This window comes from Halomonas alkalisoli, from assembly GCF_021412585.1.
Taxonomy (GTDB): domain Bacteria; phylum Pseudomonadota; class Gammaproteobacteria; order Pseudomonadales; family Halomonadaceae; genus Halomonas; species Halomonas alkalisoli.
In genome coordinates this window covers 77,501-134,469 of the sequence record NZ_JAKCMI010000027.1, presented here as the reverse complement: position 1 = coordinate 134,469, position 56,969 = coordinate 77,501, and the positions used below count along the sequence as shown (strand labels likewise).

The window sequence follows — 56,969 nt, the reverse complement described above, 5'->3', positions numbered from 1 at the left end:
CCACTATGTGTTCGGCTTTGCCCGCTGGGAAAAGGATCGCTTCAGCGGGTATGAGCAGCAATCCACGGTCATCGGCGGTTACGGCCGAGACATCATTGACACCGAACACCACCAGCTCTCCCTCGAGGCCGGGCCAGGCTACCGCCATGACCGCATCGACGATGAAGGGAACCGGGGGCTCGGCGTGATCTACAGCGCCCTCGACTACCACTGGACGCTCTCGCGATTCGCCAGCCTCCGTCAGGAGATGTCGGTCGAGTCCACCGACGAGAACACGACCTCACGCTCACTCTCGTCGCTCACCGCCCGCCTCAATTCTCGCCTCTCCCTGAGGCTCTCGCATGAGGTCAAGCACAACTCCAGCCCTCCCGAGACGGCCGTGGCGGACACCGACAACACCACCAACGTGACGCTGCTCTACACCTGGTAGCCCCCTCAACGCACTGCGCCGGCCCAAAAGGCCGGCGCAGCAACAGAGGCACATGTCAAAGAGACACAGGCAATCGCATCAATTCCCGTAGACGTCGTCCACGGTCTTGAGCGGGTAGTGGGCCGGATAGGGCCGGCGCGCCACGCCGGAATCCACTGCCGCCTGAGCCACCGCCGAGGTGATCCGCCCCAGCAGGCGAACGTCCACCGGGGTGGGAATGATGTACTCGGGGCCGAACGCCATGTGGTCGAGCTCATAGGCATCGAGCACCGCCTGGGGCACCGGCTCGCGGGCCAGATCCTTCAGCGCATGCACCGCCGCCACCTTCATCTCCTCGTTGATGCGCGTGGCGCGTACGTCCAGCGCACCACGGAAGATGAAGGGAAAGCCCAGCACGTTGTTGACCTGATTGGGATAGTCCGAGCGGCCGGTGGCCATGATCACATCCGGACGAGTCTCGCGAGCCAGCTCGGGGTTGATCTCGGGGTCCGGGTTGGTACAGGCGAAGACGATGGGATTGGGCGCCATCTTGCGGATATGATCGGCCGTCATCAGGTTGGGGCCCGAAAGCCCGATGAAGACATCGGCACCGTCGATGGCGTCATCCAGGGTTCGCTTGTCGGTTTCCACGGCAAATATCGCCTTGTAGGGATTGAGCCCCTCGCGCCCGGCATGAATCACGCCGCGACGATCGAGCATCACCAGGTTCTCGGCACGGGCACCGCAGGAGATCAGCAGCTTCATGCAGGCGATGGCTGCCGCACCGGCACCCAGGCAGACGATCTTGGCGTCTTCGAGTCGCTTGCCGGCGATATCCAGTGCGTTGAGCATCCCCGCCGCGGTGACGATGGCGGTTCCATGCTGATCATCGTGGAACACGGGGATACTGCACTGCTCGATCAGCGCCTGCTCGATCTCGAAGCACTCGGGCGCCTTGATATCCTCGAGATTGATGCCTCCCCAGGTGTCGGCAATGCGCGCCACGGTGTCGATGAACGCCTGGGGGCTCTCGGCATTGACCTCGATATCCACCGAGTTGATGCCGGCGAAGCACTTGAACAGGACCCCCTTGCCTTCCATGACCGGCTTGCTGGCCAGCGGCCCCAGGTTGCCCAGGCCGAGAATGGCGCTGCCGTCGGAAATTACCGCCACCAGATTGCCCTTGCCGGTGTAGCGATAGGCGTTTTCGGGGTCACGGGCGATTTCACGAACCGGCTCGGCGACACCGGGGCTGTAGGCGAGGGAAAGATCACGAGCCGTCGCAGTGGGCTTGGTCAGCTCCACCGAGAGTTTTCCGGGAATGGGCTTGGCGTGATAATCCAGCGCGGCCTGCTTCTTGGTGTCTGTCATGCTGTGATCCGGTATCCGTGTAACGTCTCAGGAAGGAAAACCAGAATATAGAAAAACCTTCCACTCCTCAATGCTCGTCCCGTTCGCGCATTTTCTTTGCCTGTTCATGACCATTCGAAGCTATTTGCTGTAACTTATACTCAGAAGGCCAGTCATAAGTCATTACTTATCACTGTGGCGCCAGACTTGCGGGCAAAAAGAAACCCGCCACATGGGCGGGTTTCCTCTCGGCCGCAGCCGCGGGCAAGTCGCACATCAGCCACGCTTCACGGCGGCACCGAAGCGCTTGTTGAAGCGCTCGACGCGGCCACCGGTGGTCGCCTGCTTCTGCTTGCCGGTATAGAAGGGGTGGCACTGGGAGCAAACGTCCAGCGACAGGTCATGGCCGACCGTGGAGCCGACCTCGAAGGTCGCGCCGCAGGAGCAAGTGGCAGTGACCGTCTTGTAATCGGGGTGGATACCTTGTTTCATCTTGAGCCTCATGGAGCGGTATGCCGCCACCTGATCCATTGCCAGGCACCGCATACGGGTTGTCTGTCGTCTCTAACCGGTTGCCGCCGGGAACGCCAGGCGCCACGACGGCGGAGCATTCTAGCAGAGCCGAGGCCGGAGGCCAATTGCCCGACTCATCTTGCGTTACCCCTGCCGTACTGCGCGTGGCCATCCCCACGCCACTGCGACGGCTGTTCGACTACCGGCCGAGTCAAACGCCACCGCCCGGCGGCTGGCAGCCGGGCATTCGCGTTCGAGTGACTTTCGGCCGACGTCTTGTCGTGGGCGTGGTGGAGAGCTGCCGCCAGGACAGCGACCTGCCGCTGGCCAAACTGAAGCCTGTGGAGGAGTGGCTGGACGCGACCCCGCTGCCGGCCGACTGGCTGTGGCTGTGCCGCTTCACCGCCCGCTACTACCAGCACTCGCTGGGAGACACCCTGCACCAGGCCATGCCGGTACTGCTGCGTCAGGGCCGCCCCCTGGCGGGCCGCATGCGCGAGCAGTGGCGTGTCACCGACAGCGGCCGGAGCCCGGACGACGAGCGTCTCAAGCGGGCTCCCCGCCAGGCCGAGCTGCTGGCCATGCTGCGCCAGCACCCCCACGGCCTGCCGACCCAGGCGATCGTGGCCCAGTCCTTTACCCGCGGACAGCTGCTGGCCCTGGTGGAGAAGGGGCTGCTCGAGCGCCAGGAGACCCCCCTGACGGCCACCCCCCAGCCAGCCAGCGGACACCTGCTGGCCGAGCCGTCGCTGCCGCTGAAACGGGAGCAGGCGGCCGCCCTGGCGGCCATCCACGAGCGACTGGACCACTTCCACCCCTGCCTGCTGCACGGGGTCACCGGCAGCGGCAAGACCGAGGTCTATCTCCAACTGATCGAAGCGGTTGTCAGCCGCGGTAGGCAGGCACTATTGCTGGTCCCCGAGATCGGCCTCACCCCCCAGACCCTGGCCCGCTTTCGTCAGCGCTTTCAGGTGCCGGTGGTCGCGCTGCATTCGGGGCTGACCGACAACGAGCGCCTGGATGCCTGGGAAGCCGCCGCCAGCGGGCGGGCGCCCATCGTCATCGGCACGCGCTCGGCCATCTTCACGCCGCTCTCACGCCCCGGCGTGATCATCGTCGACGAGGAGCACGACGGCTCGTTCAAGCAGCAGGAGGGCTTGCGCTACCACGCCCGGGACCTGGCCGTGGCACGCGCCCACCACCATGGCATCCCGCTGGTGCTGGGCACCGCCACCCCGTCGCTGGAGAGCCTGCACCACGCCCGCAGCGGTGCCTATCGCCACCTGCGGCTGACCCAGCGCGCCAGCCGTCACGCCCCGGCCCGGCTGGAGCTGGTCGACCTGCGCGGACGCCCCCGCCAGGGCGGCCTGATTCCTCCCGTGCTGGAGGCGATTCGCGGCACCCTCGATGCCGGCCATCAAGTCCTGGTGTTCATCAACCGGCGGGGGTTCGCCCCCACCCTGGCCTGCCATGCCTGCGGCTGGCTGGCCGACTGCGACCACTGCGATGCGCGCATGACCCTGCATCGCCAGCCGCCCGTACTGGCCTGCCATCACTGCGACAAGCGGCGCCCGATCCCGGACAGCTGCCCGGCCTGCGGCAGCGGCGATCTTCGCCCGCTCGGCAGCGGCACCGAGCGCACCGAAGAGACCCTGGCCGCCCTCTTCCCCCAGGTCCCGGTGCACCGCATCGACCGCGACAGCACCCGCCGCCGCGACGCCTTCGAGGCGATCCTGAGCGAGGTGAAGCGTGGTGAGCCCTGCCTGCTGGTGGGCACCCAGATGCTCGCCAAGGGACACCACCTGCCCCATGTCACCCTGGTGGTGGTGGTCAATGCCGACGCCGGGCTCTACGCCAGCGACTTTCGCGCCCTGGAGCACAGCGCCCAGCTGCTGGTCCAGGTCGCCGGCCGGGCCGGCCGCTCGTCCCACCCCGGGCGGGTGCTGGTGCAAACGCTGCACGACGATGACCCGCACCTGCGCCTGCTGGCGGAAACCGGCTATGATGCCCTGGCCGAGCAACTGCTGGCCGAGCGGCGCGCCGCCGCCCTCCCCCCCTTTCGCTTCCTCGCCCTGCTGCGCCTGGAAAGCCCCCGGGAGGACGCGGCCAACGCCCTGGCCTCGAACGCTTCGGCGGCACTGCGCGAGTGGCTGCAGGCACGCGGGCTCGGCGTGGACTGCCTGGGGCCGGTGCCGGCGCCCATGGAACGGCGCCAGAATCGCTACCACCTGCAGCTGATGCTGGCCAGCGACAAGCGCAGCCAGCTCCATGAAGCCTGCGCCCAGCTCACCGCCTGGCTGGAGGCGACGCCCGAGGCGCGCAAGGCCCGCTGGTCGCTGGATATCGACCCCCAGACGCTTTCCTAAAGGCGGCTCAAGCCACTGGGTCAGGGCACCCCGCGAACAGCCTGCCTGCGCGGGGTTTAAAGCCGAGGCACAATTGCCGATAATGGGCGATCATGCCCCACCGGGCGAGTTTTCATGCCAGCGTCCGCCCGCCAGTCGCACAGTCACCCTTACCCGATGCGGGCCCGGCGCTACAGGACAACAGATTTCATGAAAGAAACGATCGTTTCCCTGCTCGAGAATGCCCTCGACAACCTCAAGCAGCAGGGCGTGCTGCCTGCGGATGCCACCCCCGCCATCAAGGTCGACCCCACCCGGGACAAGGCCCACGGCGACTACGCCACCAACCTGGCGCTGATGCTGGCCAAGGCGGCGGGCAGGAAGCCCCGCGAGCTGGCCGAGGAACTGGTGGCGGCCCTGCCCGCCAGCGAGGCCGTGCAGCAGGTCGAGATCGCGGGCCCCGGTTTCATCAACTTCTTCGCCGCCACCGATGCCGCCGCCCAGGTGGTCCGTCAGGTACTCGAAGCCGGCGACACCTTCGGCCGCAACCTGAAGGGCAAGGGGCAGAAGGTGCAGGTGGAGTTCGTTTCCGCCAACCCCACCGGCCCGCTCCACGTGGGCCACGGTCGCGGCGCGGCCATCGGCGACTGCATCTGCCGCCTGCTGGAGGCCACCGGCTTCGACGTCACCCGGGAGTTCTACTACAACGACGCCGGCGCCCAGATCAGCAACCTGGCGCTGTCGGTCCAGGCCCGGGTGAAGGGCATCGAGCCCGACAGTGCCGCCTGGCCCGCCGACGGCTACCGCGGCGACTACATCGCCGAGGTGGCCAAGGATTACCTGGCCGGCGAGACGGTCCACGCCGACGACCGCCACGTCACCGCCAAGGCCGACCCCGACGACCTGGAGGCGATCCGTGAATTCGCCGTGGCATGGCTGCGCCGCGAGCAGGACCTCGACCTCAAGGCCTTCGGGGTCGAGTTCGATGTCTACTTCCTCGAGTCCTCCCTTTACGACCAGGGCAAGGTCGAGGAAGCCGTCGAGCGGCTCATCGCCAAGGGGCACACCTATGAGCAGGATGGCGCCCTGTGGCTGCGCACCACCCGCTTCGGTGACGACAAGGACCGGGTGATGCGCAAGTCCGACGGCAACTACACCTATTTCCTGCCCGATGTGGCCTACCACCTGAACAAGTGGCAGCGCGGCTTCACCACGGTGATCAACGAACAGGGCGCCGACCATCACTCCACGGTCACCCGGGTCCGGGCCGGCCTCCAGGCACTGGAAGCCGGGATTCCCGAAGGCTGGCCCGACTATGTGCTGCACCAGATGGTGATGGTCACCCGCTCGGGGGTCGAGGTGAAGCTCTCCAAGCGTGCCGGCAGCTATGTCACGGTGCGCGACCTGATCGACGAGGTTGGCCGCGACGCCACCCGCTTCTTCCTGGCCGCTCGCCGGGCGGACTCCCAGCTCACCTTCGATATCGACCTGGCCCGCTCGCAGTCCAACGACAACCCGGTCTATTACGTGCAGTATGCCCATGCCCGGGTCTGCAGCATGCTGCGCCGCGCCGAGGCCGAATCCCTGCATTTCGATCACGACCTCGCCATGATCAGCCTGGCAAGACTGGAGGCGGAACAGGAGAAGGCGGTGATGAACCGCCTGGCCCGTTTCCCTGAGGTCGTTTCCCATGCGGCCCTGTCGCGGGAGCCGCAGCAGGTGGCCCAGTACCTCCTGGACCTGGCCGCCGAGTTCCACTCCTGCTACAACGCCGTCAAGGTAATGGTCGAGGACGATGAGCTGCGCAATGCCCGCCTGGCCCTGGGCCTCGCCACGCGCCAGGTGCTGCGCAACGGCCTCGACCTCATGGGCGTCAGCGCCCCGGAGGAGATGTAAGCCATGGCAACCCGTCGAGCCCCCCCGAAGAAGCGTGGCGCCACTGCCAGCCAGCGCCGCAGCGCGCGACGCCGCGAGGGCTTTCGCCTGCCCGGCTGGGTGTGGGGAATCGGTGGCGTGGTGGCGGGCTTTCTGCTGGCGCAGCATCAGCACGGCACGGCACCCTGGCAGGAGGGGCACGACTCACCGCTGGCCAACCTGATACCGCGAACCCCGACGACGGAACAGGCATCGCCCACGCCCACCGTGGAGCCCAGCGAGCCGCGCATGCCGACCTTCGAGTTCTATACGCTGCTGCCCGAAGAGGTCGTGGCCCCCCGTGACGTCGCCTCGACGGCCTCCCCGCCCGAGGTCGTCACGCCCGTGCCCGACGTCACCGAGGCGCCTGTCGACGGCGACAGGGTCGATGACCCGATCGCCCAGGTCATCGCCGCCAACCTGCAGGATGAAGCCAATGCCGCGGCCAGCGCAGCCGCCAGTGAAGCGGCGGCACCCGACGGAACGCGCTATATGCTGCAGGCGGCCTCCTTCCGCCAGCCGGCGGACGCCGAAGCACTGAGGCAGCGTCTGCGCAACCTCAGCCTGGTGGCCCAGGTCAGCCAGGTCCAGTCGGCCGATGGCGATACCTGGCACCGGGTCATGGTGGGCCCCTACGACGATACCCGTGAGCTCAATCGCGCCGAGGACCTTATGACGACCCAGGGCATCACGCCGCTGCGGCACCGGGCCAGTAACTGACGGACGGTAATTGCCAGCTGCAACGACGCTGCCGGTTGAATTCGAGACATCACGCCCACACCTTCCTTGAATGCTCGTTCACGGCACCCGGCACCGCCGCGGCGCCGAAAGTCATCGGGAGCCTTCGCTCCCCGTTACGGAGTTCTCTCCATGACCACGATCGTATCCGTGCGCCGCGGCGACCAGGTTGCCCTTGCCGGTGACGGCCAGGTCTCGCTGGGCAACACGGTGATGAAAGGCAATGCCAGCAAGGTCCGCCGCCTCTATCGCGGCCAGGTGCTGGCAGGCTTCGCCGGCGGCACGGCCGATGCCTTCACCCTGTTCGAGCGCTTCGAGGCGCAGTTGGAAAAATACCAGGGCAACCTGGTCAAGGCCGCCGTGGAGCTGGCCAAGGACTGGCGCACCGACCGCGCCCTGCGCCGCCTGGAGGCGCTGCTCGCCGTGGCCGACAAGGAGGCCTCGCTGATCATCACCGGCAACGGCGACGTGGTGGAACCCGAGCGCGGCATCATCGCCATCGGCTCCGGCGGCAACTATGCCCTGGCCGCCGCCCGCGCCCTGCTCGAGAACACCGACCTCCCGGCCAGCGACATCACCCGCAAGTCACTCGATATCGCCGGTGACATCTGTGTGTTCACCAATCACCACGTCACCCTCGAAGAGCTGTCTACCAAAGACGCTTTACAGGAACGCTAAGGCCGCCACCATGACCCAGATGACACCCCGCGAGATCGTCCACGCCCTGGACCAATACATCATCGGTCAGCAGGATGCCAAGCGCGCCGTCTCCATCGCCCTGCGCAACCGCTGGCGGCGCATGCAGCTCGACGACGACCTGCGCCACGAGGTCACCCCCAAGAACATCCTGATGATAGGCCCCACCGGCGTCGGCAAGACCGAGATCGCCCGCCGCCTGGCCAAGCTGGCCCGGGCGCCCTTCATCAAGGTCGAGGCCACCAAGTTCACCGAGGTGGGCTACGTGGGCCGCGACGTCGAATCGATCATCCGCGACCTGACCGAGGCGGCCATCAAGCTGGTCCGCGAACAGGCCAAGGAGGAGGTGAGCCACCGCGCCGAGGACGCCGCCGAGGACCGCATCCTCGACGCCCTGCTGCCCCCGCCCCGGGGCCAGGAAGAGAGCGCCCGCAGCGACAGCTCGACGCGCCAGATCTTCCGCAAGAAGCTGCGCGAGGGCCAGCTCGACGACAAGGAGATCGATATCGAGATCACCCCCCAGGGGCCGGGTATCGACATCATGACCCCGCCGGGCATGGAGGAGATGACCAGCCAGCTGCAGAGCCTGTTCTCCAACATGGGCCGGCAGAAGAGCGAGACTCGCCGGGTGGCGGTGAAGGATGCCTTCGCCCTGCTGCGCGACGAGGAGGCCGGCAAGCTGGTCAACGAGGAAGAGATCAAGCACCGCGCCATCGACGCGGTGGAGCAGAACGGCATCGTCTTCCTCGACGAGATCGACAAGGTGACCAAGGGCAGCGGCCAGTCCAGCGGCGGCGAGGTCTCCCGCGAGGGGGTCCAGCGCGACCTGCTGCCGCTGATCGAGGGCTCCACGGTCTCGACCAAGTACGGCATGGTCAAGACCGACCATATCCTGTTCATCGCCTCCGGCGCCTTCCACCTGTCGCGCCCATCGGACCTGATCCCCGAGCTGCAGGGCCGCCTGCCGATCCGCGTCGAGCTCAATGCGCTGACGCCGGACGACTTCAAGCGCATCCTCACCGAGCCCTCGGCCTCGCTGACCAAGCAGTACAAGGCGCTGCTGGCCACCGAAGGGCTGGATATCAGCTTCACCGAAGACGGTATCGTGCGCATCGCCGAGATCGCCTGGAAGGTCAACGAGGGCACCGAGAACATCGGCGCGCGCCGCCTGCACACCGTGATGGAGCGCCTGCTGGAAGAGGCCTCGTTCAAGGGGGCCGATATCGGCACGCCGCTGGAGATCGATGCCGCCTACGTGGATTCCCAGCTCGGCGAGCTGGCCATGGACGAGGATCTGTCCCGGTATATTCTGTAGCGTATGAGCTGAGCTGTCAGAAAGGTGCCTGTCACCGGGACAGCCGAAGCCAACATGAGCGCGGCGCCGGGGACAGACCGAAGCGGAGGTCATTCGTCAGGGATGACGAATGTAGCGCCCAGGGATGGGTTCACAGCGCCTCCGCGAAGCGTCTGTCGCCGGGACAGCCGAAGCCAACATGAGCGCGGCGCCGGGGACAGATCGAAGCGGAGGTCATTCGTCAGGGATGACGAATGTAGCGCCCAGGGATGGGTTCACAGCGCCTCCGCGAAGCGTCTGTCGCCGGGACAGCCGCGCTTCACCAACGCAAGCGGAGCCATGCATGACTACCCCCGCCCCCAGCAAGATCCATTACCGCAAGAAGGCCCGCGAGCTGGAGCTCACCTACGCCGACGGCCAGACCCATTGCCTGCCGGTCGAGTACCTGCGCGTCTACTCCCCCTCCGCCGAGGTGCGCGGCCACAACCCCAGCCAGGCGGTATTGCAGGTCGGCAAGAAGGATGTCGGGCTCAAGAACATCGAGCCTGTCGGCCGCTATGCCGTCAAACTGCATTTCGATGACGGCCACGACAGCGGCCTGTATAGCTGGGAGTATCTCCACGACCTGATCAAGAACCGCGAGGCCTACTGGGCCGACTACTTGAGGCGCCTGGAAGAGGCCGGCGCTTCACGAGAACCGCTTGGCATCGAGATCAAGCAGTTGTAGGGGACCGACGTCAAGACAAGTACGGCCGTGCAAGGCTACAATGGCGCCCATTCGAGGCCGAATCACCCCGGCCTCCTCTCACTGCCGCGATTCGGGAGCCTTTTCGCATGAGCCCTCTTTCCAGCCCCGGGGACAAGCACACCACTCACTTCGGCTACCAGGAAGTGCCGGTCGACGAAAAGGCCTCGCGCGTGGCCGATGTCTTCCACTCCGTGGCGGCCCGCTACGATGTCATGAACGACCTCATGTCCTTCGGCATCCACCGTCTCTGGAAGCGGCTGACCATCGAGCGCTCCGGCGTTCGCCCCGGCCATAGCGTGCTGGATATCGCCGGCGGCACCGGCGACCTGACGCTGAAGTTCTCGCGCATGGTGGGCCCCCGCGGCCACGTGGTACTGGCCGACATCAACGAGTCCATGCTGCGGGTCGGCCGCGACAAGCTGCTGGACAACGGCGTCGGGGGCAACGTCGAATACGTCCAGGCCAACGCCGAATGCCTGCCCTTCCCCGACAACACCTTCGACTGCATCACCATCGCCTTTGGCCTGCGCAACGTCACCGACAAGGCATCCGCCCTGCGCTCCATGACCCGGGCGCTCAAGCCCGGTGGCCGCGTGCTGGTGCTGGAGTTCTCCAAGCCGGTCAATCCGCTCCTTTCCAAGGCCTACGACGAGTACTCCTTCCGCCTGCTGCCGCGGATGGGCCAGATGGTGGCCGGCGACGCCGACAGCTATCGCTACCTCGCCGAATCCATCCGCATGCATCCCGACCAGGAGACGCTGCAGGAGATGATGGAGGCCGCCGGGCTGGAGCGGGTCGAGTACACCAATCTCACCGGGGGCATCGTTGCCCTGCATCGCGGCATCAAGCTTTGAGGCGGTGATGACGTTGACCCCCACCCTGCTGCTGGCCGGCATCGAACGGACGCTCAATGCCCTGCTGGCGCGAGACCCCGCAGCGCCTGCGCGGCTGGCCCGGCTCAGCGGCAACCGGGTGCTGCTTCGCCTGGCGCGACCCGAGCTGTCGCTGGCCATTCACTTCCACCCTGCCGGCCTCGATCTACTGCGCCCGCAAGAGGACACCGACGACGCCTTCGACGCCGTCGTCGAGCTGAACGCCGAAACCCTGGGCGAACTGCTGGGCGACGAGAGCATCGAGCGGCTGATGTTCCAGGGCAAGCTTTCGGTACGCGGCCATGTCCACCTGCTCGAGGCGACCCGCGACCTGCTGCTCGACCTGGACCTGGACTGGGAGGGCGAACTGGCGCGCTGGCTGGGCGATGTCCCCGCCCACAGCCTGGCCGAAGGATTGCGCCGTGCCACGCGCTGGGGGCGCCGTGCCCATGGCGAGATGCGCAGCGATATCGCCGAGTACGTTTTCGAGGAAGCAAAACTGCTGCCTGGAAAGCACCAGCTCGAGAACCTGCGCGACCACCTCACCGAACTCGAGATGACCACGGACCGGCTCGAGGCTCGTCTGGCGAGGCTGCGTCGTCAACTCCAACGCGAGGCCTCGCCGCGATGATGAGCTTTCGGCTGTTGCGCATCCTCTGGGTGATCACCCGCTACCGCCTCGACACCCTGCTGCCGTTGGAGCGACTCCCCTGGTACCTCAGGCTGGTGTTCATCCTCTCGCCACTGCGCCTGGTCCCGATCGGCAGCCGCTCGGCGGGTGAACGCCTGCGCCTGGCGCTGGAGGCCCTCGGCCCCATCTTCGTCAAGTTCGGCCAGCTGCTCTCCACCCGGCGCGACCTGCTGCCCGAGGAGATCGCCGACGAGCTCCGGCGACTGCAGGACCAGGTACCCCCCTTCCCCGGCCGCGAAGCGCGCGAGCTGGTGGAGGCGGAGCTGCACATGTCGATCGAGGAGGCGTTCGCCCACTTCGAGCCCGAACCGCTCGCCTCTGCCTCCATCGCCCAGGTCCATGCCGCCCGGCTGCATACCGGCGAAGAGGTGGTCGCCAAGATCATCCGCCCGGGTATCGAGCACATCATGCGCCAGGACATGGCGCTGATGTATCGGGTGGCCGGGGTGCTGGCCAGAATTCCCGAGGCCCGTCGCCTGCGGCCGGTGGAGGTGGTGCGCGACTACGAGTCGACCCTGTTCGACGAGCTGGACCTGCACAAGGAAGCCGCCAACACCTCGCAGCTTAAGCGCAACTTCAAGGATTCGCCGCTGCTCTACGTACCGGCGACACACTGGTCCCATACCCGCCGCCGGGTCATGGTGCAGGAGCGCATCTACGGCGTTCCGGTCGCCGACCTGGCCGCGCTGAAGGCGCAGGGTACCGATCTCAAGCGCCTCGCCGAACGCGGCGTGGAGATCTTCTTCACCCAGGTGTTTCGCGACAACTTCTTCCATGCCGACATGCACCCCGGCAATATCTTCGTGGCCCGGGAGCACCCGAACGATCCCCAGTATATCGCCATCGATTGTGGCATCGTCGGCAGCCTCACCCGTGAGGATCAGGACTACCTGGCGCGGAACCTGCTCGCCTTCTTCCACCAGGACTACTATGAAGTGGCGGCGCTGCACATCGAGTCGGGCTGGGTCGGCGAGAATACCCGGGCCAACGAGTTCGCCGCCGCCATTCGGACCGTGTGCGAGCCGATCCTCGAGAAGCCGCTCAAGGACATCTCCTTCGGCCAGGTGCTGCTGGGGCTGTTCAAGACCGCCCGTCGCTTCAACATGGAGGTCCAGCCGCAGCTGGTGCTGCTGCAGAAGACACTGCTCAACATCGAGGGGCTCGGGCGCCAGCTCTATCCCGACCTGGACCTCTGGACCACCGCCAAGCCCTACCTGGAGCAGTGGATGAAGGAGCGTGCCGGCGCCAGCGGCTTCTGGGAGTCACTCAAGCGCCAGGCCCCTGAGCTGGCGCGCCAGCTCCCCGAGCTGCCGTCGGTGGCGCACCACGCCCTGAGCCGAATCGAGTACGAGCATCGCCAGCGCCACCGCCAGGCCCTCGCCCTGGACGGCATACAGCGGCAGCTGCAAGACAGACGCCGCATCGGCCGTCGACTACGGCTGGGCGTGCTACTGGCGGGGCTGGCGCTGGCCTGGCAGCCGTTGAGCGGGTGGGCCGCCGACCAACCATGGCCCGTGCTGTTGATCGCCGCCACCGGCCTGCTGCTGCTGGCCTGGCAATGAACTTGACCCACCGCAACAGGAAGCGCTGTCATGCGTGATATTCTCGACCAACTCTTCGAGGTGCTGGAGCAGCGCCGAGCCGCCGATCCCGACGAATCCTACGTTTCCGCCTTGCATCACAAGGGGCTGAACAAGATACTCGAGAAGATCGGCGAGGAAGCCACCGAGACACTGCTGGCTGCCAAGGATGCCGAGGCCGGCGGTGAGGCAGAGCGACAGGCACTGGTCGCCGAGACCGCCGACCTGTGGTTTCATAGCCTGGTGATGCTGTCGCATCTCGGACTCGACCACCAGGACGTGCTCGATGAACTGGCCCGACGCTTCGGCATTTCCGGGCACGAAGAAAAGGCTGCAAGGTCCAAGTAACCAGGTGTTCCGGATCGACCGGAGACCCGACTCAGAGGAAACTTCCATGTTAGGTGGCATCAGTATCTGGCAACTGCTGATCGTACTCGGCATCATCATCCTGATTTTCGGCACCAAGAAGCTGCGCAACGTCGGCACCGACCTGGGTGGCGCGGTGAAAGGCTTCAAGCAGGCCGTCAATGAGGAAGAGAAGGACGACAAGGACAAGGCACAGGCCAAGGTCGCCCATGACGAGCAGCCCAACACCTATGACGTTCGCGCCGAAGAGAAGGCGGCGGCGGACAAGGTGGATAATCAGGAAGAGCGCAAATAAGCCCTCATGTTTGATATCGGCTTTCTCGAACTCCTGATCCTCGGGGTCGTGGGCCTGCTTGTACTGGGCCCGGAGCGCTTGCCCAAGGCGGCGCGCACCGTCGGGCTGTGGGTGGGCAAGATCAAGCGCACCGTCTCGAGCATGCAGCGGGAGATCAGCTCGCAGCTCGAGGCGGAAGAGCTGCGTCAGAAGCTCAAGGAGCAGCAGTCGAAGCTCGATGAGAGCCTCGACAGGGCCAAGCGCGACGTGGAGAGTATCGCCAAGCCCTACACCTCCTCGACACCCAGCCGACACAGCGACGAAAGAGCCGAGCCTGACAGCACCGCTGACGACGCTCCGCCGCGACCTGCCGCTGCCCGGCTCGACGACGCCCTGGCCAGCGCCCAGCAACCCGATGAGCCGACCTCGAGCGAGCGCCCCTCTCCTCCCGACGATGACAAGAAGGATGCCGCTTCCCGATGAGCGACTCCGGTGACAAGCAGGATCTCGGCCAGGCTCCCTTGATCGAACACCTCATTGAACTGCGATCGCGACTGCTGCGCGCGGTCGTCGCGATCCTGGTGATCTTCCTCGGGCTCTACCCCTTCGCCAACGAGATCTACACCTTCGTGGCCCAGCCGCTGATGGCGCTGCTGCCGGAAGGCTCCCAGATGATCGCCACCGAGGTGGCTTCACCCTTTCTCGCCCCCTTCAAGCTGACCCTGGTGGTGGCCGTGTTCGTGGCCATCCCCTACGTGCTTCACCAGGCCTGGGCCTTCGTCGCGCCGGGGCTCTACGATAATGAAAAGGCCCTGGCCCTGCCGATACTGGCCTCCAGCGTCGGCCTCTTCTACGCCGGTGCGGCCTTCGCCTACTATGCGGTGTTCCCGCTGCTGTTCCAGTTCTTCACCCAGACCGGGCCGGAGAACGTGGCGGTGATGACCGACATCAACCAGTACCTGAACTTCGTACTCAAGCTGTTCTTCGCCTTCGGCGTGGCCTTCGAGATTCCCATCGCCACCTTCCTGCTGATCGCCTCCGGCGCCACCACCGTGGAGAGCCTGTCGAAGAAACGCCCCTATGTGATCCTGGGCTGCTTCGTGGTCGGCATGCTGCTGACACCGCCGGACGTGATCTCCCAAAGCCTGCTGGCGGTGCCCATGTACCTGCTCTACGAGGTGGGGATCCTGTTCGGCCGCCTGGTCCGCCACCGCCGGCGCAAGACCTCCGAGACGAACGACGAAACCCCAGAGCGGGACGAACCCTGAGCGGCATTGCACAGCGAACAGCTAGGCAGCGAAACCGAGACACATTCTGCATAAAAATGCCCCCACTCGAGTGAATCGGGCGGGGGCATTTTTCTGTGTCGCCAGAGGCTAGAGATCCATCATCTCGTCGATACGATCGACCAGCTTGAAGATGCCGGTAGCGGCCTCGCTGATACGGGTCGCCAGCATATAGGCCGGCGTGGTGACGACGCGGTTCTCGAAGTCGACCACGATATCCTCGACGCCACAGCTGCGGTGCAGCCCCCCCATGGCACTGATGCCGCCGGAAATACCCGGGTCGTGCCCGATCGTCACGGCGATCCCGGGGCCCAGTAGCTTCGGCACCAGGGCGGGCGCGATACACATCAGGCCGATGGGCTTGCGCGCCTCATGAAACGGCGCAATGGCGTCGATGAGGTCCTCATGGACTTCCATATCGTTACCCGCCCAGGCGAAGTTGGACAGGTTCTTGGCCGCCCCGAAACCGCCGGGCAGGATCACGGCGTCGAACTCGGCCGCGTCGAGATCCTCGAGTGGGCTGATGTCACCGCGCGCCAACCGCGCCGACTCCGTCAGCACGTTGCGCAGCTCACCTTCGACAACCTCGTTGCTGCGATGATCGATGACATGATGCTGCTCGATGTCCGGCGCGAAGCAGCGATAGCCGATACCCAGCTGGTCCAGCCGCAGCAGGGTCAGGGTGGTCTCGTAGATCTCCGAGCCATCCTGCACGCCGCAGCCCGACAGGATGACCGCCACCTGTTTGCTCATGCCTTTCTCCTTGTAATGAAAGCCCCTTGAATGAAGGGCTCTGCCTGAAATGGTGAAGCCAACACTTTAGAGAGTCGCACGGGGTGCGACAAGCCGCAGCTTTCGGTAGCGGGTTGCACTGATATACTCATGGGCATCGACACGGGGTCGCCAGGGCCCCACAGCCGGAGAAGAGCCTTGAGCTTCATGACCACACGCCAGTTTCCCGCCACCCGCATGCGCCGCATGCGCCGTGACGACTTCTCGCGCCGCCTGATGCGGGAATCGACCCTGACGCCCGCCGACCTGATCTGGCCAGTGTTCGTGCTCGATGGCGAGCAGCGCCGCGAAGCCGTTCCCTCGATGCCCGGCGTCGAGCGCCTGTCGCTGGACCTGCTGATCGAGGAGGCCCGGGAAGCCCATCAACTGGGCATTCCTGCCATCGCCCTGTTCCCCGTGGTGGACCAGTCGCTGAAGAGCGAGCTGGCCGAAGAGGCCTACAGCTCCAGCGGCCTGGTGCAGCGCAGCGTCCGGGCGCTGAAGGAGGCCATTCCCGAGCTCGGCATCATCACCGACGTGGCCCTCGACCCCTATACCAGCCACGGCCAGGACGGCATCATCGACGCCAGCGGCTATGTCCTCAACGACCGCACCGTGGAGACCCTGCTCAAGCAGGCGCTCTCCCATGCCGAGGCCGGGGCCGACGTGGTGGCACCCTCCGACATGATGGATGGCCGCATCGGCGAGATCCGCCAGGTACTCGAGCAGGAGCACCTGCACAACGTCCGCATCATGGCCTACAGCGCCAAGTACGCTTCCCACTACTACGGCCCCTTCCGCGATGCCGTGGGCTCCGCTGCCAACCTGGGGAAGGCGGACAAGCGCACCTACCAGATGGACCCGGCCAACGGCGACGAGGCGCTGCACGAAGTGGCCCTCGACCTGGCCGAGGGGGCCGACATGGTGATGGTCAAGCCGGGCATGCCCTATCTGGACGTGGTGCGGCGCATCAAGGACGAGCTCAAGGTGCCCACCTACGCCTATCAGGTGAGCGGCGAGTACGCCATGCACATGGCCGCCTTCGACAACGGCTGGCTGTCGGCCGACGAGGTGATCCTCGAGTCTCTGATGTGCTTCAAGCGAGCCGGTGCCGACGGCATCCTCACCTACTTCGCCAAGCGCGCGGCCCGGCTGCTGGCAGAAGGCTAACTACGCTTGAAGGCGGCCAGGTCGTGGGGGTCGAACCCCTCTACCCGCTCGGCCAGGCCCCGCTCTTGGCGCAGCCCCCTGATCTTCTGCCGCTCGGCGATGAGTTCGGCATCGTCATCCATGGTGCGGCCGTTGAGCTCGGCCAGCTGCACCATGCCCTGGTGGTAGAAGGTCATCAGGTCGAGTGCCACGTCATTGCCCAGCGCCGCCTCGCGACGCAGGGTGGAAAGATAGCCGCTGACCCGGGAAAGGTGGTGCTTGAGCTGCCATACGTAACGCATCTCGGTCATCCAGGGGCGCTCGCGAAGCACGGCGAAGGTCAGGCTGGTGACGATCAGGCCCAGCAACACCCCAAGCCCGTTGAGCCAGAGGCTGGAACCGAAAGTGGTGGTCAGTAGCTGGGAGAGCACCAGCCCGAAGACGACCAGCTGGGCGGCCATGGCCACGCTGATCAGCCGCGCCTTGCGACGGTAGGTTTCCGGGTCATGGTGCTCGAAACGGAACGGCATCGGTGCCTCCTCTGCTTGGCTCGCGGCGGGAAAGTACGGGATTATCCCGTCATTCACCGCCACGGTACAGGCAAAGAGGCCATGTCGGCATGGCCAGCCAGCCGGATCAGGCCGAGCGAAGCTGTTCCGCTGCCTCCAGCAGCAGCGCCTCGGTGGCTTCCCAGCCCAGGCAGGCGTCGGTCACCGACACGCCGTAGCGCATGGTAGCGGGCTCGAGGGCTTGGCGCCCCTCCTCCAGGTGGCTCTCCAGCATCAGCCCCATCAGCGAGGTCTCGCCGGCCAGGCGCTGGGCCAGCACGTCGCGCAGCACCTCGCCCTGGCGGCGATGGTCCTTGCAGGCATTGGCATGGCTGCAGTCGACCATCAGGCGAGGCGCCAGTCCGGCGACTTCCAGTGCCTGGCGACAGGCGCGCACCGAGTCGGCGTCGTGGTTGGGGCCGTCATGGCCGCCGCGCAGCACCAGGTGAGTGTGGGGGTTGCCCGCGGTTTCCCGCATCACGGGGCGACCATCGGCGGCAAGGCCGAAGTGCTGGTGGGGATGCGCCGCCGCCTGCATGGCGTCCAGGGCGACCTTGACGTCGCCGCTGGTGGCATTCTTGAAGCCCACCGCCGCGTCCAGGCCACTGGCCAGCTCTCGATGCAGCTGGGATTCGGTGGTGCGCGCGCCGATGGCAACCCAGGCCAGCAGATCTTCCAGGTAGGGCGCAAGCATCGGCTGCAGCAGTTCGGTGGCCACCGGCAGGCCAAGGGAGGCGATATCGCGCATCAGCTGGCGCGACAGCCGAAGGCCGAGGGCCATGTCGCCACTGCCGTCGAGGCCGGGATCATAGGCAAGCCCCTTCCAGCCCACCGTAGTGCGCGGTTTCTCCACGTAGACACGCATCACCGGCAGCAGGCGATCCGACACCCTGGGTGCCAGCTCGGCCAGGCGTTGCGCGTACTCCAGCGCCGCCACGGGGTCGTGGATCGAGCAGGGGCCCACCACGACCAGCAATCGGTCGTCACGGCCCTCCAGGATATCGTGGACGGCCTGGCGTTGGGCCTGAAGCCGCTCGGCCAGCAGCGGGTCCAGCGGGAGGCTGCGACGCAGTTCGACGGGTGTCGGTAGCGTCATCTCGGTTCGGTTCGTGTCGGCGGCGACATCGAGATCGGCAAGGTTGTCGGGCAGGCGCTCGGCAAGGGTTGTATGGGCATTCATGGTGGTCAACTCCGTGAGATCGGCAAACATCGTGTCGCGTCCGTGCCACCCGAGATCTCACGGTCGGAGGTGGCGCACTGACCCGACCGCGTAGCGCTAAATCGCCAGCCATAGCCCCAGCCATGATAATCCTGGCGGTTCCGGGCGTAGGCGGCAAAGGCGCTGTAGCGTGCGGTCATGGTGCGTCTCCTCTCATTGCTGCGTTGCAAAAGGCTGCGTTGCAAAGATAGTGTTCGGGGCTGCATAACGCAAAACCCCCGGGCGGGTTGCCGACCGGGGGTTTCTGGTGGGAGGCAACCCGGTTAGGGTGTGCCTTCGCGGCGGTGTCCTAGGACCCGGCCGCCGGCACACCGGCGCTAAACCAGTACCAATACTGACCACCGAACTGACCACCGCAACCACGCGACTCCACCGCGCCGGGGGCGCGGCTGAAGGAGCTGCAGGTCTGAGTAGGGCTCGGTGTCATGGTTGTCTCCCTGGATTCTGCTTTCATCGTGCCGCATCGCGGCAACCTTGGCAAGCCCGGAATCAGGCGGCCACGGCGCGTAACACGCCGATGATCAGCGGCAACAGGTTCAGCGCCAGTACTGCCAGCAGGGCAAGAAACCACAGCGGACCACTCTCGTCGTGATACTCCTTGAGGGGGGCCATACTCGTCTCCTTTCCGTCAGCGGGTTCGTCATGCCGCTGCTGACCTTCGATCGGCAAGGCAGCGTGCCTGTGACTGACAGTCTAGCGGAGATGGCGACCACCATCGAGAGGCAGGGTGATCCCGGTCACATAGCGATTGTCGAGCAGGTAGCGCAGGCTCTGATAGAACACCCCCGGGCCCGGCACCATACCCATGGCCGACTTGGCCCGCGCCCTCTCGATGTAGGCTTCATCGTCGCCCTCATTGAGCATGATCAGGGCTGGAGCGATGCCGTTGACCTGGATCGACGGGGCGTACATGGCCGCGAACGACAGCGTCAGGCTCTCCAGCCCCGCCTTGGTCGCGGCATAGGCGGCGTGCTTCCTCGACCCCTTCTGCACGACGTAGTCGGTGATATGTACGATATCGCGCTGGGGCTCCCCGCAGGCGTCCAGCAGCTCACGGCAGTGCAGGTTGACCAGGTAGGGCGCCTGCATATGAATGCGGAACAGCCGCTCGAAGGTCGCCCCCGCCTGATCGCCGGCGGAGTCCGGCGCCCAATCGCTGGCATTGTGCACGATGGCCCTTAGCGACGATGTCTCGCTCTTGAGGCGAGCGATAAAGTCGAGGATACCCGCTTCGGTGGAGAAGTCCGCCTCGAGGGTCACGATACCCCGCTCGCGCAGGGCCGCCAGCGCCTCGCGTTCACGGCGATAGCTGATGATCACGGGATGCCCGTCCTCGGCCAGCCGTTCGGCACAGTGACGCCCCAGGCGCTGCGCGCCGCCGGTGATCAGGATCGGCGAGGCGCTCACCGACCGCCCTCCCGCCTGAGCACGCCGGCCGTAGGCACCAGCGGTTGGCGCGGCGCATAGGCGAAGACATCGGAGAAGACCCGGGAGGCAGTGAGCCCCAGCGAGGCCAGTACATCGACGCAGGCGTAGACCATGCCCGGCGATCCGGAGAGGTAGACGTCATGGCCGGAGATATCGTCGAGCCCCTCCGCCAGCGCCTGGTCGATGCGTCCCCGGTGCCCCTGGATGCGCTCGCCGGCTACCGACGTCTCCGGCGCCACCTCGGTGACCACATGGAAGCGGACATTCTCGTGGCTCTCGGCCCACTCCCACGGCAGGCTCTCGAGATAGAGGTCACGCCGCTCCCGCGCCGCCCACCAGAGGTCGATGGGTCGCTCCGGGGACTCGTGCAGCGAGGCCTCGACGATGGCTTTCATCTGGGCGAATCCGGTACCCGCGGCAATCAGCAACAGCGGCCGCTGGCTGGTGCTGTCCAGCACGCAGTCGCCCCCCGGCATGCGCAGGGTCAGGTGCCGGGCAACCACGACCAGGTCGCGCAGGCGCTCGGAGTTCTCCCGCTCGGGCCAGTGCTGGATATGCAGTTCGAGGGTGCCGTCACCGCCATGGGCGTTGGCAATGGAGAACGGCACCCAGGTGTCATCGTCGAGCGCCAGCTCGAGGTACTGGCCGGGGTCATGGGCCATGGCCTCGGGGCGCCCCTCCAGCCGGACGCGGAACACGTCGGGAGTGAGATCCTCCACTGCCGTCACCTGGCAGGTCAGAGTCCTTGCCGTCATGAATGCCTCTTGTCATCAGGGTTGGAAGGCAGCGCGATGCCCAGTTCGTTCCAGCGTTCGCTGACGCGGGCCTTGACGGCCTCGTCCATGACGATGGGCGTGCCCCACTCTCTATCGGTTTCGCCGGGCCACTTGGCGGTGGCGTCCAGCCCCATCTTCGATCCCAGCCCCGCCACCGGGGAGGCGAAGTCGAGGTAGTCGATGGGCGTATTCTCCACCAGCACGGTGTCCCGGGCCGGGTCCATCCGCGTGGTGATGGCCCAGATCACGTCCTTCCAGTCCCGGGCGCTGACGTCGTCGTCGAGCACCACCACGAACTTGGTGTACATGAACTGGCGCAGGAAGCTCCACACCCCCATCATCACCCGCTTGGCGTGACCCGGGTACTGCTTCTTCATGGTCACCACCGCCATGCGGTAGGAGCAGCCCTCCGGAGGGAGATAGAAGTCGGTAATTTCGGAAAACTGCTTGCGCAGGATCGGCACGAAGACCTCGTTGAGCGCCACGCCCAGTATCGCCGGCTCGTCCGGCGGCCGTCCGGTGTAGGTCGAATGGTAGATGGCGTCTTTCCGCATGGTCATGCGCGTGACCGTGAAGACCGGGAATTCGTCGACCTCGTTGTAGTAGCCGGTGTGATCGCCGTAGGGGCCTTCCGGCGCGGTGTCATCCGGGTAGATGAAGCCCTCCAGAATGATCTCCGCCGAGGCCGGCACCTGCAGGTCGGCGTGCCCGCACTTGACCAGCTCGGTGCGCGAGCCCCTCAGGAGTCCGGCGAAGGCGTATTCGGAGAGCGAGTCGGGCACCGGGGTGACCGCACCCAGGATGGTGGCCGGGTCGGCGCCCAGCGCCACCGCCACCGGGAAGGGCTCGCCGGGGTTCGTCTGCTGGAACTCCTGGAAGTCGAGCGCGCCCCCCCGGTGTGACAGCCAGCGCATGATCAGTCGGTTGCGGGAGAGCTTCTGCTGGCGGTAGATGCCCAGGTTCTGGCGCTTCTTGTGCGGCCCGCGGGTGACCACCAGCGGCCAGGTCACCAGGGGGGCGACATCGCCTGGCCAGCAGTGCTGGATCGGCAGCCGACCGAGATCGACGTCGTCGCCCTCATAGACGAGCGCCTGGACCGGGGCCGAACGCACCGTCTTCGGCCCCATGCTCATGACCTGCTTGAAGATCGGCAGCTTGTCCCAGGCGTCACGCATGCCCTTGGGCGGGTCGGGCTCCTTGAGGAAGGCGAGCAGCTTGCCCACCTCGCGCAGCGCCTCGACGCTGTCCTGACCCATGCCCAGGGCGACCCGCTTCGGCGTGCCGAACAGGTTGCCGAGCAGCGGCATGTCGTGACCCTTGACGTTCTCGAACAGCAGCGCCGGGCCACCGGCGCGCAGGGTGCGGTCGCAGATCTCGGTGATTTCCAGGTAGGGGTCGACCTCGGCCGAGACTCGCACCAGCTCGCCCTGCGCCTCCAGCGCGGCGATAAAATCCCGTAGATCCTTGTATTTCATGAACCAATCCTATCCCGTTTCCCGAACGACGAAAGGGGCAGCATAGCATGCCGCCCCTTTTCGCACCGCCGATCCCGCTTAGCGGCGTTTCATTGCTTCGAAGAACTCGAGGTTAGTCTTCGTATCCTTGAGTCGGTCGATCAGGAACTCGGTAGCCGCGGTATCTTCCATCGGGTTGAGTAGCTTGCGCAGGATCCACATGCGTTGCATCTCGTCCTCGGAGGCGATCAGGTCCTCGCGGCGGGTGCCGGAACGGCGAATGTTGATTGCCGGGTAGACGCGACGCTCGGCCAGCTTGCGGTCCAGGTGGGCTTCCATGTTGCCGGTGCCCTTGAACTCCTCGAAGATCACCTCGTCCATCTTGGAGCCGGTATCCACCAGCGCCGTGGCGATGATGGTCAGGCTGCCGCCCTCCTCGATGTTACGCGCGGCGCCGAAGAAGCGCTTGGGCTTCTCCAGGGCGTGGGCGTCGACACCGCCGGTGAGCACCTTGCCGGAGCTGGGCACCACGGTGTTGTAGGCGCGCGCCAGGCGGGTGATGGAGTCGAGCAGGATCACCACGTCCTTCTTGTGCTCCACCAGGCGCTTGGCCTTCTCGATGACCATCTCGGCGACCTGGACGTGACGGGCCGGCGGCTCGTCGAAGGTCGAAGCGACCACTTCGCCGCGCACCGTGCGCGACATCTCGGTCACTTCCTCGGGGCGCTCGTCGATCAACAGCACGATCAGGTGGCAGTCGGGATCGTTACGCGTGATCGAGGTGGCGATGTTCTGCAGCATCAGCGTCTTGCCCGCCTTGGGCGGCGAGACGATCAGGCCACGCTGGCCCTTGCCGATGGGCGCGGTGAGATCGATGATGCGCGACGTCAGATCCTCGGTGGAGCCGTTGCCGATCTCCATGCGCAGCCGCTCGTTGGGGAACAGTGGCGTGAGGTTCTCGAACAGGATCTTGTGCTTGGCGTTTTCCGGCTTGTCGAAGTTGATCTGGCTGACCTTGAGCAGCGCGAAGTAGCGCTCCCCTTCCTTCGGCGGCCGAATCTTGCCGGAAATGGAATCGCCCTTGCGCAGGTTGAAGCGACGGATCTGCGACGGCGAAACATAGATGTCGTCGGGGCCGGCCAGGTAGGAGCTGTCGGCGCTGCGCAGGAAGCCGAAGCCGTCCTGCAGGATTTCGAGCACCCCATCGCCGTAGATATCCTCGCCGCTCTTGGCGTGCTTCTTGAGGATGGCGAAGATGATGTCCTGCTTGCGCGAGCGAGCCAGGTTGTCGATGCCCATTTCGCGGGCAAGCTCCAGGAGCTCCGGGACGGTCTTTTGCTTGAGTTCGGTAAGATTCATCGGTGTGTTCGGAAGTTGCTCATGTCAGCGTGGCGGCACGGCGCCGTGAATGTGACGGGGGATAAAACGGTACGCCGCTTGGGTGCGTTCAGAGCCTGGGAAGGCTTCCACTCGCAGGTGATGACCGGCAAATCAGGACCTAACTTCATGCACTAACCAGCACTAGAAGGGGTCGCCGGAACGGTATCGTGTTCGAGGGAGCAGCGCTGTTGTCGCCTGGACTGTAATCGCCTGGGCGTCTTCGAGTGCCACCATGCCTTTCGGGCACATGATGACGAGCGACAAAAGGGGCTGTCTGACGACTTGATGTTGACCGCGACGCGGACGTCGTGTCTCGGTCGGAAAGCATTCGGAACAGGCGAACGACTCGATGTTAGTCAAGGGCGGCGACGAACGCAAGTCCATAAACCGACTCATCCTGCTAATTGACACGACAGGGGAGTCACCGCAACCTTGGACTCTCTGCCATCAGGATGACTCGATGACTCAGCCATTGGACCGGCATCGCCCCGAAACACCGCTCGCAGCCACCGCGCCCCTTCCGCGGCTGGCCGCGATCGACCTGGGCTCCAACAGCTTTCACCTGCTGGTCGCCGATTTCCAGGAGGGCCGGCTGCAGGCCGTGTCACGCCTGGGCGAAAAGGTCCAGCTCGCCGCCGGCCTCGACCAGGCCAATCGATTGAGCGAGGAGGCGATAGAGCGTGCACTGCGCTGCCTGGCTCGCTTCGTTCCACTGCTGGGCGACATCGCACCCGGCCGCCTGCGGGTCGTGGGCACCAGCGCACTGCGCACGGCACGCAACCGCCAGGCCTTCGTCGAGCGCGCGGAGTCACTGCTCGGCTGTCGCATCGAGATCATCGACGGCCGTGAGGAAGCGCGCCTGATCTACCTGGGCGCGGCGCATGCCCTGGCCGAGAACGGCAAGCGCCTGATCATCGATATCGGCGGCGGCTCCACCGAGTTTGCCATCGGCGAGAACTTCGCGCCGCTGCACCTGGAGAGCCTGGACATCGGCTGTGTGACCTTCACCCAGCGCCATTTTTCGGACGGCTCTCTCTGTGAAGCCAGCATGAGTCGAGCCGAGCAGGCCGCCAGGGTAGCCTGCAGCCGAGTCAGCCGCGCCTACCAGGCCTTCGGCTGGACCGACCCGGTCGGCTCCAGCGGCACCATCAAGGCCGTCGCCTCGGTCCTGGCGGCAAGCGACGAGAGCACTGGAGAAGCCACCATTACCCGTCAGGGACTTCTCGCTCTGCGCCAGCGGCTGATCGCCTGTGGACATCTGGACAACGTCGCCATGGAGGGGCTCAAGCTCGACAGGGCGCGCATCTTTCCCGCTGGCGTGGCCATTCTTGGCGCCATCTTCGAGACCTTCGGCCTCACCCGGCTGCGTTACGCCGATGGCGCCCTGCGGGAGGGGGTGCTCTACGACATGGTGGAGCGCGGCGGCGAGTTCGCCAGCAATGGCGACTGAGCCAGCCTCATTCAGAGCCTGAGTCGGCTTCCCAGCCCTCCGCCACGACCAGCCAGCGCCCCTGCTCCGGCAACAGCACCGCCACCACCGCATCGCCGTGCCATGCCACCAGCAGCCGCTCACGCTCCCAGGGAGGAAGATCGGCTTCCTGTAGCAGGCGCTTCAGATCCCGCGAACCACGCCCCATCAGGCGCAGGCGCTCACCGCCCTGGCGCAGCGTGAGCCGAAGCGCAGCCGGCCCTCCCTCACGGCGCCGCAGCGCCAGGGCCCAGCGCTCCAGGGGGGGCGGCAGGGGCGACAGTCCGTCCCAATCGACCCTCCATCCCGCCGGCAGAAAGCCGCCCGGGCTGCGCAGGTAGAGGCGCTCCCGCCAGATCCGTGCCTCACCGTTCGGCCAATCGACTCGTACCCGAGCATCGCGCCGTGCCGACAGCTGCGCCATAAGGGCGGCGAGGCGCGCCTCGGGAGGCGTGGGCAGCGACAGGCAGCGGCAGGCGTGACGAATCAGCAGCCGCTGGCGGGGGGGCGACAAGGCCCTGACGGCCGTCACCGAGAGCTGCCCGGGATCTCCCCCCAGGTGCTGGAGGTCCAGGGCGGCCAGTTCGTCGAGCAGCGCATCGGCCTCCCCGGCTTGCCTTGCCGCGCTCGCCAGCGCCTCGCCGGCATGAGGCCAGCGCGACTGCAGCAGCGGCAGCACGCTGCGGCGCAGGAAGTTGCGATCGAGTGACTCGTCGGCGTTGGAGGGATCCTCCATCCAGCGCAGCCCGATCCGCTGGGCCTCGGCTTCGAGTTCGCCACGTGAACGCGTCAGCAGGGGGCGCACCAGGCACCTTCCCTGCCACTCGCGGCCTGGCGGCATTCCCGCCAGGCCGCGCACGCCGCTGCCACGCAGGGCAGCGAGCAGGAAGGTCTCGGCCTGGTCGTCGCGGTGCTGGGCGAGCCACAGGGCCTCGCCGCAGGCGACCCGGCGCTGGAAGGCCGAATAGCGGGCCTGGCGGGCCGCCCCTTCCAGCCCCAGCCCCCCCGACAGCGAGACGTCAACTCGCTCGACGAACAGCGGCACCCCGAGACGGGAGCAGAGCCGCCGGCAGTGGGCCTCGAAGTCATCGGCGCCAGCCTGCAGGCCATGATGCACGTGGAGCGCGTAGAGCGGGCGGGGATAGCGCCGAATGGCATGCGCCGCCAGGGTCAGCAGCAGCGAGGAGTCCAGTCCGCCGGAAAGCGCTACCCATACGACACGCCCCGGCGGGGTCTCCGCCAGGGCGTCATCGATCAGGGTTTGCAGGGACATGGTCAAAACCTCCAAGCCAACGGGCCCGCTTCGAGCGAAGGTCAGGCTAGGCGGAGAAGACCGAGAAAGCGCAGTTTACAAGGGGGTAAATGAGCATTTCGAGGTCTTCTCCAACAACGCCTGACCGAGCGCAGAAAGGGCCGTTAAGCAGGGGCGCCATAGCTCATCAGGCGCTCATACCGGCGCTCGAGGAGGGCCTCGGTATCCATGGCCTCCAGGCGGTCGAGACTCGCCAGCAGCGCCGTCTTGACCCGCTCGGCGGTATCGACCGGATGCCGATGGGCGCCGCCCAGCGGCTCGGGAATCAGCGTGTCGACGAAGCCCAGCTCCTTGAGCCGCTCGGCGGTGATGCCCATGGCCTGGGCGGCGTCGGAGGCCTTCTCGGCGCTCTTCCACAGGATCGAGGCGCAACCCTCCGGCGAGATCACCGCATAGGTGGAGTACTGCAGCATGGCCAGCTCGTCGCAGACGCCGATGGCCAGCGCCCCGCCGGAGCCGCCCTCGCCCACCACGGTGGCGAGAATCGGCGTCTTGAGACGCGACATCACCGCCAGGTTGTAGGCGATGGCTTCCGACTGGCCGCGCTCCTCGGCATCGATACCGGGGTAGGCACCGGGCGTGTCGATGAAGGTCAGCACCGGCATCTTGAAGCGCTCGGCCATCTCCATCAGCCGGCACGCCTTGCGGTAGCCCTCGGGACGCGGCATGCCGAAGTTGCGGCGCACCTTCTCCTTCACCTCGCGCCCCTTCTGGTGGCCGATGACCATGACCGGACGGTCGTCCAGGCGCGCCACCCCGCCGACGATGGCCGGGTCGTCGGCAAAGCGACGGTCGCCATGCAGCTCATCGAAGTCGGTGAAGATGTGCTCGAGGTAGTCCAGGGTGTAGGGGCGCTGCGGATGGCGCGAAAGCTGCGACACCTGCCAGGGGCTCAGGCCCTTGAAGATCGACTCGGTGAGCTTGCGGCTCTTCTCTTCGAGTCGACTGACCTCGTCACTGAGGCTGACCTGACTGTCGTTGCCGACCAGGCGCAGTTCTTCGATCTTGGCCTGAAGCTCGGCGATGGGCTGTTCGAAATCGAGATAGTTGGGATTCATAGTGGCTAAGCCGCCTTGTCATTGCTGTCGCCGGGGTACATTGACCGCTTCTTGCCCCGGAAGCCATAAATTCGAGTGTCGGCATTATCGCACCCTGACGAAGTCGCGCAAGGCGTGAAAACGCGGCTTTTCCGGCGACAGGTCTATGCGGAGGCGCTGTGAACCCGTCCCTGGGCGCTACCTTTTCCATCCCTGGAAAAGGACCTCCGCTTCGACCTGTCCCCGGCGCCGCTCGCGGCGCGGGCAGTCCAGAGCCTAGTGATACTTCAGCCCCGTCGCCATCGCCCTTCGCCCTTCGCCCCTCACCCCTCGCTGGAAGGCGCAAGGCGATGCCTAGCGGTACTTCAACCGCACGCCGTCCTGCCCTTGCACCTCGCGCAGCGCGATCAGCAGTTCGTCGCAGGGCGCTACCCGCCACTGCTCGTCCAGCTCCAGCCAGCCGACGGCCTCGCCGTTGCGATAACGCAGCCGGACCGGCAGCCCGCTCGCGTCGCAGTGGGGCGAGAGGCTGTCGCGGAGGTTGTCGACCAGCCGCCCGTTGACCCGGTCGCCGTCGAGGGAGAGCTCCACGGCCTCGCCGTAGCGGCTGCGCGCCGCCACCATGGGGGTGATCTCCTTGCCGCGCAGGCGCAGCCCGCCGGAGTAGTCGTCGCTGGAGACCTCCCCCTCGACGATCAATACCTGCTCGGTGTCGAGCTGGCCACGCAGCGCCTCGAACATCTCACCGAACAGCGACGCCTCGATGCGTCCGGTGCGGTCGTCGAGGGTGAGAAAGGCCATGGTGTCGCCGCGCTTGGACTTCATGGTGCGCATCCCCACCACCAGGCCGGCGACCCGCTGCGGCTCGCGCGAGGGCTTGAGGTCGCTGATACGCGTCGAGACGAAGCGCTTGAGTTCCTGTTCGTATTCGTCGATGGGGTGACCCGTGAGGTAGAGCCCCAGCGTCTCCTTCTCGCCGGCCAGGCGCTCCTTGTCGGTCCACTCACGGGCCTGACGATAGGCCTCGTAGGGGTCCACCTCCGCCTCGTCGGCGAAGGCCTCGCCGAACATGTCGATCATGCCCAGGTTCTGGTTGGCCTGGGTCTGGGCCGCGGCCTTGAGCGCGGCCTCCATCGCCGCGCTGAGCACCGCGCGATTGGGGCCGAGGTTGTCCAGCGCCCCGGAGCGGATCAGCGCCTCCAGGGTACGCTTGTTCATGCGCCGGGGGTCGACCCGGCGGCAGAAATCGAACAGGTCGCTGAAGGGGCCGCCGGCCTCGCGGGCCTCGACGATGGCACCGATGGGCCCCTCGCCCACGCCGCGGATGGCGCCCAGGCCGTAGACCACCCGCGCCTCGATATCGACGGTGAACTTGTAGCCGCCGACGTTGACGTCCGGCGGGGTCACGGTCAGCCCCAGGTGGCGGCACTCCTCGATCAGCGGCACCACCTTGTCGAGGTTGTCCATTTCGGTGGACATCACCGCCGCCATGAAGGGGCCGGGGTAGTGTGACTTGAGCCAGGCGGTCTGGTAGGAGACCAGGCCGTAGGCCGCCGAGTGCGACTTGTTGAAGCCGTAGCCGGCGAATTTCTCCACCAGGTCGAAGATATTGCCCGCGAGCTCCTTGTCGATGCCGTTGGCGGCACAGCCCTCCATGAAGCCGGCACGCTGCTTGGCCATCTCCTCCGGCTTCTTCTTGCCCATGGCCCGGCGCAGCATGTCGGCCTGTCCCAGGCTGTACCCTGCCAGCACCTGGGCGATCTGCATCACCTGCTCCTGGTAGAGGATGATGCCGTAGGTGGGTTCGAGCACCGGCTTGAGCAGCTCGTGCTGGTAGTCCGGGTGGGGGTAGGAGATCTCGGCACGGCCGTGCTTGCGGTTGATGAAGTCGTCGACCATGCCCGACTGCAGGGGGCCGGGGCGGAACAGCGCCACCAGGGCGATCATGTCCTCCAGCGAGTCCGGCAGCAGGCGCTTGATGAGCTCCTTCATGCCGCGGGATTCGAGCTGGAACACCGCCGTGGTCTCGGCGCGCTTGAGCATCTCGAAGGTGGGGGCGTCATCCAGCGGGATGGTGTCGATGTTGAGCGGCCCCTGGCCGGCCGCCGCACGCACCTTGTCGACCATCTCCAGCGCCCAGTCGATGATGGTCAGGGTCCGCAGCCCCAGGAAGTCGAACTTGACCAGCCCGGCCTCCTCGATGTCGTTCTTGTCGAACTGCACGACCAGGCCGTTGCCCTCCTCGTCGCACAGCAGCGGTGCGAAGTCGGTGAGCTTGGTGGGGGCGATCACCACGCCGCCAGCGTGCTTGCCGGTGCCGCGGGTGATGCCCTCCAGCTTGATCGCCATCTCCCAGATTTCCTGGGCCTCGTCGTCGTTGTCGATGAACTCCTTCAGCGCCGGCTCGGCCTCGATGGCCTTGGCCAGGGTCATGCCGACCTCGAAGGGAATCAGCTTGGAGAGCTTGTCGCCGAGCGAGTAGGGGCGGCCCTGGGCCCGGGCCACGTCGCGCACCACCGCCTTGGCGGCCATGGTGCCGAAGGTGACGATCTGGGACACGGCGTTGCGCCCGTAGCGGTCGGCCACGTACTCGATGACCCGGTCGCGCTTCTCCATGCAGAAGTCGACGTCGAAGTCGGGCATCGAGACCCGCTCGGGGTTGAGGAAGCGCTCGAACAGCAGGTCATACTCCAGCGGGTCGAGGTCGGTGATCTTCTGGGCGTAGGCCACCAGCGAGCCGGCACCGGAGCCACGCCCCGGCCCCACCGGGACACTGTTGTCCTTGGCCCACTGGATGAAGTCCATCACGATCAGGAAGTAGCCGGGGAAACCCATCTGGATGATGATATCGAGCTCGAAATCCAGGCGCTTGCGGTAGCGGGCGTCGATCTCGGCATACTCCGCCCCGTCCCTCGGGTAACGCTCGGCCGGGAACAGGAAGTCGAGTCGCTCGGTCAGGCCATCGTGGGAGACCTTGCGGAAGAACTCGTCCTGGGTCATGCCCTCGGGAATCTCGAATTCGGGCAGGAATATCTCGCCCAGCCGCACGTCAACGCTGCAGCGCGCGGCGATCATCAGGCTGTTCTCGAGCGCGGCGGGGATATCCGAGAAGAGATCGGCCATCTCTTCGGGGCTCTTGAGGTACTGCTCCTCGGTGTAGCGCCGCTCGCGTCGCTTGTCGTCGAGCGCACGGCCCTCGCCGATGGAGACCCGGGTCTCGTGGGCCCAGAAGTCGTCGCGCTCGAGGAAACGCACGTCGTTGGTGGCCACCACCGGCGTACCCGTCTCCATGGCCAGCGCCACCGACAGATGCACACACTCCTCCTCCAGCGGCCGGCCGGTACGCACCAGCTCCAGATAGAAGCGCCCCGGGAAGGCGGCGTTCCACTCGTCCAGCAGCGCCCGGGCTTCGTCCCGGTGGTCGGAGAGCAGATGGCGGCCGATCTCACCGTCGCGGGCGCCGGACAGGGCGATCAGCCCCTCGCTCTGCTCGAGCACCCAGGCGCGGTCGAGCAGTGCCCGACCCTGCCGCTGCCCCTCCATCCAGCCACGGGATATCAGCTCGGTGAGGTTTCGGTAGCCGATGTCGTTCATGGCCAGCAGGGTCAGGCGGTAGGGGTGGCCCTCGTCGAAGGGGTTGGCCAGCCACAGGTCGGCGCCGATGATCGGCTTGAGCCCGGCACCCTGGGCACCGCGATAGAACTTGACCAGGCCGAACAGGTTGGCCTCGTCGGTGACGGCCAGGGCCGGCATACCCCGCTCGGCCGTGGCCTTGATCAGCGGCTTGAGCCGCACCAGGCCGTCGACCAGCGAGTATTCGGTGTGAACGCGAAGATGTACGAAGGGCGTGGTCATAGCGGACTCAAGATTTGGCAGCGAAAAGTGGTGCTGGTGACATTGCTCGGAGCTGATCCGGCGACAGCTCTCCGCAGGGGCGCTGTAAATACCTCCCTGTACGCTACTTTTGCCATCCATGGCAAAAGACCCCTGCTACGACCTGTCCCCGGCGCTCCTCAATATCGGAAGTACTGAACATTGGCCTAGAGCAGCGCCAGCTGGCGCCTGACCGGGCCGAAGGAGCGGCGGTGCTCCGGCAGCGGCCCCAGGCGCTCCAGGACGGCCAGGTGCTCGCGGGTCGGATAGCCCTTGTGGCGGGCGAAGCCGTAGCCGGGAAAGAGGCCGTCGAGCGCCACCATCTGCGCATCGCGCGCCACCTTGGCGAGTATCGAAGCCGCGGCAATGGCCGGGTGGCGGGCATCGCCCTTCACCACCGCCTGGCCGGGAACATGATGCCCGGGCAGGCGATTACCGTCCACCAGCAGGTACTCCGCGGCCAGCGGCAGGGCATCGATGGCCCGGCGCATGGCGAGATGGGTGGCGTGATAGATATTGAGTTCATCGATCTCGGCAACCGACGCCTCGGCCACGGCAAAGGCCAGGGCCTTTTCGCGAATCTCGTCATCCAGCCGTTCGCGGCGCTCTGCCGTGAGCTGCTTGGAGTCGGCCAGGCCGGCGATGGGCCTGGCCGGATCGAGGATCACGGCGGCGGCCACCACGGCGCCAACCAGTGGTCCACGGCCAACCTCGTCGACACCCGCCAGCAGGGTGCCCTGGTAGTCGATGGTCAGGGGTGGCAGGTCACATGGTTTCATCGCTCTGTGCGCTCTCTCGTCTCTGCCTGCTCCGGGCTCTTCACCTCTCCCACCTCTCCCGCCCGGGCACCTCCTGGCTTCGCCCCCGCCTCGGCGGCGGCGATAGCACTGGCGGGCGAGACGCTCTCGGGCAGCGCGCGCCCCTCCACCAGCGCCTCGACGGCGTCACAGGCACGACGACTGGCATCGCGCTGCAGCCCGGCATGCATCTCGGCGAAGCGCGTCTCCAGCGCCAAGCGATAGTCGTCGTCATCGAGCATCTCGCCCAGGCGTGCGGCGATGGCCGACGCACTGGCCGCTTCCTGGATCAGCTCGGGCACCAGGGTCTCGCGCGCAATCAGGTTGGGCAGCGAGATCCATTCCGTCTTGACCAGCCGCTTGGCCAGCCAGTGGGTGGCCGGTGCCATCTTGTAGGCCACCAGCATGGCGCGGTGACAGAGCATCGCCTCCAGTGCCGCGGTACCCGATGCCAGCAGCACGGCGTCGGCCGCGACCATGGCCTCCCGGGCGCGGCCGTCGAGCAGCACCACCCGGCCGGCGAGGTCGGGGCGTGCCGCCAGCAGCTCGCTCAGCTCTTCGTGCCGCTTCGGCGTCGCCGCGGGGATCACCACCTTGAGCCCGGGACGGGTTCGGCACAGCTGCTCGGCGGCGTCGAGGAAGGTGTCGCCGAGAAAGCGAATCTCGTTTGTCCGGGACCCCGGCAGCAGGGCCAGAATCGCCGCGTCCTCGTCCAGCCCCAGCGCGGCCCGGGCCGTGGCACGATCGTTGGTCAGCGGCAGCTCGTCGGCCAGCGGATGGCCGACGAAGGCCACCGGCACCCGGTGGCGGGCGTAGAAGGCGGCCTCGAAGGGCAGGAAGGTGAGCATGGCATCGACGGAGCGGGCGATACCCTTGACCCGCCCCTGGCGCCAGGCCCACACCGTGGGGCTGACATAGTGTGCGGTGGTGATGCCCGCTTCGCGCAGCTGTCGTTCCAGGCCGAGATTGAAGTCGGGGGCATCGATACCGATCATGATATCCGGCTGCCAGGCCAGGGCGTCAGACCTGAGGGAGCGGCGCACGCGGATCAGCTCGGGGAGGTGCTTGATCACCTCGACCAGCCCCATCACCGAGAGGATTTCCAGGGGAAAGCGACTCTCCATGCCTTCCCCGATCATTCCCGGCCCGCCGATACCGCGGAATTCGACGTCCGGGTGACGGGCCTTCAGGGCGCGCATCAGGCCGGTACCCAGGTTGTCGCCGGAGAGCTCACCGGCCACGATGTAGACGCGTCTTACCGTCATGACCGTGTCACGTCAGCGAATGATGCCACGGGACGACACCTCGATGGAGGCGGCGAAGGCTTCGGTTTCGGGCAGCGGGAAACGACTGCGGATGGCATCCAGGGCCTGCTCGACGGTCAACCCCTGGCGATAGACCAGCTTGTAGGACTCGCTCAGCGCCTTGATCGCTTCCTTCGAGAAACCACGACGCTTCAGCCCCGTCAGGTTGAGGCCATGAGCCCTGGCAGGGTTGCCATTGATCATCACGAAGGACGGCGTGTCCTTGGTGATGATCGAGCCACCGCCGGCCATGGCATAGGAGCCGAAATGGCAGAACTGGTGGATCGCGGAGAGCCCACCCAGTATGGCGAAATCACCCAGGGTGACATGACCGGCCAGGGTCACCTGATTGGCGAGCACGCAGTCGCTGCCGATGAGACAGTCGTGCCCCACGTGAACATAGGCCATGAACAGGTTGCGCGAACCGATGGTGGTCTCGCCACGATCCTGGGCGGTGCCACGATGCAGCGTCGCGCCCTCACGGATAACGTTGTCGTCCCCCATCACCAGTCGCGTCGGTTCGCCGGCATACTTCTTGTCCTGGCAATCCTCACCCACCGAGGCAAACTGGAAGATGCGAGTGCGTTCGCCCAGCACGGTCGGCCCCTTGATCACGACATGAGGACCGATCCGACTGCCGGCCCCGATCTCGACGTCGGGCCCGATCACGGTGAAAGGTCCGACCTCGACATCCTCGGCCAGGCGCGCACTGGGATCGACGATGGCAGTGGTATGTATCAAGCAACCTTCCTCTCGGCACAGATGATGTCGGCCTCACAGGCCAGTTCGCCCCCTACGGTAGCACGGCAGGCGAATTTCCAGATGCCGCGCTTTTCACGTTCCACGCGAGCCTCCAGCACCAGGCAGTCGCCGGGCATGACCGGGCGCTTGAAGCGCACGTTGTCGCTGCCCACGAGATAGTAGACATAGCCGTCCGCGGGCAGCTTGTTGACGGTCTTGAATCCCAGGATACCGCACACCTGGGCCAGGGCCTCGAGCACCAGCACACCGGGCATGATCGGGTGATGCGGGAAGTGACCGTTGAAGAACGGTTCGTTGATGCTGACGTTCTTGTAGCCAATGATCAGTTCGCCGAGCGCCAGTTCCGTGACCCGATCCACCAGCAGGAAGGGATAGCGGTGCGGCAGATAATCACGAATCTCGTTGATGTCCATTTCCATCGTAGCGACCTCTGAAAGGAAGTAGGAAAGCCGGAGCAGCATTGGCATGTTGCATCCGGCTTTCCAAAATGCCTGCAGGGAGAGAAAGGCAGGCGATGGATTATAGCGTCGCCAGACTTCGTCTCAACCCTCCTGGTTGCGCTTTTCGAGCTTGGCCAGGCGGCGGGCGATATCGTCGAGCTGCTTGAAGCGCACCGCATTCTTGCGCCACTGTGCGTTCTGCATCGCGCCAGTACCCGACGAGTAGACCCCCGGCTCATGAATCGAGTTGGTCACCAGGCTCATGCCGGTGACCTGCACTCCGTCACAGATCGTCAGATGGCCGGCGAGTCCCACACCGCCACCGAGCATGCAGTTGCTCCCCACCCGGGTCGAGCCGGCGATACCGACACAGCCGGCAAGGGCGCTGTGGTCGCCGATGTGCACGTTGTGGGCGATCTGCACCTGGCTGTCAATCTTGACGTCGTTGCCGATGACGGTGTCGTCCAGCGCCCCGCGGTCGATGCTGGAGCAGCTGCCGACTTCGACATCGTCCCCCAGCACCACGCCGCCCAGCTGGGCGATCTTGTGCCAGCGCCTTCCATCATGGGCGAAGCCGAAGCCGTCGCCCCCGATGACACAGTTGCTGTGCAGGATAGCCCGCTCGCCGATGACGACACCATGGCAGACGGTCACGTTGGGGTGCAGTCGTGACCCGGCGCCGATCCGCGTATTCGCCCCCACCACACAGCCGGGGCCGATCACGACGTCGTCACCCAGCTCGACGCCGGGCTCGACGACCGCCTGGGGGCCTATCTCCACCCCGCCCCCCAACCGTACGTCGTCGGCCACCACCGCCGTCGCATGGATGCCTCCGGCCGGCCGGGACAGGAACGGGTCGAAGAGCCGCGACAGCTGCGCATAGCCGAGATAGGGGTTGTCGAGTTCCAGACGGTCCACCGGGCATTCGCCGGCGTGCTCGGGGTGGAGCAGCACGGCACCGGCGCGGGTGTCTTGCAAACTCTTCAGGTAGGAGAGATTGGCCACGAAGGCGACCTGTTCGGGGCCGGCGTCCTGCAAGGTTGCCAGTCCCGTGATGCGGCGCGTACCGTCACCCACCAGCCGCGCTCCGAGCTGTTCGGCGAGATCGGCGAGGGTGAACTGTGGGGGAGCAGGTTGCGTCATGAAAGCCCGGTAGTCAGCAGAGCACGGCGGCAAGCCGCCGTGACGGATCAGTTGAGCGAGTTGAGGATATCGGTCACTTCCTGGGTCAGGTTCGGCAGATCGGTCTCCGAGTGAAGCACTCCCTGGGGATCGACCAGCACCTGGATGCCGTGCCGGGAGATGACCTGCTCCACAGCCTGTTCAAGCTTCGGTTCGGACTGCTGCAGGAATTCCTGCTCCGAGCGCATTTGCTCCTCGATGATCTGCTGGCGCAGTTGCTCGAAGCGGCTGCCCTTCTGCTGGAACTCCTGGATCATGGTCTCACGCTCGGCATCGGAGAAGCTGCCCCCCTGCAGGCGCTGCTGCAGGTTCTGCAGTTCTTCACCCAGCCCCTGGGCTTCCTGCTGCTGGCCACGAAGGCGGCTCTCCAGCTGCTCCATGGAGCGCTGGGCGGCATCGGACGAGAGCAGTGCCTGCCGCCAATCCAGCATGGCGACCTCGGCGGCATGCGCCGGCAGTGCCAGGACACTGAACAGGCCAATACAGAGAATGGCGGTCAACTTGCGCATGAATGACTCCTTGGTCGATGCGGGGTCAGAAGGTCTGACCCAGTGAGAACTGGAAGAACTGGGTATCGTCGCCACTCTTGTCGTTGAGCGGTTCGGCGATACTGAAGGTCAGCGGACCCACCGGGGTCAGCCAGGAGAGGCCGATACCGGCACTGTAGCGCAGCTCGCCCAGATCGACACCGGAGGAGCAGTTCGAGGGCCCGTCACCCTCGACCACCGGGTAACAGCTGGTCAGGAAGGTGTTGCCGGCATCGACGAAGAAACCGGTCTGCAGCGACCGCTGGTTCTCGAGGAAGGGCATCGGGAAGAGCAGCTCTGCACTACCCTCGACCAGAACGTTGCCACCCAGGGTACGGTCACGTCCCGCCTCGCGGGGGGTGGTCCGCTGGCCCAGGGTATTGGCCGTGAAACCGCGCACCGAGCCGAGGCCGCCGGAGAAGAAGTTCTCGTAGAAGGGATGGGGATCGTTACCGATGCTGTCGGCATAGCCCAGGGTCGAGCCGAATTTCAGCGCCCAGGTCTCCTCTTCGTTCAGGGGAAACAGCTGCTGCGCCCTGGCCCGCAGCTTGTAATACTCCGCGTCGCTGCCCGGCGCAGCGGTCTCCAGCGACAGACGCTGGTAGTTGCCCGAGGTGGGCATGATGCCACGGTTCAGGTTGTTGCGCGTCCAGCTGGCGGTGAGCTTGAGGCTCTGGGCGTTGTCGCCCTGCTCGTCGACGTAGCGCACGATCTCCGAGGCGGTATCGCGATAGGTCTTGACCGTCAGGTCCTCGATACTGGCGCCGAAATTGAGCCGCGACAGTTCGCTGATCGGATAGCCGAAGTTGATCCCCGCGCCATAGGCGTCGGTGGAGTAGGTCGAGATATCCGAATCCTCGTAATCGGTCTCGCGATAGAACAGGTTGTAGCCCCGCGAGATGCCGTCCAGTGTCCAGTAGGGATCGGTGTAGCCGAAGTTGAGACTGGTGAAGGTATCGCTGCGCTGTGCGCCGACGTTGACCCGGTTGCCGGTCCCCAGGAAGTTGTTCTGGGCCAGCGCCGCGCCGTAGATCACGCCGGCGCTCTGGGAGAAGCCGATGCTCGCCGACACCGAGCCGGAGGGCTGCTCCTCGACGGTATAGGTGACATCCAGCTTGTCGGGCTCCCCCGCCACCGGCTGGGTATCCACTTCCACCTGGCTGAAGAAGCCCAGGCGCTCCAGGCGACGACGCGACTGGCTGATCGACTCGGTGGAGGCGGGGGCGCCCTCCATCTGGATCATCTCGCGACGCAACACCTCATCCTGAGTGCTGGTGTTACCGATGAAGTTGATGCGCCGCACGTAGGCACGCTGTCCCGGCTGGACCATGATGGTGAGATCCACCGTCGAGCCGTCGGCACCCGGCTCCGGCACGCCTTCGACCCGGGCGAAGGCGAAGCCCTCGGCACCCAGGCGGGCACGCAGGGCTTCGGTGGAGGCGGTGACGTCGCTACGCGAGAATATCTGGCCGCTCTCCACCTGGAGCAGATCGCGCGCTTCACGCTCGCTGATCTGCAGGTCTCCGGCGAAACGGATGTCGCCCAGGCGATACTGGCGGCCCTCATCGATATTGACGGTGACGAAGATCTGCGACTTGTCCGGGCTGATCGACACCTGGGTGGAGGTGATGGCAAAGTCCACATAGCCACGATCGAGATAGAAGGAGCGCAGCCGTTCCAGGTCGCCCGCCAAGGCTTCACGGGAGTATTCGTCTCTCGAGAACCAGCCGAAGAAGCGACCGGGACGGTCGTTGAGCTCGAAGACATCACGCAGTTCGTCGTCGTCGAATTCACGGTTGCCGACGACGTTGATCTGGCGGATCTTGGCCACGGCACCTTCGTTGATGTCGATATCGACCTGGACCCGCCCCTCGTCGATTTCACGCACGCTGGTATCGATGCGAGCGCTGTAGCGGCCCTGGGCCTGGTAGACGCCCTCCAGCTCGCGCTGGATCTCCTCGAGCGTGGAGAGCTGCAGCACCTGCCCTTCGGCAAGCCCGCCTTCGCGAAGTCCGCGACGCAGATCCTCCTCGGAAAGGTGACGGTTGCCGCTGATGTTGAGCCGCGAGATGGTGGGGCGTTCCACCACCTGGATGACCAGCACGTCACCGTCCCTGGCCAGCTGGATATCGTCGAACAGGCCGGTGGCGAACAGGCTGCGTGCCGCCTCCGCCAGTTCGCGGTCATCCACCCGATCTCGGGCACTGACGGGGAAGGCGTTGAAGACGGAAGCGGCGGAAACCCGCTGCAGCCCTTCCACGCGAATGTCGGTCACTTCAAAAGATTCGGCCAGCACCGTATTGGAACCGGCCAGCAGCAGAGCCGCCAGTCCGAGGGTCTTGATATTCATGCAGTCGCTTCGCTCGCGTTGATCCGCCTGCCTGTCCAGACAGGCACCTTATACATTTGTGCGGGTGACTGACAAGGCTGGAGTCTGGCTCCACCTCTCCCTGTGCCCCCGGTCGGGGGTAGAGTCGCTCGCTACCAGAGACGCATCAGATCGAAATAGAGCGCCATCAACATCAGCGTGGCTATCAGCGCCAAACCAATACGCAGACCCATCGCCTGGGTCCGCTCGGAAACCGGCCGGCCGCGGACCGCTTCCACGAAATAATAAAGCAGGTGGCCACCGTCGAGTACCGGGATGGGCAGCAGGTTGAGCACCGCCAGGCTGATCGACAGGTAGGCCAGAAAACTGACGAAGCTTTCCAGACCGGTGCGTGCCGTATCACCCGCCACCTGGGCGATGGTGATGGGTCCGGACAGGTTCGAAGGCGAGATCAGCCCCACCAGCATCTTGCGGATAGCGCCCAGGGTCAATAGCGTCATGTCACTGGTGCGCCCCACTGCCTGCCCCAGGGCCGCCACTGGGCCATAGCGGATCTCGCGCCGATACTCTTCCGGCCACTCCACGCTCTCGACGCCGGCGCCAACGTAGCCGATGGAAACGCCGGTTTCCAGCTCTCTTTCGCCGGGCACCAACGTCAGGCTCAGCTGCTCGCCGTTGCGCGCCACTTCAAGGGCCAGGCTCTCGCCAGGACTCGTGCGCACGATATTGACGAAATCCATCCAGTCATCGATCGGCGTCCCGTTCACCGAGAGAACCTCATCGCCGGCCTCCAGCCCCGCCCGGGCAGCGGCCTCGCCGTCGATGACCTGCCCCAGCCTGGCCGGGAACGGAGGTTGCCAGGGCGTGATACCCAGGGTGGCCAGCGGCTGCGGGGGGTCCTGGCGAACCAGGTAGTTCTCCACCGGCAGCCGATACTCCCGAGCCTCCTCGCGGGCATCGCCGCGCGCCTGGAACAGCAGCTCGCCACTGGCCCCGATACGGGCGATCAGGCGGAGGTTGATGTCGTCCCAGGAGCGTACCGCGTCGCCTTCCACCGAGACGATCTCCTGGCCGCTGCGCAGGCCACTGCGCTCGGCCGGTGAATCGACGGCCACATCGCCGACCACCGGTGCCACCGTGGTGGTACCGGCGACGAACAGCGCCCAGTAGGCGACGATAGCGAGCAGGAAGTTGGCCAGCGGGCCGGCCGCCACGATGGCGATGCGCTGCCACACCGACTTGCGATTGAAGGCCTGGTCGAGCTGCTCGTCGGGAACCGGGGCCTCGCGCTCGTCGAGCATCTTGACATAGCCGCCGAGCGGGATGGCGGCTATGGCGAATTCGGTACCGTTGCGGTCGACTCGGGACCAGATAGGCTTGCCGAAGCCCACCGAGAAGCGCAGCACCTTGACACCACAGCGCCGCGCCACCCAGTAATGCCCGTATTCGTGGAAGGTAATCAGCAGGCCCAGCACCACGATGACGGCCAGCACATTCTGGATCAGGCCCAAGTCAGCCTCCTTCTAGGTAACATGATGACAGTCGCCACCGTTGGTTGGCTCAACGACGTTGCAGCCAGTCGCTGGCCGTATGGCGAGCCCGGGCATTGGCCTCCAGGATGGTGCCCAGGTCGGTGGCCGGCGCCACAGGCAGCGCCTCCAGCGTCCGCTCCACCAGCTCGGCGATGCCGCCAAATCCCAGTCGACCGGCGAGAAAGGCATCCACCGCAATCTCGTTGGCCGCATTGAGCACCGCCGGTGCCGTTCCTCCGGCCACGATGGCTTCCCGGGCCAGGCGCAGGCAGGGAAAGGCCGCTTCGTCGGGCGCCTCGAAGTCCAGCCGTGCGACCTGGAACAGGTCGAGGGCCTCGACCCCGGCATCGATCCGCTCCGGCCAGGCCAGTCCGTAGGCGATGGGGGTGCGCATGTCGGGGTTGCCCAGCTGCGCCAGCACCGACCCGTCGCTGTAGGCGGCCATGGAGTGGATCACGCTCTGGGGATGCACCACCACCTTCACCTGCTCCGGGCGAGCATCGAACAGCCAGCACGCCTCGATCAGCTCCAGCCCCTTGTTCATCAGAGTGGCGCTGTCCACTGATATCTTGCGCCCCATGGACCAGTTGGGGTGGGCACAGGCCTGCTCCGGCGTGACCGTCGCCAGCGCCTCCGGCGTCCAGCCCCGGAAGGGCCCGCCGGAAGCGGTCAGCAGCAATTGGGTGACGCCATGCTTTGCCAGGCCACCACGATGCTCGTGAGGTAGACACTGGTAGATGGCATTATGTTCGGAATCGATGGGCAGAAGCAGTGCGCCATGCCGAGCCACTGCGTCCATGAACAGGGCGCCGGACATCACCAGCGCCTCCTTGTTGGCCAGCAACACCCGCTTGGCGGCCCTCACGGCAGCCAGCGTCGGCAGCAGCCCGGCGGCACCGACGATGGCGGCCATCACCACGTCCACCTCATCCGCTTCGGCCACCTCGACCAGCGCCTCGACGCCGCTACGCACCTCCGTCTTCAACCCGGCGTCGGCAAGCTCCCGGCGCAGCCAGGCGGCATCCTCCTCCCCGTCCAGCACCGCCACCCTCGGCCGGTGGCGCCGGCACTGCGCCAGCAGGGCCTCGCGGGAGCGATGGGCCGTCAGGGCGTGAACCCGATAGCGTTCGGGATGACGGGCAACGACATCCAGCGTGCTGGTGCCGATCGAGCCGGTCGCGCCGAGCACCGTGACAGTCAGCACCTACAGGACCCCGAGAGAGAGCAACGCAAACAGCGGCACGGCCGCCGTCAGGCTGTCGATGCGGTCGAGGACACCACCATGCCCGGGCAGGAGGCTGCTGGAGTCCTTGATGCCCCGATAACGCTTGAGCATGCTCTCCACCAGGTCGCCGAGCACCGACACCAGGGTCACCACGGCGGTGGCCAAGACCAAGGCGATTCCGCCGGCCACGCCCAGGCCCTGCCAGACAGCGAACACCAGCGCCAGCAGGAAGGTCACGGCAAGACCGCCGAACACCCCCTCCCAGGACTTGCCGGGGCTGACCCGGGGGGCCAGCTTGCGCCGCCCCCAGGCACGGCCGCTGAAGTAGGCCCCGATATCGGCACCCCAGACCAGCAGCAGGACGAAGAGCAGCCATACCGCGCCGGTGTCGCGCAAGATATTGAAACCGACCCAGGCCGGCAGCAGCACCCACAGCCCCATGGCCAGACGCCTGAGCGTCGACTGCCACTGCTCACCCTTGCCGGGGTAGTGAATCACCCAGTAGAGATTGACCAGCCACCCCACCAGCGCCAGCCACAGCGGCCAGACGGCCAGCATGGCGCCTGTCGCCCAGAGCAGCAGCATCAATACGGCCAGGCCTGCCACCAGGGCCAGGCGCCGGTTAGGCTCCGTCACCCCGGCGAGATTGGTCCACTCCCAGGCCGCCAGCAGCACGATGGCGGCAGTAAAGGCGGCAAAGGCGCCGCCCTGCAGGCCGAACAGGCCAGCCAGCATCAGCGGCGCCAGCCAGGCCGCAGTGATTATCCGCTGTCTAAGCACCTTGGGCCTCGATCTGCTCGTCGGTCATGCCGAAACGGCGCTGCCGCCGGCGAAAGTCATCGATGGCCAGGTCGAGGGCCTCGCCATCGAAATCGGGCCACAGCAGTGGCGTGAAATAGAGTTCGGCATAGGCCATCTGCCACAGCAGGAAATTGGAGATACGCTGCTCGCCGCTGGTGCGAATGCAGAGATCCACCGGCGCTTCCTGGGCCAGACAGAGCTCGTCCTGAACGCTCTTCTCGGTGATATCGGCGGGGTCGAGCTCCCCCGTGGCGGCGCGCTCGGCAAGGCGACGGGCGGCCCCGGCGATATCCCAGTGGCCGCCATAGTTGGCTGCCACCACCAGATGCATGCGGGTATTGTCCCGGGTCAACGCCTCGGCCCGGACGATGTATTTCTGAATCGAGGGAGAGAAAGCGGAGCGGTCGCCGATCACCGAGAGCCGGATACCGTTGGCGTGGAGCTTTTTCACTTCACGCTTCAGTGCGATCAGGAACAGCTCCATCAGGGCACGCACTTCGGCTTCGGGACGTCGCCAGTTTTCGCTGGAGAAGGCGAACAGGGTAAGCGTTTCCACGCCCCGCTCCGCGGCACGCCGTATCACCGCTCGCACGGCCTCGACGCCGGCACGATGGCCACGCACACCGGAGAGCCCACGCGCTCGTGCCCAGCGATTGTTGCCATCCATGATAATCGCCACATGTCGCGGCACGTCTCCACCGGGTGCACTCGGGGGCACCTGGGAATCTTGGGTCTGCGCTGACGTCATGATGTCTCGCAATGGAGTGGGCGGAGCCTGGCGGAAACCCCTTGACGGGGCGTCCGCCCGGCGCTCCTCAGACCTGCATCAGGTCGTGTTCCTTCGTTTCCAGAAGCTTGTCGATCTCGGCAATGTACTTGTCGGTCAGCTTCTGAATGGCCTCTTCACCCCGATGCTGCTCATCCTCGGAGATTTCCTTCTCCTTGAGCAGGGACTTGAAGTCGCCATTGGCGTCGCGACGCACATTGCGCACCGCCACGCGGGCATGCTCGGCCTCGGCACGCGCCTGCTTGATGTAGCCCTTGCGGGTCTCCTCGGTGAGCATCGGCATGGGCACGCGAATCACGGTGCCAGCGCTCGCCGGGTTCAACCCCAGATCGGAGGTCATGATCGCCTTCTCGATCTTGGGCACCATGCCCTGCTCCCACGGCACGATACTCAGCGTCCGGGCGTCCTCCACGTTGACCGAGGCCACCTGGCTCAGCGGCACCTGGCTACCGTAATAGTCCACCATCACCGAGTCGAGGATGCTGGAGTGAGCACGCCCGGTACGGATCTTGTTGAAGTTGCCATGAAGGGCCTCGAGGCTCTTCTTCATTCGGCTTTCAGCATCTTTCTTGATGTCATCGATCACTGTGTCAACCTCTGTCTATCAGCGTGCCTTCCTTGCCGCCCATCACCAGGTTCAGCAGGGCGCCCGGCTTGTTCATGTTGAAGACGCGAACCGGCATGTCATGGTCCCGCACCAGGCAGATGGCGGTCAAATCCATGATGCCCAGCTTCTGGTCCAGCGCATCGTCATAGCTCAGCTTGTCGTACTTGATCGCATCGGCGTGCTTGACCGGATCCTTGTCGTAGACCCCGTCCACCTTGGTGGCCTTGACCACCACGTCGGCATCGATCTCGATGCCGCGCAGGCAGGCCGCCGAGTCGGTGGTAAAGAACGGATTGCCGGTTCCGGCGGAAAACAATACCACGTCTCCGGACGTCAGGTAGCGAATGGCGGTACGCCGATCGTAGTGTTCCACCACCCCGCTCATGGGAATCGCCGACATGACCCGCGAGCGGATGTTGGAACGCTCCAGCGCATCGCGCATGGCCAGTGCGTTCATGACCGTGGCCAGCATGCCCATGTGGTCACCGGTGACGCGATCCATGCCCGCCTCGTTGAGCGCGGCGCCACGGAACAGGTTGCCGCCACCGACCACGATACCCACCTGCACGCCGATGCCGACCAGTTGCCCGATCTCCAGCGCCATGCGGTCGAGCACCTTGGGGTCGATCCCGAAGTCGTGTTCGCCCATCAGCGCCTCACCGGAGAGCTTGAGCAGGATGCGCTTGTACTTGGATTTTTCACTGCGGGACTTGTCGGAGCGGGGCTGAGCGGGATTATCGACGTGATCGGTCGGGGGCATGGCTACTCTCCTGGGCGCAAGGGGATGAAGCTTTTCTACTACGGCCGACGCGGCGGCCGGATACGAGAAGGCGTGCGCTCGCGCGCACGCCGTTCTTCGAACTGGAACCTCTGACCTTAGCTACGGCCAGCCTGTTCCATGACTTCCTTGGCAAAATCAACCTCTTCCTTCTCGATGCCCTCACCCACCTCGAAGCGGATGAAACCGAGAACCTCGCCACCCGCGGCCTTGGCGAACTCGGCCACGCTCTGGTTCGGGTCCTTGACGAAGGGCTGCTCGGTCAGGCTGTTCTCGGCCAGGTACTTCTTCAGGCGGCCTTCGACCATCTTCTCGGCGATCTGCTCGGGCTTGCCGGCCATGTCGGGCTGGGCCAGGATGATCGCCTTTTCCTTGTCGAGTTCCTCCTGAGGCATGTCCTCGGGACGCGCCACGGAGGGGTTGATCGCCGCCACGTGCATGGCGATATCCTTGGCCACCTCGGCGTTGCCACCCTTGAGCTCGGTCAGCACGCCGATGCGGCCGCCGTGGACGTATTCGCCCACCAGCCCGCCCTCGGCTGCCTCGACGACGGCACAGCGACGCACGCTGATGTTCTCGCCGATCTTCTGAACCAGCTGCTCGCGAACGGTCTCGAGCTCACCGCTCATCACCGCTGCCACGTCTTCGCTCTTGGCGGCGAAGAAGGCACCGGCGATCTTGTCGGCGAAGGCCTTGAAGTTGTCGTCACGGGCGACGAAGTCGGTCTCGGAGTTGATCTCCACCACCACGCCGTAGCTGCCGTCTTCGGCGACACGGGTCACCACGGCGCCTTCGGCGGCGGTGCGACCGGCCTTCTTGGCGGCCTTGAGACCGGAGCTCTTGCGCAGGTTCTCGATGGCGACCTCGATGTCACCATCGGCCTCGGTGAGTGCCTTCTTGCACTCCATCATGCCGAGCCCGGTACGCTCGCGCAGTTCCTTGACCTGGGAGGCGCTGATCGCTGCCATGGTATTCACCTCTTGATAGTTGAACCCTGGATCGGTTCGACCTGGGAATAAGTGCGCCGGACCCTTGGGGCCCGGTGGAATCCCGCCCCGCGATGCCGGGGCGGGAGAGCGGGCCAGGGCTGTAACAGCCCCGGCCCGCCCGGACAGGCATTGCCCACCCGGATGGCTCGCCGTTACTCGGCAGCGGCAGTCGCGTCGCCGCTCTCGCCTTCGGTGACCTCGACGAACTCGTCCGGCCGACCTTCCTTCGCACGACCACAAGCGTCGGCAATCGCCTTGACGTAGATCTGGATGGCGCGGATGGAGTCATCGTTGCCCGGGATCACGTAGTCGACGCCGTCCGGGTCGGAGTTGGTATCCACCACGCCGATGACCGGGATACCCAGCTTGTTCGCCTCGTTGATGGCGATGCGCTCGTGATCGACGTCGATGACGAACAGGGCATCGGGCAGGCCGCCCATTTCCTTGATACCGCCGATGGAACGCTCGAGCTTGTCCTGCTCGCGGGTCGCCATCAGGACCTCTTTCTTGGTCAGCTTCTCGAAGGTGCCGTCCTCGCGCATGGTCTCGAGGTCGCGCAGACGCTTGATCGACTGACGAATGGTCTTGTAGTTCGTCAGCATGCCGCCGAGCCAGCGGTGGTTGACGAACGGGTGGCCGACACGATTGGCCTCTTCCTTGATGATCTTGCTGGCGCTGCGCTTGGTACCAACGAACAGGATCTTGTTGTTGGACGCGGCCATCTTCTCGACCACGTCGATCACCTCATTGAGGGCCGGCAGGGTGTGCTCGAGGTTGATGATGTGGATCTTGTTGCGGGCGCCGAAGATAAACTTGCTCATCTTCGGGTTCCAGTAGCGGGTCTGGTGACCGAAGTGAGCGCCTGCCTTCAGCAGATCGCGCATATTGACGTGTGCCATGATGACTCCTGAAAATCGGGTTAGGCCTCCACGCACCCCATGGATCCGACTACCGAGGCGGTGCCGCGGCAGCACCCGGGACCATGTGCCGGTGCGTGTGTGTTTTTCAAGGCTATGTTGTCGAAACGCGGTATGCGCCTCGTTATCACGCTCTCACTGCTGTCGACTCTCGGCCGAGCCACGGCCCTGAGAGAGGGTCGACGATTGCAGGATAGCGCGCGGCTTTATACCATAGTTCGCCGACGAGATGAAGTCGCCCGCCGCGTATACCCGCCAATTGCCGGGCGCGACAACCCCTCAGAACCGAGACCCCATGAACATTCCCATCAAGACGCCCGACGAGATCGAGATGATGCGCGAGGCCGGCCGCCAGGCCGCCAGCGTCCTGGAGATGATCGCGCCACACGTGAAGGCCGGTGTCACCACCGGCGAGCTGGACCGCCTGTGCCATGACTACATTGTCAACGAGCTGGGCTCCACGCCGGCCCCGCTCAACTACCACGGCTTCCCCAAGTCGATCTGCACCTCGATCAATCATGTGGTCTGCCATGGCATCCCGGATGGCGACAAGAAGCTGAAGAAGGGCGACATCATGAACATCGATGTCACCGTCAAGACGGCAGACGGCTATCACGGCGACTCCAGCGTGATGTTCATCATCGGCGAGAGCATCCAGGGCGAGCGCCTTTGCCGGGTCACCCAGGAGTGCCTCTACCACAGCATCGCCCTGGTCCGCCCCGGCGCTCGCCTTTCCGAGCTGGCCCGGGCCATCCAGCAGCACGCCGAGGCCAATGGCTATTCGGTGGTACGCGACTTCTGCGGCCACGGCATCGGCGCCACCTTTCATGAAGACCCCCAGGTACTGCATTATGACGGCTACGCCCCCGAGGCCGACGCCGAGCTGAAAGCCGGCATGTGCTTCACCATCGAGCCGATGATCAATGTCGGCGGGCATCAGACCAAGGTGCTGCGCGATGGCTGGACCGCCGTGACCCGGGACAAGAGCCTGTCCGCCCAGTGGGAACACACGCTGCTGGTCACCGAAACCGGCGTCGAGGTGTTGACTGCCCGTGGCGAAGAAGATCTCGCCTTCCTCGACCACTGAGTCGAACGCCCATGCTCCTGCACCACTACCGTTTTGCGCCGGATGAATCGCTATTCGATGCCGAGACATTTCGCAGCGAACTGACCGGCAACCGTTCGCCCATCGCGCCCTTCAAGGTGGCCCTCGGCGACATCCAGGCCCGGCTCGACGAACGCTTTCGTACCGGTGCCGACATTCGCGACCTGGTGCATGGCCGCGCCTGGTGTCTCGACCGCCTGCTCGCCATCGCCTGGGCACTGCAGAGATGGCCCGACGACGGCGTGGCGCTGCTGGCCGTGGGAGGCTATGGGCGAGGCGAGCTGCACCCCCACTCGGACGTCGACCTGATGCTGCTGCTCGAGCACGACGACGACGAGCCCTACCGGGAGCCGCTGACCGCCTTCATCACCTTCCTGTGGGACATCGGCCTGGAGATCGGCCACAGCGTGCGTTCGCTCTCCGACTGCGAGCGCGAGGCCGCGGGTGACATCACGGTGATCACCAACCTGATGGAGTCGCGCACTCTGGCCGGCCCGGAGCGGCTGCGCGACGCCATGAAGGCCCGCATCGCCGCCGATCGCATGTGGCCCGCCGACCAGTTCTTCGAGGCCAAGTGGCAGGAGCAGATCACCCGCCACCACCGCTTCAACAACTCCGAGTACCATCTGGAGCCCAACATCAAGAGCTCCCCGGGCGGGCTGCGTGACATCCAGATGATCGGCTGGGTGGCCAAGCGCCACTTCGGCAGCCAGCGCTATGAGGACCTGGTGGCCAACGGCTTCATGAACGACGCCGAGCTGCATATCCTCAGCCAGGGCCAGGCCTTCCTGTGGCAGGTGCGATACGCCTTGCACATGCTGACCGATCGCGCCGAGGACCGCCTGCAGTTCGATCATCAGCGCACCATCGCCGAGCTGTTCGGCTACCGCGACACCCCCGAGCGCCTGGCCGTCGAGCAGTTCATGAAGCGCTACTACCGCCACGTCACGGCGCTGGCCGGCCTCAACGACATGCTGCTGCAGCACTTCGACGAGGCTATCCTGCGCAGCGGCGAGCGCCTGGAGCCGGTACCGCTCAACGAGCGCTTCGAGATCGCGGGCGGTTATATCCAGGCACGCAGCCGCGCCGTGTTTCGCGAACACCCCTCCGCCCTGCTCGAGCTGTTCCTGCTGATGGCGGAGCATCCCGAGATCGAGGGGGTGCGGGCCGACACCATCCGCCTGATCCGCGACCACCGGCACCAGATCGACGACCTCTACCGTGACGACGCCCAACACCAGCACCTGTTCATGTCGCTGCTCGGCTCCGGCGGCAACGTGGCGCGCCAGCTGCGGCGCATGAACCGCTACGGCGTTCTGGGCAAGTACCTGCCGGAGTTCGGCCAGGCGGTGGGCCTGATGCAGCACGACCTCTTCCATATCTACACCGTGGATGCCCATACCCTGCGCCTGCTGAAGTTCATTCAGCGCTTCCGCGAACCCGATGCCCGGGACGAGTACCCCGTGGCGGCCGCCCTGATCCACCAGCTGCCCAAGCTCGAGCTGCTGTGGATCGCCGGCCTCTATCACGATATCGGCAAGGGCCGCGGCGGCGACCACTCGCTTCTCGGCGCCCGCGACGTGGAGCGCTTCGCCGAGCGCCACGGCATGACGCTGCGCGATACCCGGCTGGTCGCCTGGCTGGTGGAGAACCACCTGCTGATGTCGATGGTGGCCCAGAAACGCGACATCACCGACCCCGACGTGATCCGCGACTTCGCCCGGGTGGTGGGTGACGAGACGCGGCTCGACTACCTCTACGTGCTGACGGTGGCCGATATCAACGCCACCAACCCAACCCTGTGGAACGGCTGGCGCGCCTCGCTGCTGCGTCAGCTCCACGCCGAGACCAAGCGCGCCCTGCGCCGCGGCCTGGACAACCCGCTGGATCGCGAGGAGTGGGTCAGCGAGACCCGGGGCGAGGCGCGCTCGCTGCTGGCCACGGTGGGGGCCGAGCTCCCCCGGGTCGACCAGCTCTGGGAGTCCCTCGGCGAAGATTACTTCCTGCAGTACGCACCCAGCGAGATCGCCTGGCAGACCATGGGCATTCTCGGCCACGGGGACTCCCAGCTGCCGCTGATCCTGATCAGCGCCCCCACCGATGACATGTCCGACGGCGGCACCAAGGTGTTCATCCACACCCGCTCGGTGGACGATCTGTTCGCCGCCACCGCCGCCGCCATGGAGCAACTGGGGCTCTCCATCCACGACGCCCGCATCGCCACCTCGAGCAACGACTGGACGCTCAACACCTTCATCGTGCTCGACAGCCGGGGCGAGTCGATCCGCGATGCCGAGCGCATCGAGGCGATTCGCCGCCACCTGGTGGAGGAGCTCGACGATCCGGACGACTACCCCCAGATCGTCACCCGCCACACCCCGCGCCAGCTGCGTCACTTCCATGTCGCCACGGAAGTGCTGATCGAGCAGGACCCGGCCAACGAGCGCACCCTGCTGGAGCTGATCGCCCCGGACCGCCCCGGCCTGCTGGCCCGGGTGGGGCGTATCTTCATGGAGCAGGACATCGCCCTGTCGGCGGCCAAGATCGCCACCCTGGGGGAGCGGGTGGAGGACGTTTTCTTCATCACCGACAAGGGTGGCCGGCCGATCACCGATCCCGAGCGCCAGCAGCGCCTGCGGGCGCGCCTGATCGAGGTCCTCGACGTTTCCGGCTGAACGCGAAGGCTCGCGGGTTTGAGGCCAGCCGGGGGCTTCCCTATAATCGGCGGTCTGCCCGCACGCCCGTAGCGCCGTGCCCTGCATCACAACGCAAATACGACGCCGGTCCACGGCGCCCTGGACACCGATGAATCCCGACCTCGACGCTCTCAAGCCCTACCCCTTCGAGAAGCTCGCCGCCCTGAAGGCCGGCGTGACGCCACCCGAAGGGCTCGCGCACATTCCGCTGACCATCGGCGAGCCACAGCATGCGCCCTTCGCCGGGGCACTGAAGACCCTGTACGAACACCAGCTCGATTTCGCCCGCTACCCGGCCACGGCCGGCGTTGCCGAACTGCGCGGCGCCATCGCCGGCTGGGCCAGCCGCCGCTTCCACCTCGATGGGCTCGATCCCGAGCACCAGGTGCTGCCGGTCAACGGCACCCGTGAGGCGATCTTCGCCTTCGTCCAGGCCGCGCTGGATCGCTCGCGCCCGGCCCGGGTCGCGGTACCCAACCCCTTCTACCAGATCTACGAGGGCGCCACCCTGCTTGCCGGTGGCCGGCCGCTCTATCTGGACTGTCGGGCCGAGAACGGCTTTCGCCCCGACTTCGACGCCGTGCCCGCCGAGACCTGGCGCGAGGTACAGATCGTCTTCCTCTGTTCGCCGGGCAACCCCACCGGCGCGGTGACGCCGCTGGATGATTTCAAGACACTCATTGCCCTGGCGGATCAGCACGACTTCATCATCGCCTCGGACGAGTGCTACTCGGAGCTCTACCTGGACGAGAGCGCGCCGCCGCCGGGGCTGCTCGAGGCCTGCGCCTCCCTGGGCCGGCACGACTACCGCCGCTGCCTGGTGTTCCACTCGCTCTCCAAGCGCTCCAACCTGCCGGGGCTGCGCTCCGGCTTCGTCGCCGGCGACGCCGAGCTGATCGCCCCCTTCAAGCGCTACCGCACCTACCATGGCTGCGCCATGTCGCTGCCGCTGCAGCACGCCTCGATCACTGCCTGGAACGACGAAATCCATGTGCGCGCCAACCGTGACGCCTATCGCGAAAAGTTCGCCGCCGTCACCGAGATACTCGCACCGGTCATGGAATTCCCGGTCCCCGAGGCGAGTTTCTACCTCTGGCCCGCGGTGCCGGGGGGCGACGACGAGGCCTTTACCCGGGCGCTGTTCGCCGAGGAGCATGTCAGCGTGCTGCCCGGCTCCTATATGGGTCGCCCCGCTACCGGCGACGGGATGGGCCGCGAGGGGGCCCATGGCGACAATCCCGGTGCAGGGCGCCTACGCCTGGCACTGGTGGCCGAGCTCGAGCCCACGACAGAAGCCGCGCAACGCATTCGCCGCTTCATTGAAAGGAGGGCATGATGCTTACCCTTTTCGTGATCAAGAACTGTGATACCTGCCGCAAGGCGCGCAAGGCCCTGGATGAGAAGGGCCTGCCCTATCAGGTTCACGACCTGCGCGAGGATGGCCTCTCGGCGGCCCTGCTCGAGCATATCCTCGCCCGAGTGCCGGTGATGGAAGCCCTCAATCGGCGCAGCACCACCTGGCGCAACCTTCCCGAGGAGGACAAGAAGGAGATCGACGCCAACAAGGCCCGAGCGCTGATCATGGCCAACCCCACGCTGCTCAAGCGGCCGCTGCTCGATACCGGCGACGACATCATTCTTGGCTATCGCGACGGCGACTACGACACCCTGAAGGGCTGACGCCGACCTACCCTTACCTGACACGAGGACATCCCATGCTGAGCTTTGCTTTCGGAATCGGCACCCAGAACACCCAGGGCGACTGGCTGGAGATCTACTATCCCGCCCCCCTGCTCAACCCCGACGACAGCCTGGTCGACGCCATCGGCAAGGTGCTCGACGTCCCCGCCGGCAATGCCACGGTCAGCTTCCTGCCCGAGCACTGCGCCGCCCTGGGAGAAGCCCTCAAGGCCGCCGGCCATACCGCCCAGGCAGAGCTGGTCGACGCCTTTGCCGCCAGCCAGCGGCCGCTGGTCGCCATGTTCCTGGAGAGTGACCTGCCGCCACAGAGCGCACCCGAGGTCTATCTCAAGCTGCATCTGCTATCGCACCGCCTGGTCAAGCCGCACCAGCTCGACCTGACCGGCATGTTCGGCCTGCTGCGCAACATCGCCTGGAGCAGCGAAGGCCCCATCGACATCGAGGAGCTGCCCGCCCGTCGTCTCAAGGCGCGGCTGGAGGGGCGCACCCTCTCGGTGGATTGTGTCGACAAGTTCCCCAAGATGACCGACTACGTGGTGCCCACCGGCGTGCGCATCGCCGACACCGCCCGGGTGCGCCTGGGTGCCTACCTGGGTGAAGGCACCACCGTGATGCACGAGGGCTTCGTCAATTTCAACGCCGGCACCGAGGGCCCGGGCATGATCGAGGGCCGTATCTCGGCGGGCGTCATGGTCGGCAAGGGCTCCGACCTGGGCGGCGGCTGCTCCACCATGGGCACCCTCTCCGGCGGCGGCAATATCATCATCAAGGTGGGTGAAGGCTGCCTGATCGGCGCCAATGCCGGTATTGGCATTCCGCTGGGCGACCGCTGCACCATCGAGGCCGGGCTCTACATCACCGCCGGGGCCAAGGTCACCCTGCTCGACGACCAGAACCAGGAGGTCAAGACCGTGGCCGCCCGCGAACTCGCCGGCCATGACGACCTGCTGCTGCGTCGCAATTCACAGAACGGCCGCATCGAGTGCCTGACCAACAAGAGTGCCATTGCACTCAACGAGGCGCTGCATGCCCACAACTGAGCCACTCTCCCCAACCCTGGCGCTGGCCATCGAGCTGATCCGTCGCCCGTCGGTGACGCCCGACGACCTGGGCTGCCAGGCGTTGATGATCGAACGGCTCGAGCGCATCGGCTTCCATGTCGAGCAGCTGCCGTTCGGTGACGTGGAGAACTTCTGGGCGACACGCGGCCATCACGGCCCGATGCTGGCCTTCGCCGGCCATACCGACGTGGTACCGAGCGGCCCTCATGTGCACTGGGACTACCCGCCCTTCGAGCCCTGCATCGACGATGAGGGGATGCTCCGGGGGCGAGGAGCCGCCGACATGAAGGGCAGCCTGGCGGCGATGATCACCGCCGCCGAGCGGTTCGTTGCGGCCCACCCCGACCACCACGGCAAGATCGGCTTCCTGATCACCTCCGACGAGGAAGGGCCGGCGGTGGACGGCACCCGCGCCGTGGTCGAGCACCTGCGCGAGCGCCACGAGCGGCTCGACTACTGCGTGGTGGGCGAACCCTCCTCCACCGACGAACTCGGGGACGTGATCAAGAACGGTCGGCGCGGCTCGCTGGGCGGCGTGCTGCACATCAGGGGCAAGCAGGGCCACGTGGCCTACCCGCACCTGGCGCGCAACCCCATCCATCAGGCCATGCCGGCACTGGACGCCCTGGTGCGGGAACACTGGGATGCGGGGAATGACTTCTTTCCCGCCACCAGCTTCCAGATATCCAATATCCGCGCGGGCACCGGCGCCACCAATGTGATTCCCGGTGACGTGGAGGTGATCTTCAACTTCCGCTTCTCCACCGAAGTGACCCATGAGCAGCTGCGCGAACGCACCGGCGCCATACTCGACGGCTTCGGCATCGAGTATCATATCGACTGGACGCTGAACGGCGAGCCCTTCCTGACACCCGAAGGGGAGCTGGTGGAAGCCGCCCTCCACGGCGTCGAGGCGGTACTCGGCCGCACGCCGGCGCTCTCGACCTCCGGCGGCACATCGGACGGACGCTTCATCGCCACCCTGGGCAGCCAGGTGGTGGAGCTGGGGCCACGCAACGCCACCATCCACCAGGCCAACGAACGCGTCCTGGCCGCCGACCTCGACGACCTCAGCCGGATCTACGAAGCGATCCTGGCCAAGCTCTTCGTCAACGGCACCGCCCAGCCCTGAGGGTTCGCATGACTGACTACCCGGATATCGAGATCTACCTGGCCAAGGCTCCGCTGGACGCGCTGAATGCCTGGCTCGGCGAGCGGCTGGACAGCCCTCCGCTGAGTGCGGCAGGGCGTCGGCAGTGGCAGACCCGCGGCCAGCATGACGGCCATGGCGTGCCGGTGCTGCTGGTGGAGAAAGCCGCCGACGGCTACGCCAGCCTGTGGTTCGACAGCGCCCATACGCCCTGGGCGCGAGACTGCGACTGCGCCCGGGAAGCCGCCGCTCGCCTCGGCTGCGAGGTGCGCTGCTCGCTGGGCAGCTGGCAGCCCGGCGACGACCCCGACCGCTTCTGGCGCGTGCTGCCCGACGGCAGCGAAGCGGTCATCGAATGGCCCGACCCCGGCCAGTGACCCAAACGACATCGCCCCGCCTGTTCCGTAACAGGCGGGGCGATGAGGAAAAAGCGGATACGATTAGCCTGCAAGACGCTGCCGAGCGGCACCACGAACCTCGCGAAAGCCGCTTTTCTCCACCTAAGTAATGACGGTGACGTCGTCGGCCTGAAGCCCCCTCTCATTCTCGATCACGTAGTAGCGCACCTTCTGCCCCTCGGCCAGGGTCCGGTGCCCGCGGCCGCGAATGGCACGAAAGTGCACGAAGACGTCCTCCCCGCTGTCACGCTTGATGAAGCCGTATCCCTTGTTGACATTGAACCACTTGACCTCCCCGATCTCGCGATCGTCATTCTCGACGTCGGCAATGGCGGCTAGCTGTGGGCTCACGCCATGCACGAATAGCGTGGCCACCAGCAGCAGCAGGAAGACGGCTGCCAAGGCGGCAAGATAGACCGTCGCGGCACCGCCGACCTCCAGGGTGGCAAGAAGCTGGCGCGACGTATCGCCGCCGGTGAAATAGATGAACAGGGCAATCAGCAGTGGCGCCGGAGCGGCCAGCAGCAGACTGACGAGAGTGCAACGAAACATAACCTTGCGATTCATGGATCCGTAATGCTCACTTGTTTGTGGTGAAATGTTGTTGGTGAAACGACGAAACAGGATGTCCGATGACGACATGGCACACGGCCACATCGCCCGACGAAGGTGTCACGATGAACAGAGACACACAGCGCAACGATTCTAGCATGAGCCCCGATGAGACGTCCGCCTGGCTGTTATCGCGCCTGGAGGCATTGGAAAGCCGCATTGCTCACCAGGAGCACTGGCTGGATACACTGGACGAAGCCGTGGCGGCACAGGAGAAGCGCCTGATGCAGCTGGAGAGGATCAACGGCGTGATGCAGCAGAAGCTGCGCGACCAGCAGCAGGCGCTGCAGGAGATCGATATGGCGGCACCGTCACCACAGGACGAGGTGCCGCCGCACTATTGATGGCGTATCGATAGTGACAGGCCCGCGCCGTGTCGCTTCCCGAGGCTAGCCCGCGCCTTTACCGGCGTCAGGGGTTACGCGGAGGCGCTGTGAAGCCATCCTTGGGCGCTACTTTTGCCATCCATGGCAAAAGACCTCCGCTACACCCTGACCCCGGCGGCGCTCGCCACCAGCAAAGCGCCACAGACCCCGGAAGGGTAAATGTTCAGACGAGTTCGTCCAGATAACGCTCCGCATCCAGTGCCGCCATGCAGCCGGTACCGGCAGAGGTGACCGCCTGGCGGTAGACGTGATCCATGACGTCGCCGGCGGCGAACACGCCCGGCACGCTGGTGGCGGTGGCGTTGCCCGCCAGGCCCGACTGCACCTTGATGTAGCCACCGGCCATGTCCAGCTGTCCCTCGAAGATGCCCGTATTGGGGCTATGGCCGATGGCAATGAACAGGCCCGGCGCGACGATCTCCCTGGTGCTGCCGTCCTGGGTGGACTTGATCCGCACCCCGGTGACGCCGGTATTGTCACCCAGCACCTCCTCCAGCACATGGTTCCACTCGAGTACCACGTTGCCGTTCTCGGCCTTCTCGCGCAGCTTGTCCTGCAGGATCTTCTCGGCGCGCAGGGTGTCGCGGCGGTGCACCAGGGTCACCTTGGAGGCGATATTGGACAGATAGAGCGCCTCCTCCACGGCGGTGTTGCCACCACCCACCACGACAACCTCCTGATTGCGATAGAAGAAGCCGTCGCAGGTGGCGCAGGCCGAGACCCCTTGCCCCATGAATTTCTGCTCCGACTCCAGCCCCAGGTAGCGGGCGCTGGCGCCGGTGGCGATGATCAGCGCGTCACAGGTATAGCTGCCGCTGTCGCCTTTGAGGGTAAAGGGGCGCTCGCGCAGCTCCACCTCATGGATGTGATCGAACAGCACCTCGGTATCGAAACGCTCGGCGTGGCGCTTCATGCGCTCCATGAGCTCGGGACCCTGTACCCCGGCGTCGTCGCCGGGCCAGTTGTCGACGTCGGTGGTGGTCGTCAACTGGCCGCCGGCCTGGATCCCGGTGATCAGCACCGGCTTGAGGTTGGCACGGGCCGCATAGACCGCAGCGGTATAGCCGGCCGGGCCGGATCCGAGAATGATCAGGCGTTCGTGACGCGCTTCGCTCATGGAGAACCTCGTGACTCGCTGGATAGATGAGTATCGGTTGCCGGCCCTGTCCTTGCGGCATGGCAACCGCCAGCGCCGGACCCCCGAAAGCAAAGAGGACCATTGTAGCAGCCCAATCCCCCGGGCGGCGCATCCCGCACCGACCCGCTAGAGGACCTCGTCGTCACGCCCCACCAGGACATCCTCCAGTTCACCATCGAAGGGTGAGACGACAATGCGCAGCTGGATGGGTGCGCAGCAGTAGGGGCAGTCCTCCCAGGTCTCATGACTCCCCT

Annotated in this window: 54 protein-coding genes and 1 pseudogene (2 of these 55 running past the window's edge); 24 read left to right on the top strand and 31 right to left on the bottom strand. The window is 65.8% G+C overall.

What is annotated here, in order from left to right; translation table 11 throughout:
* Positions 1-430: the 3' portion of a DUF481 domain-containing protein gene (locus tag LY622_RS12075; RefSeq protein ID WP_234291111.1), read on the top strand. Its footprint begins 338 nt before the window's first position; only the last 430 of its 768 coding nucleotides appear in the window; its start codon lies off the left edge, out of view; it ends in the stop codon at positions 428-430.
* A 78-nt stretch (positions 431-508) separates the two neighbouring features.
* Here LY622_RS12075 and LY622_RS12070 read toward each other — a convergent pair whose 3' ends face one another.
* The gene (locus LY622_RS12070; protein ID WP_234291110.1) at positions 509-1,780 is read right to left on the bottom strand and encodes a malic enzyme-like NAD(P)-binding protein; all 1,272 of its coding nucleotides are present in this window, start codon (positions 1,778-1,780) and stop codon (positions 509-511) included.
* Between the two features lie 255 nt (positions 1,781-2,035).
* Positions 2,036-2,251, bottom strand: a complete 216-nt coding sequence (gene rpmE / locus LY622_RS12065) for a 50S ribosomal protein L31 (protein ID WP_234291109.1) — start codon at positions 2,249-2,251, stop codon at positions 2,036-2,038.
* Between the two features lie 146 nt (positions 2,252-2,397).
* On the opposite strand from rpmE, the gene LY622_RS12060 reads away from it, so the two are divergent.
* The 13 genes from LY622_RS12060 to tatC all read left to right on the top strand — a co-directional run bounded on the left by LY622_RS12060 (position 2,398) and on the right by tatC (position 15,058).
* The gene (locus tag LY622_RS12060; RefSeq protein WP_234291108.1) at positions 2,398-4,638 is read left to right on the top strand and encodes a primosomal protein N'; all 2,241 of its coding nucleotides are present in this window, start codon (positions 2,398-2,400) and stop codon (positions 4,636-4,638) included.
* A 189-nt stretch (positions 4,639-4,827) separates the two neighbouring features.
* Positions 4,828-6,513 carry an arginine--tRNA ligase gene (gene argS, locus LY622_RS12055; RefSeq protein ID WP_234291107.1) on the top strand — a complete coding sequence of 562 codons (1,686 nt, stop codon included), beginning with the start codon at positions 4,828-4,830 and terminating at the stop codon, positions 6,511-6,513.
* Between the two features lie 3 nt (positions 6,514-6,516).
* Positions 6,517-7,251 carry an SPOR domain-containing protein gene (locus tag LY622_RS12050; RefSeq protein ID WP_234291106.1) on the top strand — a complete coding sequence of 245 codons (735 nt, stop codon included), beginning with the start codon at positions 6,517-6,519 and terminating at the stop codon, positions 7,249-7,251.
* 150 nt (positions 7,252-7,401) lie between these two features.
* The gene (gene hslV / locus LY622_RS12045; protein WP_234279467.1) at positions 7,402-7,947 is read left to right on the top strand and encodes an ATP-dependent protease subunit HslV; all 546 of its coding nucleotides are present in this window, start codon (positions 7,402-7,404) and stop codon (positions 7,945-7,947) included.
* A gap of 10 nt (positions 7,948-7,957) precedes the next feature.
* Positions 7,958-9,280 (top strand): ATP-dependent protease ATPase subunit HslU, encoded by a 1,323-nt coding sequence (gene hslU / locus LY622_RS12040; protein WP_234279468.1) that lies wholly within the window; start codon positions 7,958-7,960, stop codon positions 9,278-9,280.
* Positions 9,281-9,602: 322 nt separating this feature from the next.
* Positions 9,603-9,986, top strand: coding sequence for a gamma-butyrobetaine hydroxylase family protein (locus LY622_RS12035; protein ID WP_234291105.1), 384 nt, complete (start codon positions 9,603-9,605; stop codon positions 9,984-9,986).
* A 107-nt stretch (positions 9,987-10,093) separates the two neighbouring features.
* Positions 10,094-10,861 (top strand): bifunctional demethylmenaquinone methyltransferase/2-methoxy-6-polyprenyl-1,4-benzoquinol methylase UbiE, encoded by a 768-nt coding sequence (gene ubiE, locus LY622_RS12030; protein ID WP_234279470.1) that lies wholly within the window; start codon positions 10,094-10,096, stop codon positions 10,859-10,861.
* Positions 10,862-10,868: 7 nt separating this feature from the next.
* On the top strand, positions 10,869-11,510 hold the full coding sequence (locus tag LY622_RS12025) for a ubiquinone biosynthesis accessory factor UbiJ (RefSeq protein WP_234291104.1): 642 nt from the start codon (positions 10,869-10,871) through the stop codon (positions 11,508-11,510).
* The gene (ubiB, locus tag LY622_RS12020; RefSeq protein WP_234291194.1) at positions 11,510-13,132 is read left to right on the top strand and encodes a ubiquinone biosynthesis regulatory protein kinase UbiB; all 1,623 of its coding nucleotides are present in this window, start codon (positions 11,510-11,512) and stop codon (positions 13,130-13,132) included. Before LY622_RS12025 ends, ubiB begins: the two co-directional genes overlap by 1 nt.
* A gap of 30 nt (positions 13,133-13,162) precedes the next feature.
* Positions 13,163-13,498 carry a phosphoribosyl-ATP diphosphatase gene (locus LY622_RS12015; protein ID WP_234279472.1) on the top strand — a complete coding sequence of 112 codons (336 nt, stop codon included), beginning with the start codon at positions 13,163-13,165 and terminating at the stop codon, positions 13,496-13,498.
* 46 nt (positions 13,499-13,544) lie between these two features.
* Positions 13,545-13,811 carry a Sec-independent protein translocase subunit TatA gene (gene tatA, locus LY622_RS12010; RefSeq protein ID WP_043513931.1) on the top strand — a complete coding sequence of 89 codons (267 nt, stop codon included), beginning with the start codon at positions 13,545-13,547 and terminating at the stop codon, positions 13,809-13,811.
* 6 nt (positions 13,812-13,817) lie between these two features.
* Positions 13,818-14,273, top strand: coding sequence for a Sec-independent protein translocase protein TatB (tatB, locus tag LY622_RS12005; protein ID WP_234291103.1), 456 nt, complete (start codon positions 13,818-13,820; stop codon positions 14,271-14,273).
* Positions 14,270-15,058, top strand: coding sequence for a twin-arginine translocase subunit TatC (tatC, locus tag LY622_RS12000; RefSeq protein ID WP_234291102.1), 789 nt, complete (start codon positions 14,270-14,272; stop codon positions 15,056-15,058). The genes tatB and tatC overlap by 4 nt, the downstream gene beginning before the upstream one ends.
* A 108-nt stretch (positions 15,059-15,166) precedes the next feature.
* Here the strand turns inward: tatC and elbB are convergent, their stop codons facing one another.
* Positions 15,167-15,829 carry an isoprenoid biosynthesis glyoxalase ElbB gene (gene elbB, locus LY622_RS11995; protein WP_234291101.1) on the bottom strand — a complete coding sequence of 221 codons (663 nt, stop codon included), beginning with the start codon at positions 15,827-15,829 and terminating at the stop codon, positions 15,167-15,169.
* Positions 15,830-16,015: 186 nt separating this feature from the next.
* On the opposite strand from elbB, the gene hemB reads away from it, so the two are divergent.
* A complete protein-coding gene (gene hemB, locus LY622_RS11990; RefSeq protein WP_439649587.1) occupies positions 16,016-17,017 on the top strand; it encodes a porphobilinogen synthase in 1,002 nt (333 codons plus the stop codon).
* Here hemB and LY622_RS11985 read toward each other — a convergent pair.
* The 7 genes from LY622_RS11985 to rho all read right to left on the bottom strand — a co-directional run bounded on the left by LY622_RS11985 (position 17,014) and on the right by rho (position 23,780).
* Positions 17,014-17,526, bottom strand: coding sequence for a DUF3087 family protein (locus LY622_RS11985; protein WP_234291099.1), 513 nt, complete (start codon positions 17,524-17,526; stop codon positions 17,014-17,016). The genes hemB and LY622_RS11985 overlap by 4 nt on opposite strands.
* Before the next feature lie 106 nt (positions 17,527-17,632).
* Positions 17,633-18,724: a 3-deoxy-7-phosphoheptulonate synthase gene (locus tag LY622_RS11980; protein ID WP_439649585.1), complete on the bottom strand. Its 1,092-nt coding sequence runs from the start codon at positions 18,722-18,724 to the stop codon at positions 17,633-17,635.
* Positions 18,725-19,252: 528 nt separating this feature from the next.
* Positions 19,253-19,375 carry a hypothetical protein gene (locus LY622_RS22480; protein WP_255762564.1) on the bottom strand — a complete coding sequence of 41 codons (123 nt, stop codon included), beginning with the start codon at positions 19,373-19,375 and terminating at the stop codon, positions 19,253-19,255.
* 81 nt (positions 19,376-19,456) lie between these two features.
* Complete coding sequence (folM, locus tag LY622_RS11975; protein ID WP_234291098.1) at positions 19,457-20,170, bottom strand: dihydromonapterin reductase; 714 nt, start codon at positions 20,168-20,170, stop codon at positions 19,457-19,459.
* Positions 20,167-20,946 (bottom strand): NAD(P)H-flavin reductase, encoded by a 780-nt coding sequence (locus LY622_RS11970; RefSeq protein WP_234291097.1) that lies wholly within the window; start codon positions 20,944-20,946, stop codon positions 20,167-20,169. Before LY622_RS11970 ends, folM begins: the two co-directional genes overlap by 4 nt.
* Positions 20,943-22,442: a 4-hydroxy-3-polyprenylbenzoate decarboxylase gene (gene ubiD, locus LY622_RS11965; RefSeq protein ID WP_234291096.1), complete on the bottom strand. Its 1,500-nt coding sequence runs from the start codon at positions 22,440-22,442 to the stop codon at positions 20,943-20,945. Before ubiD ends, LY622_RS11970 begins: the two co-directional genes overlap by 4 nt.
* A 78-nt stretch (positions 22,443-22,520) precedes the next feature.
* Positions 22,521-23,780 (bottom strand): transcription termination factor Rho, encoded by a 1,260-nt coding sequence (gene rho / locus LY622_RS11960; protein WP_066450947.1) that lies wholly within the window; start codon positions 23,778-23,780, stop codon positions 22,521-22,523.
* A 481-nt stretch (positions 23,781-24,261) separates the two neighbouring features.
* Between rho and ppx the strand changes: the two are divergent.
* Positions 24,262-25,221 (top strand): annotated as a pseudogene (gene ppx, locus LY622_RS11955) (exopolyphosphatase); the annotation flags it as partial.
* Between the two features lie 37 nt (positions 25,222-25,258).
* Here the strand turns inward: ppx and tilS are convergent.
* From tilS to rpsB, 18 genes are all read right to left on the bottom strand, one after another.
* Positions 25,259-26,542: a tRNA lysidine(34) synthetase TilS gene (gene tilS, locus LY622_RS11950; RefSeq protein ID WP_234291095.1), complete on the bottom strand. Its 1,284-nt coding sequence runs from the start codon at positions 26,540-26,542 to the stop codon at positions 25,259-25,261.
* A 143-nt stretch (positions 26,543-26,685) separates the two neighbouring features.
* Complete coding sequence (accA, locus tag LY622_RS11945) at positions 26,686-27,639, bottom strand: acetyl-CoA carboxylase carboxyl transferase subunit alpha (RefSeq protein ID WP_234291094.1); 954 nt, start codon at positions 27,637-27,639, stop codon at positions 26,686-26,688.
* Positions 27,640-27,972: 333 nt separating this feature from the next.
* Entirely contained in the window at positions 27,973-31,473 is a 3,501-nt protein-coding gene (gene dnaE / locus LY622_RS11940; protein WP_234291093.1) for a DNA polymerase III subunit alpha, read from the bottom strand.
* A gap of 185 nt (positions 31,474-31,658) precedes the next feature.
* On the bottom strand, positions 31,659-32,270 hold the full coding sequence (gene rnhB / locus LY622_RS11935) for a ribonuclease HII (RefSeq protein WP_234291092.1): 612 nt from the start codon (positions 32,268-32,270) through the stop codon (positions 31,659-31,661).
* On the bottom strand, positions 32,267-33,553 hold the full coding sequence (gene lpxB, locus LY622_RS11930; protein WP_234291091.1) for a lipid-A-disaccharide synthase: 1,287 nt from the start codon (positions 33,551-33,553) through the stop codon (positions 32,267-32,269). Before lpxB ends, rnhB begins: the two co-directional genes overlap by 4 nt.
* A gap of 12 nt (positions 33,554-33,565) precedes the next feature.
* The gene (lpxA, locus tag LY622_RS11925) at positions 33,566-34,333 is read right to left on the bottom strand and encodes an acyl-ACP--UDP-N-acetylglucosamine O-acyltransferase (protein ID WP_234291090.1); all 768 of its coding nucleotides are present in this window, start codon (positions 34,331-34,333) and stop codon (positions 33,566-33,568) included.
* On the bottom strand, positions 34,330-34,773 hold the full coding sequence (gene fabZ, locus LY622_RS11920) for a 3-hydroxyacyl-ACP dehydratase FabZ (protein ID WP_234279576.1): 444 nt from the start codon (positions 34,771-34,773) through the stop codon (positions 34,330-34,332). The genes lpxA and fabZ overlap by 4 nt, the downstream gene beginning before the upstream one ends.
* A 123-nt stretch (positions 34,774-34,896) precedes the next feature.
* Positions 34,897-35,937, bottom strand: a complete 1,041-nt coding sequence (gene lpxD / locus LY622_RS11915) for a UDP-3-O-(3-hydroxymyristoyl)glucosamine N-acyltransferase (RefSeq protein WP_234291089.1) — start codon at positions 35,935-35,937, stop codon at positions 34,897-34,899.
* A 47-nt stretch (positions 35,938-35,984) separates the two neighbouring features.
* On the bottom strand, positions 35,985-36,485 hold the full coding sequence (locus LY622_RS11910) for an OmpH/Skp family outer membrane protein (protein ID WP_234291088.1): 501 nt from the start codon (positions 36,483-36,485) through the stop codon (positions 35,985-35,987).
* 25 nt (positions 36,486-36,510) lie between these two features.
* Positions 36,511-38,853 carry an outer membrane protein assembly factor BamA gene (bamA, locus tag LY622_RS11905; protein ID WP_234291087.1) on the bottom strand — a complete coding sequence of 781 codons (2,343 nt, stop codon included), beginning with the start codon at positions 38,851-38,853 and terminating at the stop codon, positions 36,511-36,513.
* 131 nt (positions 38,854-38,984) lie between these two features.
* Positions 38,985-40,343: an RIP metalloprotease RseP gene (gene rseP / locus LY622_RS11900; protein ID WP_234291086.1), complete on the bottom strand. Its 1,359-nt coding sequence runs from the start codon at positions 40,341-40,343 to the stop codon at positions 38,985-38,987.
* Positions 40,344-40,392: 49 nt separating this feature from the next.
* Positions 40,393-41,568 carry a 1-deoxy-D-xylulose-5-phosphate reductoisomerase gene (gene ispC / locus LY622_RS11895; protein WP_234291085.1) on the bottom strand — a complete coding sequence of 392 codons (1,176 nt, stop codon included), beginning with the start codon at positions 41,566-41,568 and terminating at the stop codon, positions 40,393-40,395.
* Positions 41,569-42,369: a phosphatidate cytidylyltransferase gene (locus LY622_RS11890; protein ID WP_234291084.1), complete on the bottom strand. Its 801-nt coding sequence runs from the start codon at positions 42,367-42,369 to the stop codon at positions 41,569-41,571. It abuts the gene before it with no gap.
* Positions 42,362-43,138, bottom strand: coding sequence for a polyprenyl diphosphate synthase (gene uppS / locus LY622_RS11885; RefSeq protein ID WP_234291083.1), 777 nt, complete (start codon positions 43,136-43,138; stop codon positions 42,362-42,364). The genes LY622_RS11890 and uppS overlap by 8 nt, the downstream gene beginning before the upstream one ends.
* Positions 43,139-43,205: 67 nt before the next feature.
* Positions 43,206-43,763 carry a ribosome recycling factor gene (gene frr / locus LY622_RS11880; protein WP_234279496.1) on the bottom strand — a complete coding sequence of 186 codons (558 nt, stop codon included), beginning with the start codon at positions 43,761-43,763 and terminating at the stop codon, positions 43,206-43,208.
* Between the two features lie 4 nt (positions 43,764-43,767).
* Entirely contained in the window at positions 43,768-44,544 is a 777-nt protein-coding gene (gene pyrH / locus LY622_RS11875) for a UMP kinase (protein ID WP_234291082.1), read from the bottom strand.
* A gap of 116 nt (positions 44,545-44,660) precedes the next feature.
* Positions 44,661-45,530, bottom strand: coding sequence for a translation elongation factor Ts (gene tsf, locus LY622_RS11870; RefSeq protein WP_234279498.1), 870 nt, complete (start codon positions 45,528-45,530; stop codon positions 44,661-44,663).
* Between the two features lie 173 nt (positions 45,531-45,703).
* Positions 45,704-46,450 carry a 30S ribosomal protein S2 gene (gene rpsB / locus LY622_RS11865; RefSeq protein ID WP_234279499.1) on the bottom strand — a complete coding sequence of 249 codons (747 nt, stop codon included), beginning with the start codon at positions 46,448-46,450 and terminating at the stop codon, positions 45,704-45,706.
* A gap of 313 nt (positions 46,451-46,763) precedes the next feature.
* Here rpsB and map point away from each other — a divergent pair, with 313 nt between their 5' ends.
* The 7 genes from map (at position 46,764) to LY622_RS11830 (ending at position 54,558) form a co-directional block, all read left to right on the top strand.
* Positions 46,764-47,555 carry a type I methionyl aminopeptidase gene (gene map / locus LY622_RS11860; RefSeq protein WP_234291081.1) on the top strand — a complete coding sequence of 264 codons (792 nt, stop codon included), beginning with the start codon at positions 46,764-46,766 and terminating at the stop codon, positions 47,553-47,555.
* 11 nt (positions 47,556-47,566) lie between these two features.
* Positions 47,567-50,248 carry a [protein-PII] uridylyltransferase gene (locus LY622_RS11855; RefSeq protein ID WP_234291080.1) on the top strand — a complete coding sequence of 894 codons (2,682 nt, stop codon included), beginning with the start codon at positions 47,567-47,569 and terminating at the stop codon, positions 50,246-50,248.
* A 130-nt stretch (positions 50,249-50,378) separates the two neighbouring features.
* Positions 50,379-51,605: a succinyldiaminopimelate transaminase gene (dapC, locus tag LY622_RS11850; RefSeq protein ID WP_234291079.1), complete on the top strand. Its 1,227-nt coding sequence runs from the start codon at positions 50,379-50,381 to the stop codon at positions 51,603-51,605.
* Positions 51,605-51,949, top strand: coding sequence for a Spx/MgsR family RNA polymerase-binding regulatory protein (locus LY622_RS11845; protein WP_234279503.1), 345 nt, complete (start codon positions 51,605-51,607; stop codon positions 51,947-51,949). Before dapC ends, LY622_RS11845 begins: the two co-directional genes overlap by 1 nt.
* 35 nt (positions 51,950-51,984) lie before the next feature.
* On the top strand, positions 51,985-53,010 hold the full coding sequence (gene dapD, locus LY622_RS11840; protein WP_114572419.1) for a 2,3,4,5-tetrahydropyridine-2,6-dicarboxylate N-succinyltransferase: 1,026 nt from the start codon (positions 51,985-51,987) through the stop codon (positions 53,008-53,010).
* Positions 52,997-54,163, top strand: a complete 1,167-nt coding sequence (gene dapE / locus LY622_RS11835; RefSeq protein WP_234291078.1) for a succinyl-diaminopimelate desuccinylase — start codon at positions 52,997-52,999, stop codon at positions 54,161-54,163. The genes dapD and dapE overlap by 14 nt, the downstream gene beginning before the upstream one ends.
* 8 nt (positions 54,164-54,171) lie before the next feature.
* Positions 54,172-54,558: a hypothetical protein gene (locus LY622_RS11830; RefSeq protein ID WP_234279506.1), complete on the top strand. Its 387-nt coding sequence runs from the start codon at positions 54,172-54,174 to the stop codon at positions 54,556-54,558.
* Between the two features lie 123 nt (positions 54,559-54,681).
* Here LY622_RS11830 and LY622_RS22560 read toward each other — a convergent pair whose 3' ends face one another.
* Positions 54,682-55,146, bottom strand: a complete 465-nt coding sequence (locus tag LY622_RS22560) for a cold-shock protein (protein ID WP_305038581.1) — start codon at positions 55,144-55,146, stop codon at positions 54,682-54,684.
* A gap of 110 nt (positions 55,147-55,256) precedes the next feature.
* On the opposite strand from LY622_RS22560, the gene LY622_RS11820 reads away from it, so the two are divergent.
* Positions 55,257-55,535: a SlyX family protein gene (locus LY622_RS11820; protein ID WP_439649584.1), complete on the top strand. Its 279-nt coding sequence runs from the start codon at positions 55,257-55,259 to the stop codon at positions 55,533-55,535.
* Between the two features lie 205 nt (positions 55,536-55,740).
* Here the strand turns inward: LY622_RS11820 and trxB are convergent, their stop codons facing one another.
* Both trxB and LY622_RS11810 read right to left on the bottom strand, forming a co-directional pair.
* Complete coding sequence (trxB, locus tag LY622_RS11815; RefSeq protein WP_234291077.1) at positions 55,741-56,694, bottom strand: thioredoxin-disulfide reductase; 954 nt, start codon at positions 56,692-56,694, stop codon at positions 55,741-55,743.
* A gap of 147 nt (positions 56,695-56,841) precedes the next feature.
* Positions 56,842-56,969, bottom strand: the 3' portion of a protein-coding gene (locus LY622_RS11810; protein ID WP_234279509.1) for a zinc ribbon domain-containing protein. Its footprint extends 82 nt past the window's final position; 128 of the gene's 210 nt are visible here — the last part of the coding sequence; the start codon falls outside the window, past its right edge — the gene reads right to left on this strand; its stop codon occupies positions 56,842-56,844.

Coding starts and splice junctions, on each gene's coding strand:
- LY622_RS12070 (WP_234291110.1), bottom strand. CDS start 1,780: ATGACAGACACCAAGAAGCAGGCCGCGCTGGATTATCACGCCAAGCCC.
- rpmE (WP_234291109.1), bottom strand. CDS start 2,251: ATGAAACAAGGTATCCACCCCGATTACAAGACGGTCACTGCCACTTGC.
- argS (WP_234291107.1), top strand. CDS start 4,828: ATGAAAGAAACGATCGTTTCCCTGCTCGAGAATGCCCTCGACAACCTC.
- LY622_RS12050 (WP_234291106.1), top strand. CDS start 6,517: ATGGCAACCCGTCGAGCCCCCCCGAAGAAGCGTGGCGCCACTGCCAGC.
- hslV (WP_234279467.1), top strand. CDS start 7,402: ATGACCACGATCGTATCCGTGCGCCGCGGCGACCAGGTTGCCCTTGCC.
- hslU (WP_234279468.1), top strand. CDS start 7,958: ATGACCCAGATGACACCCCGCGAGATCGTCCACGCCCTGGACCAATAC.
- LY622_RS12035 (WP_234291105.1), top strand. CDS start 9,603: ATGACTACCCCCGCCCCCAGCAAGATCCATTACCGCAAGAAGGCCCGC.
- ubiE (WP_234279470.1), top strand. CDS start 10,094: ATGAGCCCTCTTTCCAGCCCCGGGGACAAGCACACCACTCACTTCGGC.
- LY622_RS12025 (WP_234291104.1), top strand. CDS start 10,869: ATGACGTTGACCCCCACCCTGCTGCTGGCCGGCATCGAACGGACGCTC.
- ubiB (WP_234291194.1), top strand. CDS start 11,510: ATGAGCTTTCGGCTGTTGCGCATCCTCTGGGTGATCACCCGCTACCGC.
- LY622_RS12015 (WP_234279472.1), top strand. CDS start 13,163: ATGCGTGATATTCTCGACCAACTCTTCGAGGTGCTGGAGCAGCGCCGA.
- tatA (WP_043513931.1), top strand. CDS start 13,545: ATGTTAGGTGGCATCAGTATCTGGCAACTGCTGATCGTACTCGGCATC.
- tatB (WP_234291103.1), top strand. CDS start 13,818: ATGTTTGATATCGGCTTTCTCGAACTCCTGATCCTCGGGGTCGTGGGC.
- tatC (WP_234291102.1), top strand. CDS start 14,270: ATGAGCGACTCCGGTGACAAGCAGGATCTCGGCCAGGCTCCCTTGATC.
- elbB (WP_234291101.1), bottom strand. CDS start 15,829: ATGAGCAAACAGGTGGCGGTCATCCTGTCGGGCTGCGGCGTGCAGGAT.
- hemB (WP_439649587.1), top strand. CDS start 16,016: ATGACCACACGCCAGTTTCCCGCCACCCGCATGCGCCGCATGCGCCGT.
- LY622_RS11985 (WP_234291099.1), bottom strand. CDS start 17,526: ATGCCGTTCCGTTTCGAGCACCATGACCCGGAAACCTACCGTCGCAAG.
- LY622_RS11980 (WP_439649585.1), bottom strand. CDS start 18,724: ATGAATGCCCATACAACCCTTGCCGAGCGCCTGCCCGACAACCTTGCC.
- LY622_RS22480 (WP_255762564.1), bottom strand. CDS start 19,375: ATGGCCCCCCTCAAGGAGTATCACGACGAGAGTGGTCCGCTGTGGTTT.
- LY622_RS11970 (WP_234291097.1), bottom strand. CDS start 20,946: ATGACGGCAAGGACTCTGACCTGCCAGGTGACGGCAGTGGAGGATCTC.
- ubiD (WP_234291096.1), bottom strand. CDS start 22,442: ATGAAATACAAGGATCTACGGGATTTTATCGCCGCGCTGGAGGCGCAG.
- rho (WP_066450947.1), bottom strand. CDS start 23,780: ATGAATCTTACCGAACTCAAGCAAAAGACCGTCCCGGAGCTCCTGGAG.
- tilS (WP_234291095.1), bottom strand. CDS start 26,542: ATGTCCCTGCAAACCCTGATCGATGACGCCCTGGCGGAGACCCCGCCG.
- accA (WP_234291094.1), bottom strand. CDS start 27,639: ATGAATCCCAACTATCTCGATTTCGAACAGCCCATCGCCGAGCTTCAG.
- dnaE (WP_234291093.1), bottom strand. CDS start 31,473: ATGACCACGCCCTTCGTACATCTTCGCGTTCACACCGAATACTCGCTG.
- rnhB (WP_234291092.1), bottom strand. CDS start 32,270: ATGAAACCATGTGACCTGCCACCCCTGACCATCGACTACCAGGGCACC.
- lpxB (WP_234291091.1), bottom strand. CDS start 33,553: ATGACGGTAAGACGCGTCTACATCGTGGCCGGTGAGCTCTCCGGCGAC.
- fabZ (WP_234279576.1), bottom strand. CDS start 34,773: ATGGAAATGGACATCAACGAGATTCGTGATTATCTGCCGCACCGCTAT.
- lpxD (WP_234291089.1), bottom strand. CDS start 35,937: ATGACGCAACCTGCTCCCCCACAGTTCACCCTCGCCGATCTCGCCGAA.
- LY622_RS11910 (WP_234291088.1), bottom strand. CDS start 36,485: ATGCGCAAGTTGACCGCCATTCTCTGTATTGGCCTGTTCAGTGTCCTG.
- bamA (WP_234291087.1), bottom strand. CDS start 38,853: ATGAATATCAAGACCCTCGGACTGGCGGCTCTGCTGCTGGCCGGTTCC.
- uppS (WP_234291083.1), bottom strand. CDS start 43,138: ATGACGTCAGCGCAGACCCAAGATTCCCAGGTGCCCCCGAGTGCACCC.
- pyrH (WP_234291082.1), bottom strand. CDS start 44,544: ATGCCCCCGACCGATCACGTCGATAATCCCGCTCAGCCCCGCTCCGAC.
- tsf (WP_234279498.1), bottom strand. CDS start 45,530: ATGGCAGCGATCAGCGCCTCCCAGGTCAAGGAACTGCGCGAGCGTACC.
- rpsB (WP_234279499.1), bottom strand. CDS start 46,450: ATGGCACACGTCAATATGCGCGATCTGCTGAAGGCAGGCGCTCACTTC.
- map (WP_234291081.1), top strand. CDS start 46,764: ATGAACATTCCCATCAAGACGCCCGACGAGATCGAGATGATGCGCGAG.
- LY622_RS11855 (WP_234291080.1), top strand. CDS start 47,567: ATGCTCCTGCACCACTACCGTTTTGCGCCGGATGAATCGCTATTCGAT.
- dapC (WP_234291079.1), top strand. CDS start 50,379: ATGAATCCCGACCTCGACGCTCTCAAGCCCTACCCCTTCGAGAAGCTC.
- LY622_RS11845 (WP_234279503.1), top strand. CDS start 51,605: ATGCTTACCCTTTTCGTGATCAAGAACTGTGATACCTGCCGCAAGGCG.
- dapD (WP_114572419.1), top strand. CDS start 51,985: ATGCTGAGCTTTGCTTTCGGAATCGGCACCCAGAACACCCAGGGCGAC.
- dapE (WP_234291078.1), top strand. CDS start 52,997: ATGCCCACAACTGAGCCACTCTCCCCAACCCTGGCGCTGGCCATCGAG.
- LY622_RS11830 (WP_234279506.1), top strand. CDS start 54,172: ATGACTGACTACCCGGATATCGAGATCTACCTGGCCAAGGCTCCGCTG.
- LY622_RS22560 (WP_305038581.1), bottom strand. CDS start 55,146: ATGAATCGCAAGGTTATGTTTCGTTGCACTCTCGTCAGTCTGCTGCTG.
- LY622_RS11820 (WP_439649584.1), top strand. CDS start 55,257: ATGAACAGAGACACACAGCGCAACGATTCTAGCATGAGCCCCGATGAG.
- trxB (WP_234291077.1), bottom strand. CDS start 56,694: ATGAGCGAAGCGCGTCACGAACGCCTGATCATTCTCGGATCCGGCCCG.